45 protein-coding genes and 1 pseudogene are annotated in these 51,633 nt (G+C 57.8%); 20 read left to right on the top strand and 26 right to left on the bottom strand.

The features are described from left to right. Nucleotides 1-6 precede the first annotated feature (6 nt). The 5 genes from ALB80_RS12915 to glyA all read right to left on the bottom strand — a co-directional run bounded on the left by ALB80_RS12915 (nucleotide 7) and on the right by glyA (nucleotide 5,511). A complete protein-coding gene (locus ALB80_RS12915) occupies nucleotides 7-429 on the bottom strand; it encodes a universal stress protein (protein WP_050604486.1) in 423 nt (140 codons plus the stop codon). A gap of 79 nt (nucleotides 430-508) precedes the next feature. Beyond that, nucleotides 509-1,882, bottom strand: coding sequence for a sodium:alanine symporter family protein (locus ALB80_RS12910; protein WP_050604485.1), 1,374 nt, complete (start codon nucleotides 1,880-1,882; stop codon nucleotides 509-511). Between the two features lie 25 nt (nucleotides 1,883-1,907). Beyond that, nucleotides 1,908-2,852 (bottom strand): lipoyl synthase, encoded by a 945-nt coding sequence (gene lipA, locus ALB80_RS12905; protein ID WP_050604484.1) that lies wholly within the window; start codon nucleotides 2,850-2,852, stop codon nucleotides 1,908-1,910. Between the two features lie 14 nt (nucleotides 2,853-2,866). Further along, complete coding sequence (gene lpdA / locus ALB80_RS12900) at nucleotides 2,867-4,246, bottom strand: dihydrolipoyl dehydrogenase (RefSeq protein WP_050604483.1); 1,380 nt, start codon at nucleotides 4,244-4,246, stop codon at nucleotides 2,867-2,869. A gap of 11 nt (nucleotides 4,247-4,257) precedes the next feature. Continuing rightward, entirely contained in the window at nucleotides 4,258-5,511 is a 1,254-nt protein-coding gene (gene glyA / locus ALB80_RS12895) for a serine hydroxymethyltransferase (protein ID WP_050604482.1), read from the bottom strand. Nucleotides 5,512-5,657: 146 nt separating this feature from the next. On the opposite strand from glyA, the gene ALB80_RS12890 reads away from it, so the two are divergent. The 4 genes and pseudogenes from ALB80_RS12890 (at nucleotide 5,658) to ALB80_RS12880 (ending at nucleotide 8,055) form a co-directional block, all read left to right on the top strand. Beyond that, on the top strand, nucleotides 5,658-6,260 hold the full coding sequence (locus ALB80_RS12890; RefSeq protein WP_050604481.1) for a helix-turn-helix domain-containing protein: 603 nt from the start codon (nucleotides 5,658-5,660) through the stop codon (nucleotides 6,258-6,260). Between the two features lie 167 nt (nucleotides 6,261-6,427). After that, a pseudogene (locus tag ALB80_RS22910) lies at nucleotides 6,428-6,565 on the top strand (DUF333 domain-containing protein); the annotation flags it as partial. A gap of 15 nt (nucleotides 6,566-6,580) precedes the next feature. Next, a complete protein-coding gene (locus ALB80_RS22830; RefSeq protein WP_256364021.1) occupies nucleotides 6,581-6,712 on the top strand; it encodes a hypothetical protein in 132 nt (43 codons plus the stop codon). Nucleotides 6,713-6,783: 71 nt separating this feature from the next. Next, nucleotides 6,784-8,055 carry an MFS transporter gene (locus ALB80_RS12880; protein WP_050604479.1) on the top strand — a complete coding sequence of 424 codons (1,272 nt, stop codon included), beginning with the start codon at nucleotides 6,784-6,786 and terminating at the stop codon, nucleotides 8,053-8,055. A 427-nt stretch (nucleotides 8,056-8,482) separates the two neighbouring features. Here the strand turns inward: ALB80_RS12880 and ALB80_RS12875 are convergent, their stop codons facing one another. Further along, complete coding sequence (locus ALB80_RS12875; RefSeq protein ID WP_050604478.1) at nucleotides 8,483-9,352, bottom strand: LysR family transcriptional regulator; 870 nt, start codon at nucleotides 9,350-9,352, stop codon at nucleotides 8,483-8,485. A gap of 124 nt (nucleotides 9,353-9,476) precedes the next feature. Here ALB80_RS12875 and ALB80_RS12870 point away from each other — a divergent pair, with 124 nt between their 5' ends. From ALB80_RS12870 to ALB80_RS12860, 3 genes are read left to right on the top strand one after another with little or no spacing between them, the layout of a single operon-like run. Next, entirely contained in the window at nucleotides 9,477-9,983 is a 507-nt protein-coding gene (locus tag ALB80_RS12870) for a decarboxylase (protein WP_050604477.1), read from the top strand. Continuing rightward, on the top strand, nucleotides 9,980-10,534 hold the full coding sequence (comE, locus tag ALB80_RS12865) for a sulfopyruvate decarboxylase subunit beta (RefSeq protein ID WP_050604476.1): 555 nt from the start codon (nucleotides 9,980-9,982) through the stop codon (nucleotides 10,532-10,534). The genes ALB80_RS12870 and comE overlap by 4 nt, the downstream gene beginning before the upstream one ends. 10 nt (nucleotides 10,535-10,544) lie before the next feature. Continuing rightward, the gene (locus tag ALB80_RS12860; protein ID WP_371255983.1) at nucleotides 10,545-11,666 is read left to right on the top strand and encodes an alpha-hydroxy acid oxidase; all 1,122 of its coding nucleotides are present in this window, start codon (nucleotides 10,545-10,547) and stop codon (nucleotides 11,664-11,666) included. Nucleotides 11,667-11,821: 155 nt separating this feature from the next. Here the strand turns inward: ALB80_RS12860 and paaZ are convergent, their stop codons facing one another. The 6 genes from paaZ to ALB80_RS12830 all read right to left on the bottom strand — a co-directional run bounded on the left by paaZ (nucleotide 11,822) and on the right by ALB80_RS12830 (nucleotide 20,192). Then, entirely contained in the window at nucleotides 11,822-13,852 is a 2,031-nt protein-coding gene (gene paaZ / locus ALB80_RS12855; protein ID WP_050604475.1) for a phenylacetic acid degradation bifunctional protein PaaZ, read from the bottom strand. Nucleotides 13,853-13,969: 117 nt separating this feature from the next. Next, nucleotides 13,970-15,157, bottom strand: a complete 1,188-nt coding sequence (locus tag ALB80_RS12850) for a cytochrome P450 (protein ID WP_050604474.1) — start codon at nucleotides 15,155-15,157, stop codon at nucleotides 13,970-13,972. After that, nucleotides 15,157-16,509 carry a TRAP transporter large permease gene (locus ALB80_RS12845; protein ID WP_050604473.1) on the bottom strand — a complete coding sequence of 451 codons (1,353 nt, stop codon included), beginning with the start codon at nucleotides 16,507-16,509 and terminating at the stop codon, nucleotides 15,157-15,159. The genes ALB80_RS12850 and ALB80_RS12845 overlap by 1 nt, the downstream gene beginning before the upstream one ends. Then, complete coding sequence (locus ALB80_RS12840; protein WP_050604472.1) at nucleotides 16,509-17,012, bottom strand: TRAP transporter small permease; 504 nt, start codon at nucleotides 17,010-17,012, stop codon at nucleotides 16,509-16,511. Before ALB80_RS12840 ends, ALB80_RS12845 begins: the two co-directional genes overlap by 1 nt. Before the next feature lie 57 nt (nucleotides 17,013-17,069). After that, entirely contained in the window at nucleotides 17,070-18,089 is a 1,020-nt protein-coding gene (locus ALB80_RS12835) for a TRAP transporter substrate-binding protein (protein ID WP_050604471.1), read from the bottom strand. 69 nt (nucleotides 18,090-18,158) lie between these two features. Then, nucleotides 18,159-20,192 carry an FAD-dependent oxidoreductase gene (locus tag ALB80_RS12830; RefSeq protein ID WP_050604470.1) on the bottom strand — a complete coding sequence of 678 codons (2,034 nt, stop codon included), beginning with the start codon at nucleotides 20,190-20,192 and terminating at the stop codon, nucleotides 18,159-18,161. Between the two features lie 103 nt (nucleotides 20,193-20,295). On the opposite strand from ALB80_RS12830, the gene paaG reads away from it, so the two are divergent. Genes paaG through ALB80_RS12810 form a run of 4 tightly spaced genes read left to right on the top strand, consistent with a single transcriptional unit; the run spans nucleotide 20,296 to nucleotide 23,444 of the window. Continuing rightward, nucleotides 20,296-21,081 (top strand): 2-(1,2-epoxy-1,2-dihydrophenyl)acetyl-CoA isomerase PaaG, encoded by a 786-nt coding sequence (gene paaG / locus ALB80_RS12825; protein ID WP_050604469.1) that lies wholly within the window; start codon nucleotides 20,296-20,298, stop codon nucleotides 21,079-21,081. A 2-nt stretch (nucleotides 21,082-21,083) separates the two neighbouring features. After that, on the top strand, nucleotides 21,084-21,509 hold the full coding sequence (gene paaI, locus ALB80_RS12820) for a hydroxyphenylacetyl-CoA thioesterase PaaI (RefSeq protein ID WP_050604468.1): 426 nt from the start codon (nucleotides 21,084-21,086) through the stop codon (nucleotides 21,507-21,509). A 24-nt stretch (nucleotides 21,510-21,533) separates the two neighbouring features. Next, nucleotides 21,534-22,844 (top strand): phenylacetate--CoA ligase PaaK, encoded by a 1,311-nt coding sequence (paaK, locus tag ALB80_RS12815; protein WP_050604467.1) that lies wholly within the window; start codon nucleotides 21,534-21,536, stop codon nucleotides 22,842-22,844. Nucleotides 22,845-22,847: 3 nt separating this feature from the next. Beyond that, the gene (locus ALB80_RS12810) at nucleotides 22,848-23,444 is read left to right on the top strand and encodes a TetR/AcrR family transcriptional regulator (RefSeq protein ID WP_050604466.1); all 597 of its coding nucleotides are present in this window, start codon (nucleotides 22,848-22,850) and stop codon (nucleotides 23,442-23,444) included. A 24-nt stretch (nucleotides 23,445-23,468) separates the two neighbouring features. Here ALB80_RS12810 and ALB80_RS12805 read toward each other — a convergent pair whose 3' ends face one another. The 8 genes from ALB80_RS12805 to ALB80_RS12770 all read right to left on the bottom strand — a co-directional run bounded on the left by ALB80_RS12805 (nucleotide 23,469) and on the right by ALB80_RS12770 (nucleotide 31,345). After that, a complete protein-coding gene (locus tag ALB80_RS12805; protein ID WP_050604465.1) occupies nucleotides 23,469-24,251 on the bottom strand; it encodes a hypothetical protein in 783 nt (260 codons plus the stop codon). Nucleotides 24,252-24,311: 60 nt separating this feature from the next. Next, a complete protein-coding gene (locus ALB80_RS12800; protein WP_050604464.1) occupies nucleotides 24,312-25,367 on the bottom strand; it encodes an aldolase/citrate lyase family protein in 1,056 nt (351 codons plus the stop codon). An 11-nt stretch (nucleotides 25,368-25,378) separates the two neighbouring features. Next, on the bottom strand, nucleotides 25,379-26,179 hold the full coding sequence (gene hpaH, locus ALB80_RS12795) for a 2-oxo-hept-4-ene-1,7-dioate hydratase (protein WP_050604463.1): 801 nt from the start codon (nucleotides 26,177-26,179) through the stop codon (nucleotides 25,379-25,381). Continuing rightward, complete coding sequence (locus tag ALB80_RS12790; RefSeq protein WP_050604462.1) at nucleotides 26,176-27,030, bottom strand: fumarylacetoacetate hydrolase family protein; 855 nt, start codon at nucleotides 27,028-27,030, stop codon at nucleotides 26,176-26,178. Before ALB80_RS12790 ends, hpaH begins: the two co-directional genes overlap by 4 nt. Next, the gene (locus tag ALB80_RS12785; protein ID WP_050604461.1) at nucleotides 27,027-28,424 is read right to left on the bottom strand and encodes a pyridoxal-dependent decarboxylase; all 1,398 of its coding nucleotides are present in this window, start codon (nucleotides 28,422-28,424) and stop codon (nucleotides 27,027-27,029) included. The genes ALB80_RS12790 and ALB80_RS12785 overlap by 4 nt, the downstream gene beginning before the upstream one ends. Nucleotides 28,425-28,537: 113 nt before the next feature. Continuing rightward, on the bottom strand, nucleotides 28,538-29,380 hold the full coding sequence (hpaD, locus tag ALB80_RS12780; protein ID WP_050604460.1) for a 3,4-dihydroxyphenylacetate 2,3-dioxygenase: 843 nt from the start codon (nucleotides 29,378-29,380) through the stop codon (nucleotides 28,538-28,540). A 54-nt stretch (nucleotides 29,381-29,434) separates the two neighbouring features. Beyond that, nucleotides 29,435-30,943, bottom strand: a complete 1,509-nt coding sequence (gene hpaE / locus ALB80_RS12775) for a 5-carboxymethyl-2-hydroxymuconate semialdehyde dehydrogenase (protein WP_050604459.1) — start codon at nucleotides 30,941-30,943, stop codon at nucleotides 29,435-29,437. Nucleotides 30,944-30,946: 3 nt separating this feature from the next. Further along, a complete protein-coding gene (locus ALB80_RS12770) occupies nucleotides 30,947-31,345 on the bottom strand; it encodes a 5-carboxymethyl-2-hydroxymuconate Delta-isomerase (RefSeq protein WP_050604458.1) in 399 nt (132 codons plus the stop codon). 105 nt (nucleotides 31,346-31,450) lie between these two features. Here ALB80_RS12770 and hpaR point away from each other — a divergent pair, with 105 nt between their 5' ends. Next, nucleotides 31,451-31,891: a homoprotocatechuate degradation operon regulator HpaR gene (gene hpaR, locus ALB80_RS12765; protein WP_050604457.1), complete on the top strand. Its 441-nt coding sequence runs from the start codon at nucleotides 31,451-31,453 to the stop codon at nucleotides 31,889-31,891. 32 nt (nucleotides 31,892-31,923) lie between these two features. On the opposite strand, the gene ALB80_RS12760 is transcribed toward hpaR, so the two are convergent. Together ALB80_RS12760 and ALB80_RS12755 are read right to left on the bottom strand one after the other, a co-directional pair. Then, the gene (locus ALB80_RS12760; RefSeq protein WP_050604456.1) at nucleotides 31,924-33,276 is read right to left on the bottom strand and encodes an aminotransferase class III-fold pyridoxal phosphate-dependent enzyme; all 1,353 of its coding nucleotides are present in this window, start codon (nucleotides 33,274-33,276) and stop codon (nucleotides 31,924-31,926) included. 34 nt (nucleotides 33,277-33,310) lie between these two features. Beyond that, complete coding sequence (locus ALB80_RS12755) at nucleotides 33,311-34,090, bottom strand: IclR family transcriptional regulator (RefSeq protein WP_083445299.1); 780 nt, start codon at nucleotides 34,088-34,090, stop codon at nucleotides 33,311-33,313. Nucleotides 34,091-34,198: 108 nt separating this feature from the next. On the opposite strand from ALB80_RS12755, the gene ALB80_RS12750 reads away from it, so the two are divergent. The 8 genes from ALB80_RS12750 (at nucleotide 34,199) to ALB80_RS12715 (ending at nucleotide 46,529) form a co-directional block, all read left to right on the top strand. Further along, on the top strand, nucleotides 34,199-35,128 hold the full coding sequence (locus ALB80_RS12750) for a tripartite tricarboxylate transporter substrate binding protein (RefSeq protein ID WP_050604454.1): 930 nt from the start codon (nucleotides 34,199-34,201) through the stop codon (nucleotides 35,126-35,128). 62 nt (nucleotides 35,129-35,190) lie between these two features. Then, on the top strand, nucleotides 35,191-35,727 hold the full coding sequence (locus ALB80_RS12745) for a tripartite tricarboxylate transporter TctB family protein (protein WP_050604453.1): 537 nt from the start codon (nucleotides 35,191-35,193) through the stop codon (nucleotides 35,725-35,727). 7 nt (nucleotides 35,728-35,734) lie between these two features. Further along, nucleotides 35,735-37,255, top strand: a complete 1,521-nt coding sequence (locus ALB80_RS12740; RefSeq protein ID WP_050604452.1) for a tripartite tricarboxylate transporter permease — start codon at nucleotides 35,735-35,737, stop codon at nucleotides 37,253-37,255. A 6-nt stretch (nucleotides 37,256-37,261) separates the two neighbouring features. After that, nucleotides 37,262-38,746, top strand: a complete 1,485-nt coding sequence (locus ALB80_RS12735; protein ID WP_050604451.1) for an aldehyde dehydrogenase — start codon at nucleotides 37,262-37,264, stop codon at nucleotides 38,744-38,746. A 23-nt stretch (nucleotides 38,747-38,769) separates the two neighbouring features. Beyond that, the gene (locus ALB80_RS12730) at nucleotides 38,770-40,014 is read left to right on the top strand and encodes a Tm-1-like ATP-binding domain-containing protein (protein ID WP_050604450.1); all 1,245 of its coding nucleotides are present in this window, start codon (nucleotides 38,770-38,772) and stop codon (nucleotides 40,012-40,014) included. A 176-nt stretch (nucleotides 40,015-40,190) separates the two neighbouring features. Continuing rightward, a complete protein-coding gene (locus ALB80_RS12725; RefSeq protein WP_083445298.1) occupies nucleotides 40,191-41,687 on the top strand; it encodes a trimethylamine methyltransferase family protein in 1,497 nt (498 codons plus the stop codon). Between the two features lie 4 nt (nucleotides 41,688-41,691). Continuing rightward, a complete protein-coding gene (locus ALB80_RS12720; RefSeq protein ID WP_050604448.1) occupies nucleotides 41,692-44,109 on the top strand; it encodes an FAD-dependent oxidoreductase in 2,418 nt (805 codons plus the stop codon). A 5-nt stretch (nucleotides 44,110-44,114) separates the two neighbouring features. Next, nucleotides 44,115-46,529, top strand: coding sequence for an FAD-dependent oxidoreductase (locus tag ALB80_RS12715; protein WP_050604447.1), 2,415 nt, complete (start codon nucleotides 44,115-44,117; stop codon nucleotides 46,527-46,529). Nucleotides 46,530-46,576: 47 nt separating this feature from the next. Here the strand turns inward: ALB80_RS12715 and ALB80_RS12710 are convergent, their stop codons facing one another. From ALB80_RS12710 to ALB80_RS12695, 4 genes are read right to left on the bottom strand one after another with little or no spacing between them, the layout of a single operon-like run. Continuing rightward, on the bottom strand, nucleotides 46,577-47,836 hold the full coding sequence (locus tag ALB80_RS12710; protein ID WP_050604446.1) for an aminotransferase class V-fold PLP-dependent enzyme: 1,260 nt from the start codon (nucleotides 47,834-47,836) through the stop codon (nucleotides 46,577-46,579). Nucleotides 47,837-47,854: 18 nt separating this feature from the next. Continuing rightward, nucleotides 47,855-48,868 (bottom strand): glutamate cyclase domain-containing protein, encoded by a 1,014-nt coding sequence (locus ALB80_RS12705; RefSeq protein WP_050604445.1) that lies wholly within the window; start codon nucleotides 48,866-48,868, stop codon nucleotides 47,855-47,857. Beyond that, nucleotides 48,869-50,131: a selenocysteine synthase gene (locus ALB80_RS12700; protein ID WP_050604444.1), complete on the bottom strand. Its 1,263-nt coding sequence runs from the start codon at nucleotides 50,129-50,131 to the stop codon at nucleotides 48,869-48,871. It lies immediately after the preceding gene. After that, nucleotides 50,128-51,612, bottom strand: a complete 1,485-nt coding sequence (locus tag ALB80_RS12695) for an aldehyde dehydrogenase family protein (RefSeq protein WP_050604443.1) — start codon at nucleotides 51,610-51,612, stop codon at nucleotides 50,128-50,130. Before ALB80_RS12695 ends, ALB80_RS12700 begins: the two co-directional genes overlap by 4 nt. Between the last annotated feature and the right edge of the window lie 21 nt (nucleotides 51,613-51,633).

Genomic DNA, 51,633 nt, shown 5'->3' with positions numbered 1-51,633 from the left:
TTTCGATCAGCGGGATTGGTCACGAACGACAGTGACGGTACAGTGCGCGTTGCGCACCACACGGGCCAGGTTCGGTCCGATCTCGTAATTCGGGAAGTCGCCTTTGGTCGAAGCCATGATGATCAGGTCGAAGCCGTCCTTGTAGGCGAGTTTCAGGATTTCGCGGTAAACGCTGCCTTCTTCGATGTGAACGTTCACGTCCGAGGCATTGCCATGATCCAGAATGGCCTGTACCGCATTACGCACATGGTCTTTGGCACCAGCGCCATAGTTGGCGGGCAGGTTCGGCAGCTGGATGATCTCGGGGATGACAGCAACCGCGTGCAGCTCGGCCCCGTAGAATTTCGCCTGTTCCAGCGCCAGCGGCAGGGCGTTTTTCCACGAGCGGTCGTCGGTATGATCAATCGGCAGCAGGATTTTCGTGGCCATCACGTCTCTCCTCGAGATATTGAATTCTGTTTCAAAGGCGGGGGGCCGGGATGGCCCCCCGTTTTAAGTCAGATCGAGCTTACTCGGCAGGTGTGCTGCCCGGCTCTTCGGACTTGCCGCCCGAGGCGAAGAACTCTTTCGTCAGTTTGAAGACGATCGGGCTCAGCAGGGCCAGGGCGATCAGGTTCGGGATAGCCATCATGGCGTTCAGCGTATCCGCCAGCAACCAGATGAAGCCCAGATCCGCCGTTGCGCCGAAATAGATCATGACGATCCACAGGACGCGGTAGGGCAGCAGCGATTTGACGCCCAGAAGGAACTCGACGCATTTCTCGCCGTAGAACGACCAGCCGAGGATGGTGGTGAAGGCAAAGATCGACAGAGCGATGGCGATCAGATACCCACCGACACCCGGCAGCGACAGTTCGAACGCGTGGCTTGTTAGTGCCGCGCCGGATTCACCCGATGTCCAGGCTCCCGACGAGATGATTGCCAGCCCGGTGATCGAGCAGACGATGATCGTGTCGATGAAGGTACCCAGCATCGCGATCAGGCCCTGGTTGACCGGACCTTTGGTCTCGGCTGCGGCGTGTGCGATCGGAGCCGAACCCAGACCGGCTTCGTTCGAGAACACACCACGTGCCACACCAAAGCGAATGGCGGCCCAGACGGCTGCGCCCGCGAAACCACCTTCAGCGGCCGAGGGGGTGAAGGCATATGTGAAGACCATCGACAGAGCGGAGCCAATGTTGCCGATGTTGATCAGCAGGACCAGCAGACCGGCGACGATATAGGCAATCGCCATGAATGGAACCAGTTTACCGGCAACCGCGCCGATGCGGGTGATGCCACCCAGAATAACGGCTGCGGTCAGAACCATCAGAACAACGCCAGTGACCGAAGTATTCAGACCAAAGTTCGACTCCAGAACCTGTGCCACACCATTGGCTTGTACGCCGTTACCGATGCCGAAGGCTGCAATTGCGCCGAACAGGGCAAATGCAACACCCAGCCAGGCCCATTTCGCCCCAAGGCCGTTTTTGATGTAGTACATCGGGCCGCCTACAAAATTGCCCAGCTCGTCTTTTTCGCGATATTTCACGGCCAGAACGGCTTCGGCATATTTGGTGGCCATGCCCACCAGGGCGGTCATCCACATCCAGAACAAAGCGCCCGGACCGCCCAGGAAGACAGCAGTGGCCACACCGGCGATGTTACCCGTACCGATGGTCGCCGACAGTGAAGTCATAAGCGCGTTGAACGGGCTGATCTGCCCTTCGCCCTGACCTTCACGGCCTTTGAACAGCAGGCCGAAGCCCGTGCCAATGCGCAGGATCGGCATGAATTTCAGCCCAACCTGCAGGAAGAAGCCGACGCCGAGGATGAGAACCAGCATCAGCGGCCCCCATACGACGCCATTGATGGCCCCTACTATTGAATTTAACGCTTCCATGGTTTCCCTCCCATTTGCGTTAGGTTTATGCCCCGTTGGCGATGGCCCGCTGGCGGGCCTGCTTAAGAGCAGCGAAATCTTCGTCCGCGTGGAACGACGAACGGGTCAGCGGTGTTGCCGACACGTGCAGGAAGCCCTTGGAACGTGCGACTTGTTCCAGTTGGGCAAATTCTTCCGGTGTCCAGAACCGGTCTATCGGATGGTGTTTTGGCGTTGGTTGCAGGTACTGACCAACAGTCAGAAAATCGACTTGAGCCGCGCGCAGGTCGTCCATCACCTGCCGCACGTCGTTCAGGCTTTCGCCCAGACCAACCATCAGACCAGATTTGGTGAAAATTTCCGGGTTCTCGCGTTTCGCATCATCCAGGAGGCGCAGCGACGTATAATACCGTGCGCCCGGCCGTACCGTAGGATAAAGATGCGGCACGGTTTCCAGATTATGGTTGAAAACATCCGGGGCAGCTTCAAACACAATTTCTGAGGCGGTGCCTTTCCCCAAAAAGTCCGGTGTCAAAACCTCGACCGTAGTGCCTGGGTTCTGATGGCGTACGGCGCGGATCGTCTGAGCGACATGCTCGGCCCCGCCATCGTCCAGATCATCGCGATCGACCGAGGTGATTACCACGTGGCGCAGGCCCAGTTTCTTGACTGCTGCCGCAACCCGACCGGGCTCGAACGCGTCCAGCGCGTCCGGGCGGCCCGTGGCGACGTTGCAGAAGGAACAGCCGCGTGTGCAGACCTCGCCCATGATCATCATGGTGGCATGGCGCTTAGACCAGCATTCGCCAATATTAGGGCAAGCGGCCTCTTCACAAACGGTCGCCAGGTCATGCTCGCGCATCACGCGGCGTGTTTCGTAGTACTGGGCGCTGTCACCCTTTTTCTTCCGAATCCACTTGGGCTTGCGCGGGATGACACTGTCGGCCTTTTTGGCCTTTTCCGGGTGGCGGGGGCGAAGCTGGATGGTCATCTGGTGGCTCCGTCTTAAGCGTGGATCGCACGGCCGAGAGCGTCAAGGCAGGCTTCTTTGACCGCCTCTCCCATTGCCGGGTGAGCGTGACAGGTTGCGGCGACCTCGGTAACCGTTACGCCCTTGGTCATGGCCAGAACCAACTCGGCGATCAGATCACCACCATGAGCCCCGCAGATATGCGCGCCCAGGATTTTGCCATTCGGGTCGGCCAGAACTTTGACCGCGCCGTCAGTTTCACCAGTCGAGCGGGCACGCGAATTGGCCATGAAGATAAATTTGCCGACGGTGTAGTCGGTTCCTGCGTCCTTCAGCGCCTCTTCGGTTAGACCAACCGAGGCAACCTCGGGGTCAGTGTAAACCACCCCTGGTACGGTGTTGTAGTCGACGTGGCCAGCTTCACCAGCCAGCATTTCAACGGAGGCTACACCGTCTTCCTCGGCCTTGTGGGCAAGCATCGGTCCAGGCACGCAGTCCCCAATGGCGTAGATTCCAGGGACCGAGGTTTGGAAAGCTCCATCGACTTCGATGAACCCGCGCGCGTTCACGGCGACGCCCAGCTCTTCCAGTCCAAGCCCGCGTGTGACCGGACGGCGACCAACGGCGATCAGGACCTTGTCGGCCTCGATCACTTCTTCCTTGTCCTTGCCTACGCGATCCACAGTCAGGCTCAATCCAGCCTCGGATTTCTCAACCGATTTCAACGCTCGACCCAGTTGGAACTTTAACCCGCGCTTGGACAAAGCGCGCTGCGCCAGTTTGGCGATCTCGCCATCGATACCGGGCAGCACGCGATCCAGATACTCGACCACAGTAACTTTGGCACCCAGGCGCGCCCAAACCTGACCAAGTTCCAGACCGATGACACCTGCACCGATCACCACCAGATGTTCGGGCGCGCTATCCAACGCAATTGCGCCGGTCGAACTGAGCACATCCTGTTCATCAATTTCGATACCCGGCAGTGAGGTCGGCTCAGATCCGGTCGCGATCAGGATGTTTTTGGCTTCGTGAACATCGTCACCGACCTTGACCTGCCCGGCGCCGGGAATACTGGCCCAGCCTTCGATCAGGTCAACGCCATTCTTCTTGAACAGAAACGCGATGCCCTTGGTCAGATCGCCAACAATCTTGTCCTTACGATCCATCATCGCACCAACATCGATGCTGGCCCCCTCAACCGCAATACCGTGGGAGGAGAGATGTGCAAGTTCGGCATATTTGGCCGAGGAGGTCAGCAACGCTTTGGAGGGGATGCATCCCACGTTCAGACAGGTGCCGCCCAGTGATCCGCGCCCTTCGACGCAAGCCACTTTGAGCCCCAGCTGAGCCGCGCGGATCGCTGCGACATAGCCGCCAGGTCCGCCCCCAATGACAATCAGATCGTAGGACATTTCGTTTTCTTTCAGTAAATCGGATGGCGGGTGCACAAAGCGAGGACATTCTCGCGCGTTTGTTTTTCGACGGCTTCGTCACCATCAGGTTTTTTGGCAAGCGCATCCAATACGTCGCCGATCATGTGGCCGATCTGCCTAAACTCGTCCGGCCCGAACCCACGGCTGCAACCTGCTGCCGTTCCCAATCGGATACCGCTGGTTATGGTGGGTTTCTCAGGATCGCCCGGCACACTGTTCTTGTTGCAGGTGAACCCGGCACGCTCCAACGTCGCTTCGGCGTCTTTCCCGGTTACACCCAGAGGACGCAGATCAACCAGCATCAGGTGGTTTTCCGTGCCGCCTGAAACGATATCGCAGCCGCGCGCAATCATAACGTCCGCAAGGGCGGATGCACTGTCGACGACACGTTGCATATAGTCCTTGAATTCCGGCTTCAGGGCTTCGCCAAAGGCCACAGCCTTGCCTGCAATCACATGCATCAGTGGACCACCTTGCAGGCCGGGGAACACAGCCGAGTTAATCTTCTTTGCCAGCGCCTCGTCATTGGTCAGGATGATGCCGCCGCGCGGTCCGCGCAGGGTCTTGTGCGTCGTCGACGTTACAACATGCGCATGGCCGACAGGTGAAGGATGCAAACCGGTTGCAACCAGCCCTGCGATATGGGCCATGTCGGCCAGCAGCCAAGCTCCTACCTCATCCGCGATTACACGGAACCGGGCGAAGTCGATCTTTTGCGAATAGGCCGAAGCGCCGGCGATAATCAGCTTGGGCTTTTCGGCTTTGGCCAGTGCTTCAACCTGGTCGTAATCAATCAATCCCTCATCGGTCAGACCATACTGGATCGGGCGGAACCATTTGCCGGACTGGGCGGGTTTTGCCCCATGAGTCAGGTGCCCACCAGCATCCAGAGACATACCAAGGATCGTGTCACCCGGGCTGAGCAGCGCCAATTTGACCGCGCCATTGGCCTGTGCCCCCGAATGCGGCTGGACGTTGGCGAACTCACAGCCGAACAGCTGTTTCAGGCGGTCGATGGCCTCAGCCTCAACCTCGTCCACATACTCGCATCCACCGTAGTAACGGCGACCAGGATAGCCTTCGGCATACTTGTTCGTCAGCACCGACCCCTGCGCTTCGATAACAGCCTGCGAAACGATGTTCTCCGATGCGATCAGTTCGATCTGCTCGGCCTGGCGTTTGCCTTCTTTTGCAATCGACGCGGCGATGACCGGATCAACCTCTTTGAGCGCGATTTTGAACATGATCCCCTCCCGGATGCAGAACCTCAGACGCGAAACTTTGTTTCCTATAGTGGAAAAAGTGCACTCAAGGCAACACTTCTCTCATAATTGTGAAGTTGTGCAAGCTGGGAAAAATGGGTAACTTACGGAAAATCGGGGGGATTTCTATGATTGATGACAGTCGCATCGACGGGGCCGGACAGGCAGAACCGGACGAAGGTGCCGCTTTGGGACAATCAATTCGTGATGCTCGCCGGGCTAAAGGGTGGACTTTGGAAGAAGTTGGGCGGGCGGCGGGAATCGGTCGCTCGACCCTGTCCAAGATCGAAAACAATCAAACCCGACCCAGCTTCGATATCGTGCGGCGCCTGACGCAGGTCCTGGATATGAACACCCCGCAGCTGTTCCTGCAATCGGGTCAAACCAGCATTTCGGGTCGGCGCGATTTCACAGCCAATGGTCAGGGCGAAAAGCGTGACACCCCGACCTATCAGCATGAACTACTGTGTCCGGAATTGACTACAAAACGCATGTTACCCTACATCGCGACCATCAAAGCACGCGATGTGTCAGAGTTCGAGAACTGGATTCGACACAGTGGTGAGGAATTCATGTATGTGATCAGCGGCGAACTGATCTTCGTTTCAGAACATTATAGACCTTTGACAATGAAAGCCGGTGACTCGCTATATTACGACAGCAGCATGGGGCATGGCTGTATTTCGACCAGCAAAGAAGATGCCCGGGTCTTATGGGTGTCGCTCGAGTGAGCTTGCAGCAACCAGCAGCAAGGCAGGTGGAAAATGCGAAGGTAGTGATGTTTAATCCCTGCCGGATACACCTGCGACCGTGCAGAAAGAGGGATCTTCAGATCAGTCCCCTCTTTCCTCTGCCTTCTGAGATCGGTGCCTTGTTTTTGGGGCGCGCAAGTTGAAGGTTGCGATGTCCGTGCCTGAATCCGGCCGCCAAGTTCTGTATCGACCAAGGCAGGCGCGATGAAATTCGCGGAAAAGCCAGCGGTGCGATGCAGGGTGTCTGTGTATTGGAGGGCAGTACCGAAACCGATACATGGGACTATGGAAGGCAAAATATGGGCTCCAGCGATTGGATCAGCAATCCGGTCGCCTCGCATCGCACGATTGTCGATCGCTTGTCTTTGTTTTGCCAGAACGTGATCCCGCCTTTGATCCTGAAAGATCAGTCCGCTTTTAGCCGTGGCTGAAGGTGCAAGTCGCGACATCGGCATGTCGCGGGATTGGTATACTCCTCGCCGCGTCCTCAATAGCCATAAGCATGATACGTGCGTTGAATGAAAACTGGGCCCTGTTTTTGGGGATGCTCATGCTGATGGTTGCCAATGGTCTGTTGGCGACATTGCTGACAATTCGCGGGGCAAGCCTGGGCTTCAGCGACTTTACGATTTCCGTCATGCAGGCCAGCTATCCGTTGGGTGCACTTGCAGGAACCGCCATGGCCCCGCGCTTGGTGGAAAATGTCGGGCATATCCGGGCTTTTTCCGCCCTTGCGTCACTTGTGTCCATTGCCGCAATCGTGCATCTGCTGACCAGCGATGCCATCAGTTGGAGTGTCATGCGCTTCCTGGGCGGTTTTTGTTACCCGGGTCTCTACGTCATTACCGAGAGCTGGCTGAACGCGAAATCCGATAACAGCACACGCGCGCAAGTGTTGTCACTCTATTTCGTTATTCAGCTTGCCGGACCTGCACTGGGTACAGCCCTTGTTGGCTTTCCTGATCCCACGGGCAACCTGTTGTTCGGCACCGTCTCGATCCTGATTTCACTGTCGATCGTGCCACTGCTTTTGTCCGGTAACAAAGCGCCGGATTACACCGTTCCCGAACGGATGCCCATTACCCGGTTGTACAAGGTGTCTCCGATCGCGGTCATCGGTATTGTGTTGGTCAGCATAGGTGTTTCCGCCCATTACATCACCTTGCCCTTGTATGCCTTGCAGCAGGGTTTCTCGGCCGCACAAGCATCCGGCGCCCTGGTTGCGGCCCTGATTGCTGGTGCTGCTGTGCAATACCCCGTTGGCTGGATCTCCGATCACACAGACAGGCGTTTTGTGGTTATCGGATTGGGCGTTATTTCAGCTGTGGCAAGTCTCTGGATTGCCGTCGATACGTCCCCCACGCATCTCACCTTGGGCTTCATGCTCATCGCAATTGGCCTGTATCCTACCTATTCCATCCTGACGGCCCATGCGAATGATCAACTCCGGCTATCCCAGATCGTGCCTGCCAGTGGCACTATGGTTTTGCTGATGAATATTGGGCTGTTGGTCGGAACCATGTTGGGTCCGAACGCCATATCGCTGTTTGGAGGCCGAGGCCTACAAATACTCTTGGCCGGGATCGGCATCTCGGTTGCTCTGATCGCATTAATCCGCCGATTCAAGGTCGCTGCCCCAGCCGAGACAGGAGAAGTTCAGGTTGTGGGCATCATCGGCGCAACGCAACCCGGCGTCTTACAAGCCGAAACCTGGGTGCAGGAAGAGGAAGAGGCAGAAAGGAAAGACCAGAACCGTTCGGTGGACGGTATCTAAAACGCAGGGAAAATAAGAGATTCTCCATAACCACATTGCCCGATTACAAATCAGTTGCGGATTTTGAGCCCGACCCAAGCATTGCCCAGTTGGACCAGAACGTCGTTATCATAAAGCTTCTGGAGGCGTTAAACGAAGGCCTGATACTAGGCCAGCCCAACGTCAGACGTCATCCCATTCATCCTGAACACAACTCGTGATGACCTGATTCAGCCGGTGGTGCAGACCGATATGGTCCGGGTCATCCAATCCATGCGCAGGTTATGTTCCGGGGCGTCTGTTTCGGTTCACTTCCAAAGAAGCCCCGGACGTCCCCAAAGCACCACCGAGTTTTGAACCTTGGATCGCCCGAGTGGCACTTCCATAATTCTGACAAAATGGGAAAAGCTGAGCAACGTATCCTTCATTCCGCAGATTTGCCCCGCTGCTACGCAACGGTGGTACGGATTTCGTCGACCAACACATCGATCAAACTTTTTCTCGGGCTGTCGACGCGTAATAGAACCCCCAGTGCACGGGATACGGGTTTGCCGCCCAGTGGGATTTTCCGCAACTGACTGAATTCCGGGTCGGGTACGCAAAGGTCTGGCACGATTGAGACACCCAGATTGTAGGCTACCATGCTGGTGAGGTCCTCCAGCGATTTCATCTCCATTGCGTAACTCACCCGGATTCCGTTCTGCGTCAGCCATGCATCGGCCAGAACGCCTACCATCCCGTCGCGGGCGTGGCGCACGAAAGGCTGGCTTGCAAGGATCTGCGCAGGATCGCCTTCGGTCACCTCAGGGGATGTCACCAGAACCAATTCCTCATCTGCAACAGGATGCCATTCCAGATCGGGCGTTAGCATATCCGGAGCGCTCAGAACCGCTGCATCGATCACACCGCGTTCAACCTGCGTCTGAAGATCGCCGGACAGGGCCGACGTAACATGGACGCGCAGTTCCGGGTAGGTTTCCAGCAAACGCCGAACAGTGATCGGGATCAGCCTGCGGACGGTCGATGACACCGCCCCCAGCTTGAACTCACCACCAAAGGCAGTGTCACCGGCCACACCTTCAAGAATGGTGTCGTAGGCCCGCACTAGATCCCTGGCCTTAGGCACCAGCGCCCAGCCAGTCTGATTGAGCTTGGGTGTACGACCGGTCCGATCGAATAAAATGATCTGCAATTGATCCTCGAGCCGTTTCATCTGCTGTCCGACCGCCGCCTGAGACACGTAAACCTTTTCTGCGGCTGCAGCGAAACTACCGGTTTCGGCGATCGCGATCAGTGTTTTGTACAGCGTGATGCTCATGGGCCAAGTCTTTCGCAATTTTTAAACCGTCTAAACCGCAACTTTATATCAGATAAAGTAGATTTAAATTGAGTAAAGCTGTGGTTTTGCGCGATATGGACGTCAGTGAACAGAGGAACCGACAATGTCCATCCACAGTAAAATCGTTGACGATCTGGTGGCCAATGACATCCGTTTCGTGACAACCGTGCCCTGTAAACAATTGGCCGGTGTCATCGACGAGGTCGAAGCGCGCCCCGAGATTTTTCACATCCCCTCAAACAAAGAAGACGAAGGCATGGGCCTGTGCGCCGGGGCCTGGATGGGGGGCAAACGACCCGCCATCATTATGCAGAACACCGCGATCGGCGTGACAATCAACACGTTGGCCACGTTGATCCAATATTACCGGATGCCGTTGCCGATGCTCATCTCGTATCGCGGTGAACTGCGCGAGCCAGTCGCCTGTCAGGTTGAAATGGCAGTGCACACCAAAGCACTTCTGGCCCAACTCAACATCCCGACCTATCACTTCCACAAGGAAAGTGACGCGGACGAGCTGGATACAATCCTGAAATACACCTTCATGTGCAACAAGCCGGTCGCCATCCTGACCGACGCATCCTTCTGGGGAGGCTACGGAGACCAATGATCCGCTCTGAGATTCTGAAAGAAATCGCCCCTGTTATCCGCGACCAGTTGGTGGTCTGCAATATCGGCATCCCCAGCCAGGAACTGCACGCCATCGACGATCAGCCCACCAATTTCTACATGCTGGGCACTATGGGGCTCGCGTCCAGCATCGGGTTGGGTTTGGCCTTGGCTCAGGACAAAAAGGTGATTGCAATTGACGGTGACGGCTCGGTTCTGACCAACTTCGGCACATTGCCGACGATCGCCAACAATGTGGCCGACAATTTCATCCTGCTGATCGTCGACAACGGGTCATATGGCTCGACCGGTGATCAGCCGACCTATGCGGGGCAGAAAACCTCGTTGGCGGCTGTTGCCTCGGCCTGTGGTTGCGAAAACGTGGTCGAATGCCGGGCCGAGGATACAAAACAGGCGATCGAAGACGCCCTGGCCGGAAACGAGATGACCATAATCGTGGCCAAATGCGAAAGCGGCAATGCCAAGATGCCCGTTATCACCATGGACCCGGTGGTGATCCGTGATCGCTTCATGAAAGCCGTTCAGGCCTGAGGCCCCGATCATGTTGCCGTCCGGCCAGATCCATTCCAGCGCGGATGCCCGGCGGATCGCCCGCAGGCGTCTGCCCTGGATGGTGTTCGATTACATGGATGGTAATGCGGGCGAAGAATATGGCGCAGCGCTGAACCGACGCGCCTTGCAGGACATCCGATTGCGCGCGCGGGTGCTGGTGGATGTTAGCCAGCGTAGCCTTGACTTGCCGGTCTTTGACCACGCTGCCAAACGACCTTTTGGTATCTCTCCCATGGGCATGTGCAATCTGGCTGCGCCCGGGGCGGACCTCATGCTGGCGCGCTTGGCCGCCGACTACAAAATCCCGCATGGGGTTTCGACCGTGGCCTCAACTCCGTTGGAAAAGATCATTGAAGTGGCTCAAGGACACGCCTGGTTCCAACTGTATTTCAGCGGCGATGGCGGCAGCGCCATGAACCTTGTGGACCGGGCCGAGGCCGCAGGCTATCGCACACTGGTTCTGACCCTGGACGTGCCAGAAGTTGGCCGCCGCCCGCGCGAACTGCGCCATGGCTTCAAGATGCCGTTTCGGATCGGACCGCGGCAGTTTGTAGATTTCGCGCTACATCCTTGCTGGTCACTGAACACATTGTTCCGCGGCAAGCCAAGGATGGCAAATTTTCCAGATGGTACCTTTGACCGCACGGAATCCCGCGCGCGTGCTGATTGGGACTATCTCAGTCGACTGCGCAACCGATGGACGGGAAAGCTGGTCGTCAAAGGCGTTCTGGATGCCGAAGATGCACTGCGGTTAAAACAGGCCGGTGTGGACGCCATACAGGTGTCCAGCCACGGCGGTCGACAGCTTGATTCAGCAATCCCCCCGATTCTGGCCCTGCCTGCCATCCGCAAGACCGTTGGCCCGGATTTCCCCCTGTTCTACGACAGCGGATTACGCAGCGGCGAAGACGTGGTGAAGGTGCTGGCGTCAGGGGCTGAATTCACCTTTCTGGGCCGCGTCTTGTTATACGCGATCGCCGCCGGAGGCGAGGCGGCGCTGCGAACCCTTTGGGATGTGCTATCTCAGGAAACCAGTCTGACTCTGGCTCAGATCGGGGCTACATCGCCCCAGGTTGAGCAGCTTGAACAAAGCCTCTGTACGTCGGCTTAGCCTACGGCCTGGTTGCTCGCGGCACGAGCCGTCTTGCCTTGCTCATCAGAGAATTACCCTCCAGTCCACCTTTGCTGGCTTGGGTCGCTTGCTAGCTGTTCTCAGCCCTCCGTTTCCTAAATGTAACGGAGGACCAGATCTGTTGGTCAGGCTCACTAATAGGCAACCATTGTCAGCAACTCATATTCCGCGACTTGTTCATCATCCTGCTGCGTCAGGATGACATGCCAGCGCACTTCTCCATATTCATCGTTGCGTTGGGTCTTTGCCTTAACCGTCAAGCGTACTTTGATGCTGTCACCGGCTTCAACCGGCTTCATAAAACGCAGCCCGTCCAGGCCGGTGTTGGCCAGCACCGGCCCTTCATTTGGTTCGACGAACAGCCCGGCAGCAAAAGATAGCAGAAGATAGCCATGGGCCACCCGCCCCGGGAAGAACGGGTTCCGTTCCGCCGCTGCCTGGTCCATGTGGGCGTAGAACGTATCGCCTGTGAAAGTGGCGAAGTGTTCGATGTCTTCCATAGTAATGGTACGCGGTTCCGTGTGGATGGTCTCGCCAATGGCAAGGTCATGAAACCTGCGTGTGAACGGATGAGCGGGGCCCTTGACCTCGGTCGCGCCGGGCACCCATCTGTTTCCAATCGCAGTCAGCAGATCAGGCGAGCCCTGAATAGCGGTCCGTTGCATGTAGTGTTTTACACCACGCACGCCGCCCATCTCTTCGCCTCCGCCAGCGCGCCCGGGGCCGCCATGCACCATGTGTGGCAAAGGTGAGCCGTGACCGGTGGACTCCTTCATCGAGTCGCGGTTGTTGAAGTACAAACGCCCATGATAGGCCCCTGCCCCAATGGCGACGTGACGCGCCGCGTCAGGGTCATGCGTAATGACCGATGCCACCAAAGATCCCTGTCCCCGGTTTGCCAGTTCAATTGCATGGTCGAGATCGCGATAACCCATGACCGTGCTGACCGGACCAAAGGCTTCGGTATCATGCACGCGCTGCGCGGCGTCCGGGTCAGCACAGTGGTAAAGCATGGGCGGCAAAAAGGCCCCTTTTTCAGGATCCGCGCCATCGACTGTAAAATCATCGGGGTTGCCAAAGACGCGCTCGGCCTCTTGGCCGATGATCGCGACCTTTTCCAGAACGTCGCGTTTCTGACCGTTCGAGACCAACGCGCCCATGCGCGTGGTTTCCAGCCTTGGATCGCCGATGACGGTTTTGGCCAGCCGCGCGGACAATGCCTCGATCACCGCCTGCACCTGTGCCTCAGGCGCGATGATCCGACGGATTGCTGTGCATTTCTGCCCTGCCTTTGTGGTCATCTCGCGCTGGACTTCCTTGACGAATAGGTCAAACTCGGGCGTGCCCGGAACAGCGTCAGGGCCAAGGATCGAACAGTTCAGGCTGTCCTGTTCCGCGACGAACCGTACGGAGTTTTCCAGGATCACCGGGTTGGAGCGAAGTTTCAGCGCCGTATCCGCCGAGCCGGTAAAACTGACCACGTCCTGCAAGGTCATACGGTCCAGCATGTCACCCAAACCACCCGAAACCAACTGAAGCGCACCGGCGGGCAAGATACCAGATTCCAGCATCAACCGCACACACAACTCGGTCACGTAGCAGGAGTTCGTCGCCGGTTTGACGATGGCCGGAACACCAGCCAACAGGGTTGGCGCCAGTTTCTCCAACATTCCCCAGACCGGAAAGTTGAACGCGTTGATGTGAACCGCCACGCCGCGCAGCGGTGTACAAATGTGTTGACCCAGAAACGTACCATTGCGCGACAGTTGCTCAACATCACCATCCAGATAGACATGCCCGTCCGGCATTTCCCGGCGACCTTTCGAGGCAAAGACAAACATCGTGCCGATGCCGCCGTCGATGTCGATCATATGGTCCGACTGCGTTGCGCCTGTGTTGAAAGACAGGTCATAAAGCGCCTGCTTGTTCTGGCCTAGATGCAGCGAAAGTGCTTTGAGCATCTTGGCTCGCTCGTGAAAGGTCATCTTGCGCAGGGCCGGCCCGCCGACTTTGCGCGCATAGTCCAGCATCCCCTGCACGTCCAGGTCCGCGTTTCCCGCTGTGGCAATCACCTCGCCCGTTACGGCGCTGGCAATATTGCGCGCCCCGGCACCAGGCGGCACCCACGCACCGGCGGCAAAGCTGGATATCTGTTGGATGGTCATGAGCGTCTCCTCATCAGTGTCTGGATCCTCGCCTCGCTTTTAGGAGCGGGTGAGATCATATATTTAACCGTACGGTCGGTCGTTGTTATTAGCAAAAAACACCTCAACCCGTACATTTCAAACCTGCGCGGGCAGTCGCGCGAAACCCCGGAACCGGATGCGGCCACCACGTTCAGCACCTTCGGTGATGCAATAATCCGGGAAGCGGGTCAGAAACCGACCGACCGCCACCCGGCCCTCCATGCGGGCCAGAGTCAGGCCAACGCAGGTATGAGGCCCACCTGCAAACGCGTGGTGTTTATTGGGGCGGCGGTCCAGGATCACATCGCCAGGCTCGGCAAACTGCCGCGGATCACGGTTAGCGGCACCGATGCAAAGATGGATGTCCGTCCCGGCGGGAATGGTGTGACCATGAAACGCAACATCCTCGGTGGTCAGTCGATTGCCGAATTGGTTCGGGCTTTCCAGTCGCAGGAACTCATCCACGGCGGTGTTGATAAGCTCTGGGTAAGCCAGCAGTTCAGCCCGCTTGTCCCGATGCCGGTCCAGCAGCTCTAGCGCGTTACCGATCAGGTTGGTTGTTGTTTCGTGCCCAGCATTCAGGATGAAAATACAGTTCTGATACAGCTCAACTTCTGTCAGGCCACCATCGGTGTCGTCCTGCATCAGTCGGGTCAGCACGTCCGTTGACGGGTCACCCGGATTGGCGCGACGATCATCTATGATGTGGCGCAAGAACTCTTTGAAGTTCGACACCGCGTGGTTGCCCCAGTCTTCCTGTTCAGGAGTCAGCTGCGGCTCCAACGCGCCCAAAATGGCCAGAGACCAGTCTCGCAGAGGTCCGCGCTCGGATCGGGGTATACCCAATAAGTTGCCGATGATCTCGATCGGGATAGCCCCGGCAAAATCCTCGATCAACTCAACAGTGCCCTTGGCCTGCATCTGATCCAGCAAGCCGTCGACCAGCTGTATCAGGCCCGGCTCCATCTGCGACAGCGCACGCGGGTTCATCGCACCGACCATCACCTTGCGAACCCGGGTGTGCAGCGGTGGGTCATTGAACACCAAACTGGTCGTGTGGTGTTCGTATAACGGGCTGTCTACCCCGTATTTTGGCCCGAAAACCGCCTTCTTGTCCGAGATGAACCGCACCGTATCCCGGTACACCACATCCAGATCTTCATAGCGCGACAGGATGACCGAACCATCCGCTTGCTGGCAGACAGGAGTTTCCTCGCGCAGCGCAGCATAAGCTGGATAAGGGTCTTCGTGAAAACCGATGGGAAGTGCGGTCAGCGAGAACATCAGTGACCCATCGCCCCCATCTGCTCCGGCAGAACCAGCACCAGCCACGGCACCAGAACGATTAGCGCCAGACGGAAGATATCCGCGACCCAAAACGGTGTGACACCTTTGAAGATGGTCCCGGTTGAGACATCCCCAACCACACCTTTCAGAATGAACACGTTCAATCCGACCGGGGGAGTGATCAGGCTGATCTCGGTTACGACGACAACAACGATGCCGAACCAGATCGGATCATAACCCAGCGACGTGACCAACGGGAAAAAGATCGGCACCGTCAGCAACAGCATCGACAGCGATTCAAAGACACAGCCCAGTATGATGTAGATCCCGAGGATCATCAGGATCACCACAAACGGCTCAACCTCATAGGCCGTCACCAGAGTGATCAGCGCTTCAGGAAGACCGGCCAGGTTGATGAAATTCGAAAAGATCTGCGCCCCGATCAGAACCGAGAACAGCGCCGCCGCGGTGAAACTGGTCTCCTTCAGCACTTCAAAGGTCGAACCAAGGGTCAGCCCGCCCCGTGACAGGGCAATCAGGAACGCACCCATCGCGCCCATTCCAGCAGCCTCTGTCGGGCTGAAGGTGAGGTTCAGAGGGTAGAAGTCAAACACCCCGTACAACCCGCCTATCACAAGAAAGAACAGCAGCAACACGGCCCAGACCGAGCGCAGGGCCAAGAGACGTTCGCCCCAGCCGTGCCGCTCCCCTGCCGGTCCGGCGTCGGGTCTGCGCCAAACGGTCCAGCGCACCGCCAGCAGATAGAACAGGATGCCCAGCACGCCAGGGATGATACCCGCAACGAAAAGCTTGCCAATCGAAGTTTCGGTCAAAAGGCCATAGATCACCAGAATGACCGATGGAGGGATAAGGATCCCCAACGTACCGCCGGCAGCAATCGACGCCGTAGACAGCTCATCCGAATAACCGTAGCGGCGCATTTCCGGCATCGCGACTTTGGACATGGTTGCCGCCGTTGCCAGAGACGAGCCGCAAATGGCGGAAAACCCTCCACACGCAGCAACCGTGGCCATTGCAATGCCGCCGCGGAAATGGCCAAGGAAGGCGTTTGACACCGCATAAAGCTCGCGCGCAAGGCCACCCTTGTTTACGAACAGCCCCATCAGGATGAACAGCGGCACAACCGACAGCCCATAATCCTGCGCCGTGTCGGTGATCTGGCGGCCCACCATGGACATCGCAGCCTTCAACCCACGTTCGGACAGGATGCTGCCACCGCGTTCATATGCAAAGCCAAGCGTCCCAACGAGCCCCATCGCAAACACAATGGGCAGGCGCAGCAGCACCAGAACAAGGACAAGGGCGAAACCGATCAAAGCGGCAGTCATTAGGAGTGCTCCGACAAGGCTTGGGGGGCAATAATGTGCAAAATCCCGGTGATGATCATCGCAACAGCAGTGATCGCGGTGAAAGCGGCGATGAACCAACCCAGATAGAAGACCGGGATAGACAGGTATTCGGTGACATCGCCGTAATCCCGCGCCCGTTCAGCCAGCACCCAGACGCGCTGGATCGGCCAGATCAGCATGATGCCGGACACCAGATACACAATCGCATCACGCACCCGGCTCAGCCGCAAACGCGCGAAAATCCCATCTGTCAGGTCCACAGCGATCTGTCCGCGCCCAGCCGAGATTATGGGCAGGACCGAGAAGACAAGGATCGCCATCAGAATCCGGGTCAACTCGGTTGCCGCCTCAATCGGGGCGTTGAAGACAGAACGAAGGATAACGTCGAAAAAGGTCATCACCATCAGGATGAACAGCGCCACACAGGCCAGCAGCGTCGGAACGACACTGATGCGTCGCGCAAAGGTCACGAGTGAGTGCATGATTGGTCCCCGGCGGGTGAAAAGGGCTGGCGGTTTAAGCGCGCCAGCCCGGCTGCGTTACTGGGCAGCCATTTCATTTACGATCATGTCGTAAGCGGCCTGAGCGTCGACGCCCGCGCCGTTAACTTCGTCAATGACCTTGGCGCGCACATCCACGGCAATCGTGTTGAATTGCTCCAGATCTTCAGCAGATGCCGCGTTGATCGCGTTGCCTTCGGTGGCTTCGGTTGCTTCACGACCGATGGCGTCGATCTCGTCCCAGATCTTGCCGATCTCGCGGCTCAGTGGTTCGCCAAAGACATTCTCTTCCAGTGCGGCCTGCAGGTCTTCGGGCAGATCGGAAAAGGTGTCTTCATTCATGATGAAAGCAAACGATCCGCGATAAAGGCCGCCCGGAACTTCGTAGACGTTCTGCGCCACTTCGGTCAGTTTGAAACCCTTGCGGGATTCAAAGGGCATCACAACCCCATCCGCAGCTTTCGAGGCCAGGGTTTCGTATACTTTCGGCGCAGGCACCTGAATGCCGGTCGCACCCAGCGCCGTTCCGACGTCCCCGCCAACGCCACCGGGGATACGCACCTTGAGACCCGACACCTCTTCCAGCGTGGTCACCGGGCTGCTGGAATGCAACTGGGCAGGACCATGCGTGTGCAGGGCGATCACCTTCACGCCGCGATGCTCATCCGCCGCCTTGAGGTGCTTGTCATATGTGCGCCAATAAGCGACCGAGGCGTCCTCGGCCGAACCCTCATACCCGGGCAGTTCGATCATCTTGGTGGTGACAAAGCGACCCGGCTGGTAGCCGTGGAAGATGATCGAAGCATCAGCCGCACCATCCATGATCAGGTCCATCTGCGCCGGTGGCGGTGCAATACCCAGCTTGAGTTCAGCCGTGACCTGGCCGTCTGTTGCCTCTTCAACCATTTCGACGAATTTCGGCCACATCTTGGCGTTGATGCCATGAGTCGGCGGTGCCCAGCTTGAGATGGTCAGCGTATAGTCTGCAGCCATCGCTACTGTGCCAGAAACGGCCAGCGCGGCCGACGCCAATAAAGTGCTTAGCTTGGTGAATTTCATGGTCTGTCTCCTCCCAATGAAACATGAGTCAAGAATGCGTTAATGGTCGCTTTTGTAACCATCAACATGTTAAAGGCCCCCCGGATGGTTCGCGATGCGCCACGAACCGGGGTTTTCGTCTGCAACGGTCAGCATCGCTGCGTGGGACACGTCGATACCGATCTCCTTGCTGTAGTTCATTGGCCCTCCACGCCAACGTGGAAAACCGTACCCATGGATTTGTACCATATCGACAGCCTCTGTGTTTTCCGCGATTCCGCCCTGGATGATCAAAGCACCCTCATTGGCCAGAACCGCCAGAATACGCGAGGAAATGTCCTGCTGTGAAAAGCGCTGGCGGATGATTCCCTGTTCGGCCGAGTAGGTTTCAATCAACGCCTCAACCTCAGGGTCCCGGACCGGGGTACGGTCGCCATCTGAGTAACGATACCAACCCTTGCCCGCTCGCTGACCAAAACGCTCCATCTCGCACAACTGATCGGCGATGCGCACGTAGCGTTCGTTTGGGTCGCGAGTTGCGGCATTGCGCTGTCGGTTGGCCCAGGCGATTTGAAGACCAGTCAGATCCTGCAACTCATAAGGCCCCATGGGCATCCCAAACGCCCGCATCGCTGCGTCCACCTGATAGGGCAGCGCCCCATCCGCCAGCAAATAGTCGGCCTCGCGCCGATAGGCGGCCAACATGCGATTGCCGATAAAGCCGTCGCATATGCCGGACAGAACCGAAACCTTTCGCAGCTTTTTGCCCAGCGCGAAGCCAGTGGCGACGGTATCCGGAGATGTCTGCGGCATATGTACTATTTCCAGCAGCTTCATCACATGGGCCGGGCTGAAGAAATGCAGACCAATGCAGCGGGCCTGGTTTTCAACACCCGCAAAGATGTCCAACGGGTTCAGGTAGGATGTATTCGTGGCCAGGATCGCATCGTGGTTCATGTACCTGGCCAGTTCCGCAAACACCGCCTGCTTGACAGACAGGTCTTCGAACACTGCCTCGATAGCCAACTCTGCATCCGCAGCAGCGGCATAGCCGTCGACGGCCTTAAATTTGAACAGGTAATCCCGCAGCTGTGCCTCGGACATCCTGCCCCGGTTTACGGCCCCCCGAAGCAGAGATTCAACTCGCTCTTGCGCCGCCGATGCAGCCTCGGCGTTCTGCTCGATCAGAGTGACCGACAATCCACCATTCAGCGCGGCCGTGGCAATACCTGCACCCATCAACCCGCCGCCCACAACGGCAATCCGGGTAATGTCGCGCGCAGTGGCGCCCTTGATCAAAGCGGGCTTGGACACCACGCGCTCGGCAAAGAAAGCATGGCGCAGCGCCCGGCTTTCAGCGCTTTGGCGCAGAGCCAGGTGGCGGGCGCGTTCTTTCGGCTGACCCTCAGCGAACGGTTCGGACACCCAACTCAGCGCGGTCAGGTTTTCCAGTGGTGATTGCTGCCCTTTGGCGCGCTTCTGCAACGCCTGACGACTTGTTTCCAACAGATCAGACGCGAACTCTGGCACCGAACGCTGGCTGACAGGTATCGGACGTGCGGGCAGCGCGGCAACAAAACCCGGCACTGCAACCTTCGGGTCTTCGGCGACCAGATCAATGCCCCCGAGTTCGGCCAGCGCTTCGGCTTTCAGAGTTTTACCAAAACACGCCATGTCGATTGCAGCCTGCATTCCCACGAGACGCGGCAAACGTTGGGTGCCCCCCGCCCCGGGGATCAGCCCCACATTGACCTCGGGCAGACCAAAACCGGCATCCGGCGCGGCGATCCGCCAGGCACAAGCCATGGCGATCTCGAACCCACCGCCCAGCGCATTACCATGAATGCAGGCGACAAAAGGCACTTTGCTATCTTCGATCTTCTGAATGACGTCCGGCAAATGTGGCTCAACCGGCGCCGCATCAAACTCGGACATATCACCGCCTGCGATAAAGGTTCTGCCCGCGCAGCACAGCACCGCCACACGCGTGCCTTGAACCGCATCAACCGCATCGGACAGCCCCTGTCGAACCGCGGTAGAGGTTGCGTTCACTGGCGGGTTGTTGACCGTGACCCAAGCCACGTCACCCTTAATTTCAACGCTCACCAGCGACGACTGCAACATCGGCAACCCTTTTGATCGGTCCAGATTCGGTACAGGTTTATATATTGACCAACCGTTCGGTTAATGCAATGATTAAGTTGAAACGAGACCAGAAGAGACAGCCATGAGCGATACGATACTTGTACAAGATCACGGGAACTGGGTCGAAATTACCCTGAACCGCCCCGACAAGTTGAACGCGTTCAATGAGGACATGCACGTTGCCCTTCAGGACGCGTTAAAAACCGCGCGCGAAAACGGGGCTCGCGCGATATTGCTGACCGGAGCGGGGCGCGGGTTCTGCGCAGGTCAAGACCTGGGTGACCGCGACCCATCCAAAATGGATAGCGCTCCGGACCTGAGCAAAACGGTGCGAACGTTTTATGCTCCTCTAGTCCGCTTGATCCGATCCTTGGAGTTCCCTGTCATATGCGCCGTAAACGGGGTTGCCGCAGGCGCAGGGGCAAATCTGGCATTGGCCTGTGACATGGTTCTGGCCGGGGAAAGCGCTAAGTTCATCCAGAGCTTTTCCAAGGTCGGGCTGATTCCCGACACCGGTGGCAGCTGGCACTTGCCACGCCTGTTGGGTGAGGCGCGCGCCAAGGGGTTGGCCATGACCGCTCAACCTCTTTCAGCCAAACAGGCAGAAAATTGGGGGCTGATCTGGAAGGCGCTGCCCGACGATCAACTGATGCTTGAGGTTCGCGCGCTTGCCGCGCAATTGGCCAACGGCCCCACACTCGGGCTGGGCCTGACAAAACAGTGCATTCAAACGGCGGCCACCACGTCACTGTCCGATCAGCTTGAGATTGAAGCGGACGCAATGAAAACTTGCGGGGAAAGCGCGGACTACGCCGAAGGCGTATCCAGTTTCCTTGAAAAACGCGCACCGAATTTTCAGGGACGTTGAGTATGACCCCAAAAGAACGCGCCGAAAAATCTGCCGCTGCAATGTGGGCAAATGACGAGGCAAGCAAATGGCTCGGCATGGAGCTTGCCGAAGTTGACGAAGGCCGCGCCGTTCTGACCCTGACCGTCGCGTCCCATCATTGTAACGGGTTCGGTATGTGCCATGGGGGCGTCACTCATGCCTTGGCCGACAGCGCTTTTGCCTTTGCCTGTAACAGCCGCAACGTTTCCACTGTCGGGCAGCACACGATGATGAGCTATCTCGCGCCGGGAAAAAAGGGGGACCGTCTGACCGCCACCGCGACAGAGGTCACTGTATCCGGACGAAGCGGCATCTATGACGTTCGCGTCATCAACCAAGACAACACTCTGATCGCTGAGTTTCGCGGCATGTCGCGCGCAGTTGGCGGTCAGAATTTTCAAGAATAGCTTCACGACTGGAGGAGTGACGCGATGAAAGACCTTTCCCCAAACAAAGCGAACCTGGATCCGATCGAGATCGCCTCGATCGACGAAATCCGCGCCACGCAGCTTGAACGCCTGAAATGGTCCTTACGCCACGCCTATGACAACGTTCTGATGTATAAGCAGCGGTTTGACGAGGCCGGCGTGCATCCTGATGATCTACAGCAGCTGTCCGATCTGGCAAAATTTCCGTTCACACACAAAAACGATCTGCGTGACAACTATCCCTTCGGTCTGTTCGCAGTTCCGCGCAGCGAGATCATTCGCCTGCACGCTTCATCTGGCACGACGGGCAAACCGACGGTTGTGGGTTACACCAAGAATGACATCGACAATTGGGCGGACTTGGGCGCGCGTTCCCTGCGCGCGTCGGGGTTGCGCAAGGGTGACATGGTGCACAACGCCTATGGTTATGGCTTGTTCACCGGTGGGTTGGGCGCCCATTACGGAATCGAACGGCTTGGCGCGACTGTCGTCCCCATGTCCGGCGGGCAAACCGAAAAGCAGGTCAACCTGATCAACGACTTCCGGCCCGACGGGATTATGGTGACGCCGTCCTATATGCTCAATATCCTTGAGCAGTTCCACAAAGCTGGTCTCGACCCCCGTGAAAGCTCATTGAAAGTTGGTGTTTTCGGCGCTGAACCCTGGACTGACGCCATGCGCGCCGAGGTCGAGGCCGCCTTTGATATGCATGCGGTAGACATCTATGGCCTGTCCGAAATCATGGGTCCTGGGGTGGCCAATGAATGCGTTGAAACCAAGGACGGTCCGGTGATCTGGGAAGATCATTTCCTTCCTGAAATCATTGACCCCGTAACCAGTGAGGTCCTGCCCGATGGCGAAATCGGCGAGTTGGTGTTCACAACCCTGACCAAGGAAGGGCTGCCGATGATCCGCTATCGCACGCGCGACTTGACCTGCCTTCTGCCGGGAACAGCACGATCCATGCGCCGGATGGCAAAGATCACTGGCCGAAGTGACGACATGATGATCCTGCGTGGCGTCAATGTCTTCCCTAGCCAGATTGAAGAACAGGTCATGGCGACAGGCGGTCTTGCCCCCTATTATCAGATCGAACTTTATAAGTCGGGCCGCATGGATGCGATGCGGGTCTTTGTTGAATCCTCACCGGATTCCACCGACGAGCTCTCCAAAACCGCGGCGGCCCGAATGCTGACCAAGCGGATCAAGGACGTCGTTGGTGTTTCAACTGAAATTGTTGTAGGTGACCCCGGCGACGTCGAACGCTCTCAGGGCAAGGCGAAGCGTGTCGTCGACAATCGCGATAAGGAATAAACCGTGGCCCGAACAATCGCCAAAGACCACGACCAAAAGCGGGAACAGATCCTGAAGATGGCGGCCAAAGTGTTTGCCGATCAGGGGTTTGATCGTGCGTCGATGACTCTGCTGGCCAAAGAGTGCGGGATCTCGAAAGCCAACATCTACCATTACTACGACAGCAAGGATGCCATCCTATATGACATCCTTGAAACATATCTGCGCGAGCTAAGGGATCGGATCTGCAACGTGGATCTGAGCGGTATGAACCCCGAGCAGAAGCTGCGCAAGGCGGTGCGCGAAATCCTGTTCGCCTATCAGGGCGCGGATGACGAGCATCGCGTACAAATCAGCGGCATAAGCGCACTGACAGACGAGCAGCAGAAACTGCTACGAGGCTATCAGCTTGATTTGGTAAATTTTGTGCGCGACATCCTCAAAGAATTGTCTCCCGAAACTTTCGATGATGCCAAAGACAAGTTGCGCGGTGCCACAATGTCAGTCTTTGGGATGTTGAACTGGTATTACATGTGGAACACCGGCGCGGGCCCCAAAGCCCGCGAAGACTACGCCGATCTGGTCAGCACGCTGACGGTTCAAGGCGTACCAAAGCTGTAGGCGCGCAGCGGTGCGCACAAGGCGCTATGTCGAAGCTTTGAGCCTGTCCATGTAGGCTTGCTTTGCGGCCATGACATCCTCGTCCGTCATGTTTGATCGGTTCAGTTCAAGGAAATGTTCCGCGGCCCCAACCGGCTGAACATTCAGGTTACTGACGGGTGTCAGATCGTCCGACCGTACATTCAAAATCGAAAGCACCTTGATGACGGGAAACAGACGATCGCTCAGACCCGAGGTGTTCAGAGAGATGACCTCGGCTCGTGAAGACATCTGTGCCGCGACCCGGTCCACAACACTCTCGAGGTCCGCGCCCGGGTTCAGTAGTTCAGCATATTCGGAAAGGTTTTCTTGTATTCTGTTTCCGCGAATGTTCTGCCAATACACGCTCTTGATCCAGTCGGGGGCATCTCTGGTCGTGTAAAAGAATGTGATCCGTGCCTTGTTGTCAGCGAACCTGTTGATTTCATCCAAGATGACTTCAGCAAGGACATGCGTTTGGTGGTAGGACCACACATCTTTACGTCCCGGGATCATACCAGCAAACTCTTCGCTGCTGATCAACAACGGCGCGTCAGTCTGGCCCTCGAATGGCAGCAGAGTTTGCCGGAACATCTGGCGAAATTTCTGAAGCTTTCTTTCGTTTGGTGCGACAGAATAGCGGCGTGCTGCAATGCCGGCGTCTTTCAAATCCCGCGGCACCAGAACACTCACACGGTCCTTTAACCGGATACGGTTCCTGTACAGCATCGTTTGCAGGGTTCTGGTCCCGGTTTTGTGAAACCCTTGATGTACAACAACCTTCAGCATCGACCCTTTTGACTTAACCCACGCGTAACATCCGCATTTAGTGTTGCCGCATCGAAAACATCAAGCGGTCCAGTCGATGTTCAGCTCTTCTCGAAAGGCAAAGCGTGTCAAATGCGCCTCGATCACCTGTTGCCAACGACGCAGATCACCACGCGGACCAGTAGCGGCTGTCACGGTCAAAGTGGTTGCATCTGCCGTCAATGCCAGCCGATCTCCGTCAGGGAATGACACTCTGCCATTTACTGCGTCAAATGAGACCTCGGCCTTGTGCGACCAGTGTTTGCAGAGTTGCTGAAGGTATTTTGAGGCCGCACCCGTCTGCGCAATGCCCGTTGCAGTCTGATCAGGCAACAGGTTTAGGCCCGCAACAGCGGCAGACCGGATGGCTTTGGCAAACAAGGTCACGTCGATGTTGGTGGCTACGAAAGTAGCGCCAAGATCCAGACATTTGCGTTGAAGATCCGGGTCCAGTGTCAAAATCCCAGCGGCTTTGCCCGCTGCCACAATACGGCGGATTGCATCCAGCACCGCCGCAACTACGTCAGGGTGGTCTGCATTTCCCAGATGGCCCAAATCAGCAGCCAGGTCGGCAGGGCCAATAAACACCCCGTCCACATCAGTCGCCAGAATATCGTCCAGCGCGTCCATACCCTTGTTGTTCTCGACCTGTACGAGCAAGCAAATCTGTTCGTCGGCGGTTTTCAGATAATCGGGGATCGCCGCAAAGCGTGACGCCCGCGCCAGCGATGATCCAACACCACGAACGCCATGCGGCGGGTACTGCACAGCCCGCACCAGTTCGCGTGCCTGATCGCCGCTTTCGACCATCGGCACCAGAATATTCTGGACGCCGGCGTCCAGATATTGCTTGATCATCCAGGTTTCGCCAATCGGCAGGCGTGCGACCGGCACGCTGCCAGACCCCTCAATCACGCGGACCTGCTCCAGGATTGAGCGCAGGTCGTTGGGCGCGTGCTCCCCATCAACCAGCAACCAATCGAATTGCGCGGTGGCGGCGATTTCGGCTACGTAGGCATTGGCCAAACCAACCCAGCATCCGATCTGAGGAGTTCCGGCCTTCAGCGCAGCCTTGAATACATTATGTGGCGCGGGCATTGGCGTTCCTTTCAGGCGAAATTGATATCGACCGAGCCAAACGGCCCAAAATCCGCGTGAACTTTGGTGCCCGAGGGGCATTCGACGGGGCGGATGAAACTGCCGGACAAAATGAGTTGCCCAGGTTCGATGCTTTGCCCGTATTGCGCCATGCGACGCGCCAACCAGACCACGCTTTCAACAGGATCGTTCAACACACCGGCACCCAGTCCGGTTTCTTCAATCTCGCCATTGCGGAAGGTAAGCGCCCCGACCCAACGCAGATCATATGCATCGATTGCGTGACGCTCTGCACCCAACACGATGCCCGCATTGGCGGCATTATCACTGATCGTGTCAAAGACCGTACGGGTCTTGCCGGTCTCGGAATCTGCTCTTTGAATTCGGGTATCCAGAATTTCTATTGCCGGTGTGACGTAACCCGTGGCGGCGATAATCTCTTCGCGAGATACGTCTTCGCCGCCAATGGCGGACTTCATGACAAAGGCGATCTCGGCTTCGACCCGGGGCTGAATGAAACGGCCTGCCGGAACGGTTGCACCATTGTCGAAGACCATATCGTCGAACAGAATACCGCTGTCTGGAATGTCGATATTCAACGCATATTGCATTGCCTTCGAGGTCAGCCCGATCTTCCACCCGATCACCCTGCGGCCTTCGGCCAGTTTCTGGTGATAGATGGCGTTCTGAACCTCATAGGCATCATCCATGCCCATCTCGGGATGGCGCAGACTAAGCAGGCCGATCTGTTCGCCCCTGCGTTCAGCCTGCAACAGATCGGCTGCTGCGCGGGTGTGGTCCTCGGGCGTCATACCCGTTCGTCCTCAATGGTATTGCGCAGGGTGCCGATACCTTCGGCGGACACCTCGACCACATCTCCGGGTACCAGATATCTCGGTGGGTCGAACCGTGCCCCTGCCCCGGTCGGTGTACCAGTGACAATGATGTCACCGGGCTGAAGCGTCATGAAGGTTGAGATGTATTCGATCTCGCGACGGATTGGGAACATCATGCGGCTCAGCGTGTCGTCCTGACGAAGCTCACCGTTCACGCGGGTCTGGATGCGAGCATCATCCAGTTGGGCTGCATCCGTGAAAGGCACCAGCCAAGGGCCTATGGCCCCCGAGTTTTCCCAGTTCTTGCCTTGAGTGACGTTGAACTTGGCGTGCCGCACCCAGTCGCGAATGGTGCCTTCATTGCACAGGGTCAGCGCGGCGATGTGGTCGTAAGCTTCTTCCTGAGAAATGCGGCGGCCAGTCTTGCCAATCACGATGGCCACTTCGCCTTCATAGTCCAGAGTGTGGTTTTCCGGCGGCCGGATCAGCGGGCAGTCGTGGCCAGTAAAGCCGCTGGCAAAGCGCGGGAACAGCGACATGTACTTTGGCTGCGCGCTGCCATCTTTGTACTCCGCGTTCCGGTCGGGAAAGTTCACCCCGACACAAAGAATACGACGGGCATCGGGCATCACCATCTCATAGGCGAACTCGGTATGGGTGACGGGTTTGCCTTCGGCAGCTTTTGCAAGTTGATCGAAGGCCCCGGCGGCAATCACCTCGTAAAGGCTGTTGTGATCCGGGAATGCTTGGTTCAATGCAATGGCACCTTCATCGGTGATTGCTCCGAAAAAACGCTCTTCGCCCGCGAAGAAAGTTGCAAACTTCATTCAATTGTCTCCCAAACTTCCCGGATCATGTCCGCTGCCATCAGCACGTCATCCCGGGTGGTATCGAACTGCCCGACCTGAAAGCGGATGATCTTGCGGCCATCGAACATGCCTTGGGTCAGATAGATCCGCCCGTCATCGTTCAACGCGTCGACCAGCCGCTGCTGCTGTGCATCATCACCTGGACAGCGAAAGGAAAACAAGCTCAGGATCGGACCGGTGGCGATCTCGAACCCTTCCATCTCTCCGATCTGATCGGCGAGTTCCTGGGCCCAGGTCACGTGGTTGCGGATGCGCTCGCGCAGTCCTTCCAATCCGTATGAGCGCAACAGAAACCAGATCTTCAACGCCCTGAACCTACGCCCCAGAGGGATGGTCCACTCCGAGTAATTCGTCACCTCTGCTCCGGTTGTCTTGAGGTATTCCGGTTCGATCTTCAGCGTATTGAGTTGCGGCGCGGCGTCCCGCAGGAACTGGATGGCGCAATCGAACTGTGCACCCATCCATTTATGCGGGTTGAAAACGATGCTGTCATAGCGGTCGGCCCCCTGCCATAGGAGCTCGCGGAATTCGGGGCAGATCATTGCAGACCCAGCCCAGGCCGCGTCGAGATGGGTATACAAGTCGTGTTTTTGCGCGATGTCTGCCACAAGGGTCAGATCATCGCAGGCACCAACGCCGGTTCCACCTGTGATCGCAATAATACCGGCCGGAACATGACCGGCTGCGATATCGCTTTGAATGGCGGCCTCAAGTGCAAAGGCATCAATTGCAAAGTTGGAACCCGATGTCGGCAGCTTGACCAGATTGTCCTGCCCAATCCCGGCAACCCAGCAGGCCCTGTCGATGGACGAGTGTACCTGATCCGAGCAATAGATCCGCAGCGCACCCTTGGTGTTCAGACCTTCGCGGTTGCCGGTAAAGCCCGTGGCTCGTTCCCGCATAGTCAGAACCGCCGACAAAGTCGCCGAAGAGGCGCTGTCCTGAATAACTCCTGTCATGCCTTCAGGCAGTCCAAGTGACTGTCGCAACCAGTCGACCATGACACCTTCGACTTCGGTCGCGGCTGGCGAGGTTTGCCACAACATGCATTGCGCCGCGATCGTCGTCACCAACATCTCGGCCAGCATCGACGGTGGAGCGGCATTGGCGGGGAAATAGGCGAAAAAGCGTGGATGTTGCCAATGGGTGATACCCGGCATCACGATCCGTTCGAAATCGGCCATGATGGAATCCATAGGCTCACCCGCCTCGGGCGGGGTTGCCACAAGCTGGGCCGCGATTTCCCCTGGTGCGGTCTGCGCGCGCACGGGACGTTCAGCAAGTGTCTTATGGTAATCGGCTGCCCATTTTGAAATGTGCTGACCCCAATGCGAAAACGTGTCCCAATCCATGCATTAGCCTTTTGTTGTCGCAGAAAAATCAACCCGCCCGGCCCCCCGAAAGATACAGGGCCACAACGAACGGATTTGTTTCTATCACATGAAACAGTCCCTGGTGTCCGGCGTCAGACCGAAAAACTGACATTGGCCTGACCTGTGCCAGAGCTGCCGAAATACGGGGTATAGATGTCGATATTGCCCTTGTAGCTGCCCCAACCCAGCGCGCCGAACAACAAGGCGGTGTCGTTCATGGCACACTCTCCGGCGCATTTCTTGGCGTAGTCGGGCAGCATTTCAAGGAATTCTTCGAAACGGCCCTGTTCCCACAATTCCATCACGCGCATGTCCATCTGGCGGTTGAATTCACCGTTCACTGCGTTCAGCCCTTCGACCGAGCGTTCATTCGGCGTGAAATCATGGCTGAGCGACCCCGACGCCAGTACAGACACGTTGCGGTCAGATCGCCGGATGCCCTCGGCAATGGCCTCACCCCAAACCCGGTTTTCCGCAATCGATGAGAATTGATTGACCGCCACGGGCAAAACCCGCGCGTTGACCCCTTCGTTGATGAAATGCATAGGCAACAGGGTGCCGTATTCCATACCCATGTCGGGGTGCGAATGGCCCAGCGCCCGCTCTCCACGCTCGCGCAGAACGTCAAGGATCGTTTCCCCAAGTTCATGATCGCCGCGATAGTCGAACTCCATATCCGCCAGCATGTGCGGCAATTCGTGGCTGATGAAACGACCCTTGTGGTGTTCTTTCGTGTTCAGGTGAAACCCCTGATTGGTGATCCAATGGGTATCGAACACAATGAACGTCTCGACCTCGCGGTCTATCGCGTCCTGACGCAGGCGGGCATACCCATCGATGGCAGATTGCCGGATACCTTTGTATTTCGGCATCGTGTGGGACATCCAGATACTGGGCACATGCGTGATTTTTGCGGCCTGTACGATCTTTCCCATGGCGGTTCCTCCTGATGCGTTCTGGCGGCCCCGGCCAGGGATCGCCTGAGGGGTTTATTTTCCCAATTGCATAATCTTGTGCTGACCGGTGGCGAAACCGATGTGCTTTTGCTCCATATAGAATTCAAAGCTCCAATCACCGCCGTCCCGCCCGATGCCGGACGCTTTGACCCCACCAAAGGGCGTGGGCAGGTGACGCACGTTTTCTGAATTCACCCAAATCATCCCAGCCTCAAGCTTGTCAGTAAAGCGCAAGGCGCGGATCAGATCGTTGGTCCAGACATAGCCTGTCAGGCCATAAGGCGTGTCGTTGGCAATCTGAAGCGCCTCGTCCTCGGTTGCGAACGGAATAGAGGTCAGAACAGGACCAAAGATCTCTTCACGTGCGATACGCATCTTGTTGGTGGCATTGGTGAAGAGTGTCGGGCGGACAAAGTACCCCGCGTCGCCTACCTTTACGCCACCAGCGGCAACAGTCGCACCATCCTCTTTGGCGATGTCGAAGTAACTGGTGACTTTGTTGTAGTGCTCTTCAGTTACAAGCGGGCCAATCTCGGTTGCCGGGTCCAACGGGTGGCCCACCTTGATGTTGTTCACACGCTCGACCAGTTTAGCCTCAAACTCTTCCTTAATCGTATCCTGCACCAACAACCGCGAAGACGAAGTGCAGCGTTCGCCGTTGATCGAATAGATCATGAAGATCACCGCATCCAATGCACGGTCAAGATCTGCGTCATCGAATACGATCACAGGGTTCTTTCCACCCAGCTCCAGATGATTACGTTTATGCGTATCTGCGCCTTGCTTGACGATAAGGCTTCCGGTGCGGCTTTCGCCCACAAATGCTATAGCCTCGATCAGTTCATGTTCGCACAACGCCTTGCCTGCGTCGGGACCAAATCCGTTGACCGTATTCAACACACCTTTGGGCAATCCAGCTTCTTCGGCGATTTCCACCAACAGGCGGGCAGTCAGGGGAGAGTCTTCTGCGGGCTTATGAACCACTGTGCAGCCTGCAGCCAGCGCAGGCGCGATCTTCCATGTCGACAGCATGAATGGTGTATTCCATGGGGTGATTACACCAACCGGGCCGATGGGAACGCGGGTAGTGACGTTCATCAGGGTCGGGGACTTCAGATGTTGTCCGTCGCGCGCCTGAACCACCTGGTCTGCAAAATACCGAAAGTTCTCTGCCCCACGCAACGCGGCCTTGGACATGAAGCGCAACGTCTGGCCTGTATCCCAGCATTCACATAGCGCGATTTCCTCGGCTCGGGCTTCGATGGCATCTGCAACGCGCAACAAGATTCGGCGGCGGTCAATGGCAGGCATGTCGCGCCATTCAGCGAAGGCCGCATGAGCGGCCTTGGCCGCCGCGTCGATGTCATCGGCCGTGCCATGGGCAACATCGCAGATCACGGATTTATCGACAGGCGAGGTAGATTGGAATACCCCTGCAGATCCGTCTCGGTCTTCGCCAGAAATGCGATTGCGGATGCCGGTTTCTCTGAACCGAGCCAGAAAGCCCGACAGCTTCTCGATGTTTGTATCCAGCGCACTCATGCTTCAGGTCTCCTGCGTGGTCGCGGCCAGGTGGTCGCGGATCGTGCCGGTCTTGGGCGAAAGCTTGGGGTCGATATCGCGCATCTCTAACGACAGAGCGATGGAATGCTGCGAAAGGGCGGGCGCCAGATAGGCTTTGACCGCGTCAAATACGCGCTGCGTCGCGTCCTGTTTGGCATCCTCGGACCGACCTGCGCGCAGACGGATCGAAATATCGACAAAACCATGTGCCAGACCCCCATCCGCAATGGCATAGTGGTCCACACGCGTCGCGCGCACGCGAATCCCCGGCATTGGAAAAGCGTCGATCCCGGCAGCTGTTGCCCTTATGCATTCGCACAGGCCACCCATGTCGATCTTGCCTTCCAGATTGCCGGAATATTCGACGTGGAAATGTGGCATGGTTCCTCCCTTATTACTTAACATGTTTAGTTTCTAGCATCCCACCTGTCAAGAGATTGCTTTGTTAATCTTTGCAATTTCCGAAACACCACTCTAGAAGGCCGCATGACCACTCAAAGCCATATCAAAAGCACTGCCAGATCCCTTCCGATTGCGCTGTTGCGAGCCCGTGAAACCGTGATGGCCCCGATACGGGACATGTTGCAAGGCATCCAGATAACCGAACAGAAATGGCGCATCCTGCGCGTTCTGGATGAGCTGGGCGAAGTGGAACAAAGCACCATTGCGCACGAGGCTTGCCTGCTGCTTCCAAGCGTGACCCGCATCTTGCGCACGATGGAGGCTGATGGACAGATCACCCGCCGTCAGGACAGTGACGACAAGCGCCGCACCATGGTTACGATTACCGATGCGGGTCGGTCTATCCTAAAGGAAAACCTGGCCACGTCACTTGCGATCTCCAGCGATATCGAGGCTCAGATGGGCCGTGAAAAGCTGGACCAATTGCTGGACCTGCTGGAGGAATTACAGGCCGTCAAAGTTTGACCCCGCCTTCAGCAGACGGGGCCGGTGAAAGCTCAAAGAGTCGACAGGCCGGCATCCAACGCTGACAGGATCTTGGCCACATCGTCCGAAGTGATAATCAGCGGAGGTGACAGAATAATGTTGTTGCCGGATACGCGCACCATCACGCCATCTTCGTAAGCCGCCTTCTGAACCTGCAACGGCAAGTGTTTGGCGATGGGAGCCTTGGTCGACCGGTCGGAAACCAGCTCGAGCGCACACATCAAGCCCTCTCCGCCCCGCACGTCGCCGATCACCTCGTGTTTTTCGGCCAGCTTCTTCAATCCGGCAAACAATTCATCCCCACGCGCCGCCGCATTTTCCCAGATCCGCAGTCGGTTGATCTCGGACAGGGCAGCCAGCGCCGCCGCAGCCCCGACCGGATGGCCGGAATAGGTGTATCCTTGATCGACGGATGCGAGCCCGGTGGTGTCCTTTTCGAATACCTCGGCGACAGCGCCTGAAATCATTGCAGCGCCAAAGGGAAAGTACCCGTTGGTGATCGCCTTCGCTGTTGTCATGATATCCGGCTGAACACCCCAATGCCGAGCACCACTTTCGCTGCCAGTGCGGCCAAATGCCGTGATGATTTCGTCCGAGATCAACAGGATACCGTGTTTGGAACAAACCTCGCGCACCATGGGCATAAAGCTTTTGTGCGGTGGGATCACGCCCCCAGCCCCCAGAACCGGTTCCATAATAAATGCCGCAACCGTGTTCGCCCCTTGAAACGCAATCTCGGCCTCCAGCGCCTTGACGCATAGCTGCGCCAGACGTTCGGGGTCGGTTTCGTCAAACGGATTGCGATAGGTCCAGGGGGCGGGCACATGGAAACAGCCCGGCATCATCGGCTCATAGACCGCGCGAAACTTTTGATTGCCGTTGACTGATGCCGCCGCGAAATGGGTGCCATGATAGCCTTGCTTGAGGCTGATAAACTTGGTGCGTCCCGCGTCGCCCCGAACCTTGTGATATTGCCGCGCGAGCTTCAGCGCGATCTCAACAGAATCCGATCCACCGGACGTAAAGAACGCGCGAGTCAAACCGTCTGGCGCAAAAAACTGCGCCAGTTCATATGACAACTCGATGGCCTTGTCGTTGCTGGTTCCGCGAAATGTGGAGTAATAAGGCAATGCGTTCAGCTGATCCGCTATGGCCTGCTTTACCGGTTCGCAGGAATAGCCCAGATTGACGTTCCACAACCCCCCCACGGCATCCAGCGCCTTGTGACCGTCGACATCAATGATGCTGACACCTTCACCGCCATTCAGAATGGTCGGGGGGTTCTTTTGACTGTCGGCAGGATGCGCCATCGGGTGCCAGAAATAACGGGCGTTGTTTTCCTTCAGAAAGTTCGAATCTTTCATGGTGCGGGCCTCCGGAAGTGTTGCTCACCCTCGGTCACGGGTGGAATTCGGTTGGAAAGGTGTCGGGCAACTGACCGCCAAAATCTGCGGTCAGGTCAGTCGAAAGAGCGTGCAAAGCGGACAGAATTGATGGCAGGCGGTCGTCAGTGGCCCGGCCTTCAGGCACAGCAATTGCGATGGTCCCCAGAGCGACTTGATTGATGCCAAAAATCGGCGCTGCGTATCCAAAGACGCCCTCTTCGTAGCTGCCGCTGCTGTTGGCCCAACCCGAGACACTGATCTGCGCTACTCGTTCTTTGATAATATCAGGATCCGTGAGCGTGGCGTCCGTGAACCGCACCTGCTCGTCCTGATCCAAACGATCCATCAAACTGGTCGGGCCAAAGCTGAGCATACAAAGACCAGAAGCCGTGGCATTGATCGGCAATATTTCACTGGGATCAAGGCTGACGCGCACGCTGTGCCGCGTTGTTTCAACCACCAATGCGGTTTGCAACACAGTCTTTTCCAACAGAGACAGATGCAGGCTTTCACCAACGCTCTGCATCGCAACCTGCATTTTCTGGCGCGCACTTTCGATGCCGGGCCGGGCGATTTCGCGCAGCGCGGCCAGACGCAAGGCTGCCGGTCCAATGGCATAAGACTTGGTCATGGGATTCTGCTCGATCAGGCCGTATTCCTCAAGCGCACGCAGGTGGCGCAGCGCAGTTGCCTTGTTCAATCCGGACAGTCGCGCAATGTGACTCAGGCCGATTTCTGGTCGCGCGTTTGAAAAGTAATCCAGCATTTTTAGGGCATTAAGGGCAGTACCCATGTGTTTCACGTCCTCTCGCTCAGGGAATACTTGACAGAACTAACTTAACAAAGCAACATTATTATTGTTAACGCGGATCAAATAATGAACCACGTATGGGAGGAGTCAATGAAGAAATTTCTTACAGCCGCGGCTTTTGTGGCATCAGCAACCGCTGCACTGGCCGAGTACCCTGAAAAGCCGGTCAGCTTTGTAGTGCCATGGCCGCCGGGCGATCTGGAGGACGTGCTGACGCGGATGATCGCCGATGAATTTCAGGCCATGTATGGCGTGCCAGCCGCAGTCGTGAACAAACCCGGCGGCGGTGGTGGTCCGTTCCCCGGTGCCGTCGAGGTGGCAACCGCCCCTGCGGACGGCTACACCATCGGTTCCTTTGTCATCGGCGTGCCGGTTATTGGCCCCGAAATCGGAATCCCCGAGCTCAACCCCAACCCGTTTGATCCGATCGGGATCTTCCTGACCTACCCGTTCGTTATCGCATCCAGCAAGGATGCGCCTTTCTCAAGCTGGGAGGAACTGGCGGAACACGGCAAGGAAAACGACGTCGCACTTGGCCATTTCGGTTCCGTTCTGCCGCCCACCCAAGTGACCTTTGCAGCTGCCGTCAGCAGCGGGTTCGACTTTGCCAGCGAAGCGGCGTTTGATGCGCTGGACTGCAACACACTGGCATCGGGCGATGTTGACGTAATCAACACAACGCTTCAACTCATCCTGCCCTGTCTGGATCAGGTGAACGTTCTTGCTAGCATCGGCGGTGAGCGGATTTCGTTGGTGCCCGATACGCCGACAATCGTGGAACTGAACCCGGATCTGCCTTTGGCCCTATGGAACGGCTTGTTTGTCCATAAGGACACACCAGCGGACGCCCGCGAAAAGATCTCGGCTGCTGCTCAAAAGGCGCTGAGCTCTGACAAGGCCAAACAACTGGCTGAAGAAACCGGGGCTCTGATTTACTGGCAGGATCCCGTTGCCTCCAATGCTCAGATCGAGCAAGACAAAGCCTCGTTCGCCAAGATCGAAGAGATCCTGGGCGAGTAAACCGGAACGGGCCCGGCAAGTTTAACACCGCCGGGCCTCTTTCCATCCAACAGGAGGCCACGATGATTGCAAAGACTTTGCAAGACATGTTCCGGCGCTATCGACGCCCTGGTGACATCGTATTTGCCACGATGTTCTTCGTGTTCTCACTGTTCCTTCTCAGCCAGCTTGGCACCGAGACTCAGGTCGTCAAACGGACAAAGTGGTTTGCCCAACCCGCTTTGTGGCCAACCATTGCGATCTGGGGCATGGTTGTGTTCAGCGGTCTGCATTTGTTGAGCTCATTCCTGTCGCCACGAATTCCCGGACGTTTGCGAGAGATCACGTTTTGGCTGAAGTCTCTCGAATACGTTGTTTATTTCTTGATCTATGTCGTGGCGGTTCCATGGCTTGGGTACCTGCCCTCGACCATGCTGTTTGCAGCCCTTCTGACGGTTCGCTTGGGGTTTCGTTTACCGGGTGCCTTTTGCATTGCACTTGTCTTTGGCGCTGTGGTCGCAATCCTCTTTAGGGCGCTACTGCAAGTGAACATCCCGGCGGGTCGCATTTATGAATACCTACCCGACGGGCTGCGCGCCTTTGCGCTGACCTATCTGTGAGGCCGCTATGGACAACCTGATTTCCGGCTTTGCAATTCTGGCCCAATGGCAGGTCATAGTAGCGCTGATCATCGGTTCCGTCGGTGGCGTCATCATTGGCGCATTGCCCGGCGTGGGCGCCGCCGTCGCCATCGCTATCCTGCTACCTGCCACGTTTGCCTTCGAACCCATCGTTGGACTGACCCTTCTGCTGGGCATCTACGGGTCGTCCATGTATGGCGGCGCGATCCCGGCCATTCTGATCAATACTCCCGGCACGGCGGTTAACGCCCTGACCACCTATGACGGCTATCCCATGACCAAACGCGGCGAGGGGCACAGGGCTTTGTCACTGGCCTATTCAGCTTCGTTCTTTGGTGGTATTTTCTCGATCCTTTGCCTGATCGTCCTCTCGCCCGTTCTGGCATGGGTTGCCCCGCATTTCGGCAGTCGCGAGATTTTTCTGGCCGCCTTGATGGGTGTCTTACTGGTGATCCTCGCCCATCGCGGACAGACCTTTTCAGCCGCAATGCTGGCGTTTTTTGGAATTTTCCTGAACACGGTGGGGCTGGAGCCTGTAAAATACACACGGCGTTTCACCTTTGATCAAACCTGGCTGTCATCGGGCGTCGATCTGATCGTTGTTGTGTTGGGCCTGTTCGCCATCAGCCAGGCGCTGCTTTTGCTGGTCGACAAGGAACACGCTCCCGGCGAAGCACATGTTCGTGGCAACATATTTACCGGCCTGAAAGAGCTTCTGGGCCTGAAACGAATAGCTACGGTGTCGTCGTCACTGGGCGTTCTGATGGGTATGGTGCCGGGTACCGGCGAATTTACGTCCCAGTTCCTGTCTTACACCTACGCTCAGAAAACCTCGAAAGATCCCGATGCTTTTGGCAAAGGATCACCCGAAGGTCTGGTGGCATCCGAGGCGGCCAACAACGCCGTGCCAGGGGCTGCAATGATCCCGCTTCTGGCGCTGGGTATTCCGGGTGAGGCGCTGACGGCAATGATGCTGTCGGTTTTCTACGTCCACAATGTGATCCCCGGCCCGCAACTATTTGCGGAACAAATGGATTTTGTCATGGCTCTGTACATGGCACTGATCCTTCTCAACGTGGTCGTTCTGATCTTTCTGCTGTTTTCGACCAACCTGCTGCTGAAGCTCATTCAGATCCCAACCCGGTTTCTTGGCATCATGATCCTGACCCTCTCCTTTGTAGGCGTGTACAGCCTGCGAAACTCGATCACGGACTGCGCGATTGCGGCCGGGTTCGGCGTTGTCGGCCTGATCCTGAAACGCCTGAACCTGCCGATCGTGCCCATCATTTTGGGTATGGTTCTGGGCGGCATCATGGAGGTCAAGCTGCGCAGCGCAATGGCCCGTGTGAAATCACCGCTTGATTTCATTGACCGACCCATCGCGGCGATCCTGTTTGTGATGATCCTGGGGATCATCCTGCTGCACATTCGCTCGTTGATCCAGGAACACAAAGACCGCGTCAAACCGCAACCGGTTCTCGACGAAGACACTACTCAGCAAGGATAACGCTTCATGGATCAGTCCTCGATTGACGCGCTGCGCACACAGGAAATCGCACCGCGCGGGCATTTCATAAACGGTCGCTTCCAGGATGGCGAAAACGGTGCTCAGCATCAGGTGTATTCCCCGATCAACGGTCAGCCTCTGGCGCTGATCGCTGAGGGCAGTGCAGCGGATGTCGACGCGGCAGTGCGCGTGGCGCGGGTTTCGTTTGAAGATGGGCGTTGGTCACGAATGGCCCCTGCGGGTCGTAAGAAAGTTCTGTTGAAGCTAGCCGATCTGATCGAAGCCCGCGCGCTGGAGATTGCCGTTCTGGGCGTTCGCGACAACGGCACCGAAATCAACATGGCCTATAAAGCCGAAGCACTCTCAGCCGCGGCGACCTTCCGGTATTATGCCGAGGCAATCGACAAGCTGTACGGCCAGATCGCCCCCACGGGCGATGATGTTCTGGGTTTGATACATCACGCACCTGTGGGCGTTGTCGGAGCGATTGTGCCATGGAACTTTCCGCTGATGATCGGCAGTTGGAAAATTGCCCCGGCACTGGCGGCAGGCAACTCCGTGGTCCTGAAACCGGCGGAAAGCGCTTCGCTCAGCCTGTTGAAGATCGCCGAATTGGCGGCTGAGGCCGGCGTGCCCGACGGGGTATTCAACGTGGTGACAGGTCGCGGCTCGGTTGTGGGTGAGGCGCTGGCGCTGTCGATGGATGTCGACATCCTGGTTTTCACCGGGTCCGGTGCGACAGGGCGGCGGCTTTTGGAATATTCCGCGCGGTCCAACCTAAAGCGCTGTTATCTGGAACTGGGCGGCAAATCCCCGAACATCGTCTTTGCTGATGCCCCGGACCTGGCCGAAGCGGCCAAGGTCTCGGCAGCTGGCATCTTCCGCAACTCGGGCCAGGTCTGTGTCGCCGGATCGCGCCTGTTGGTTCAGGAAGAGATCTACGAGGACTTTTTGTCCGAGATCACCCGCCACGCCGCAGCTTTTCGCGTTGGCGATCCGTTGGACCTGAACAGCCAGATCGGCGCGGTTCACAGCCTGTCCGAGCTGGAGTCCAATCTGGACTTTGTCACAAAAGCTCAGGCAGAAGGTGCCGATCTTCGCACCGGCGGATCCCGCATCCTGACCGAAACCGGCGGGTACTACATGGCCCCGACGGTGATGGCTGGTGTTAAGGAAACCGACACCCTGTTCCAAAACGAAGTCTTCGGTCCGGTTCTGGCTGTAACACCCTTCAAGGATGAAGAAGAAGCGATCGGTCTTGCCAATGCGACAGTTTACGGGTTGGCGGGTGGGGTTTGGACCTCGAACCTGGGCCGCGCACATCGCATGGTCGCGGGCGTTCGCGCCGGGGTGGTACATGTGAACACTTATGGGGGGGCCGACCTGACTGTACCCCTTGGCGGTGTGCGCCAGTCCGGCAATGGGCACGACAAGTCTTTGCACGCGTTGGAAAAATACTTCGATCTGAAAACTGCCTGGATCAAACTCTGATCGCTGGGGTAAGGGAGGCACACATGACCAACAAAACAATCCTGTTGATCGGCACCTATGACACCAAAGAACCCGAAATGCGGTTCATCGAAAACGCAATCCGGGCGCAGGGTGCCGATGTGTTGACGATGGATGTGTCCGTTCTGGGCGATCCCACCGTACCGACCGACATCTCAAAGCATGACGTGGCCGCGGCTGGTGGCATGACAATTGACGAGGTCATCGCACAAGGGGACGAGAACAAAGCCTTCCGCATCATGTCTGCCGGGGCCGCCAAAGTGGTTGCGCAAGCCTATGCTGACGGGCGGTTTGACGGGATGCTGGCCACCGGAGGCACAATGGGCACCGATCTTGCGCTGGATTGTGCACAAGCACTGCCGATGGGCGTGCCGAAATACATCGTCTCAACCGTCAGCTTCTCACCGCTTATCCCGCCACATCGGCTGGCCCCTGATATTCAGATGATCCTTTGGGCTGGCGGGCTCTACGGTATGAATTCAATTTGTCAGTCCTCGCTCAGTCAGGCGGCCGGGGCCGTGGTTGGCGCGGCAAAGGCGGCCTTCGCACCGGACCGCAGAAAGCCGCTGGTTGGCATGACCAGCCTGGGGTCATCCTGCCTGCGCTATATGAAGACCCTCAAACCAGCACTGGAAGATCGTGGGTTTGAAGTGGCGGTGTTCCATTCGACAGGAATGGGTGGCATGGCCTATGAAAAACTGGCCAGCGAAGGCGCGTTCGCCTGTGTGATGGATTTCTGCATGCAGGAATTCGGAAACCTGATGGCGGGCTCGGTCGTGTCCAGCGGTGAAGACCGTGTTACCAATGCCGGGCGCATGGGTATCCCGCAGATGGTCGCCCCTGGCGCACTGGATCTGCTGGATTTTGCGGGATGGCAGGACATCCCCGAACACTATGCAGACCGGCCATTCCATGAGCACAATCGGCTGATCAAAAGTTCAGTCTTTAGCGGGGCTGAACGGCGTGCCTGGATTCGGGAACTCGCCAATAGGCTGGGCGCGGCCAAGGGGCCTGTACATTTCTTCTTGCCGCTACAGGGCATCGAAGCTTGGGACAAGGAAGGCGAAGAGGCGTATGACCCACAGGCCTTGGCCGAAATGATCGACGAAGCCCGCCGGGTGATGCCCGATCAGGTGCCAATGACCGAACTGGACGCCCATATCAACGATACCGCGTTCTGTGATGCCGTGCTGGCACTGTTCGATGATTGGGTTGAACGTGGCGTGGTCAAGTCGACGCCGCGAGCCTAATGTTTCAGGGGGTGGCTCCGCCCTTTAGTAAGCATGACATCGTTGGCGATTGTGTGTGTGAGTCATGCAGTGTTGATGAGTGAATTTCATTCACGAAAATCAGCTAATAATGGAATTGAGCTACAATAAAGCCCTTTCTAAGATGCGCGGGAAAACACCTTATCAGGAACGCGCTCATGCGGCGAACACGATCAAGACGGGCTTCCAACTCCGCAACGCCACAAATGACTATTCCGCCCATCGGCGGGCGGTTCATGCCGCTGAATCAAGGCGAACTGGCACATATCACTGATACGGCCTTTGATATTCTGGAACGGATTGGCGTATCAGGAGCACCCGACGAAATCCGTACGTTGGCGTTGGAGAACGGCGCAACAGAGCGGGCCGACGGGCGCATCACCTTTTCACGCGCATTGGTTGAGGACATGATCGCAGGCGCGTGCAAGCGGGTCGAGCTGCCCGGTTTCACCCGGGATCGCGGGATCGAGATTGGAGGCGGTCGCGTCCATATCGGTACGGGCGGCGCAGCAGTACAGGTGCTCGACGCCACCACAAACACATTCCGCGACAGCACATTGCAGGACTTGTACAACCTGATGCGTATTGTCGATGCTTGCGACAACATCCACTATTCCCTGCGTCCCGTAGTGGCAAGGGATCTGGAAGACCCGCTTTCGCTGGATATCAACACCGCCTTTGCCGCGATGAAGGCGACTTCGAAGCCTATCGGCACTAGCTTTTTCGAACCCGCCAACGTGACCCCTGTGATCGAGATGTTCGACGCAGCTTTGGGCGGCGAGGGCGCGTTCAAGGCACAGCCCTTTTGTTTTGCATCCGTCTGTCACGTGGTGCCACCGCTGACGCTGGCCGAGGAAGCCTGCGGGGTGATGCGTGAATGCGTGCGGTTGGGAATGCCGCTGCAAATCTGTTCCGCAGCGCAGGCTGGGGCCACAAGCCCGGCGGCGCTGGCTGGCGCTCTGGCGCAGGGGCTGGCGGAATCGCTTGCCGGTCTGGTGCTGGTCAACATGATGCAGCCGGGCTTTCCCTGTATTCTGGCCTTTCTGCCCTTCATTTCCGATCTGCGTACCGGAGCGATGACCGGCGGTTCGGGTGAAGCTGCGGTGGCCAACGCTGCCGCCGCGCAGTTGCTATTGAACCTTGGCCTGCCTTCGACCGTTTCAGCGGGAATGACCGACGCCAAGACGGCAGACGCTCAATCGGGCTACGAAAAGGGATATACCATCGCGCTGGCGGCGCAGGCTGGGGCCGATATGATCAACCTGTCTGTTGGTATGCTCGGCTCGATCATGGCAGCTAGCAAAGAGGCACTGGTCATCGACAACGACATGTGCGGTGCCATCCTGCGCTCGGTCCGTGGGGTCGAAATGTTCGAAGGCTCAATTGATCTGGACATGATCGAACAGGTCGTAACGGGAGAGGGTCATTTCCTTGGCACGGCTCAGACTTTGGACCTGATGACCAAGGAATATGTCTACCCGTCGCTCGGCGACCGTCAGAGTGTCAGTGACTGGCTTGAAAGCGGCTCTCAAACGGTATGGGACCGCGCCATAGCCCGCGTTGGCGAAATCGAAGCACAACCTGCGCCCTCGCACCTGACAACCGAAATCGAAGCCGCCCTGCGCGCCCGCCTGCCCATCCATCTGAAAGACTAAACACATGAAAAGCCATGCCAAAGTTGTGATCATCGGGGGCGGCGCGGTTGGTGTCTCGACCCTTTATCATCTGGCCAAAGCCGGTGTGACCGATACGCTTTTGATCGAAAAGAACGAACTGACCAGCGGATCGACCTGGCACGCGGCGGGCAATATCCCGACATATGCCAACAGCTGGGGCGGGATGCGCGCGGGCAACTATGCCTGGCGGCTGTATAAGGATCTGGCGACAGAGGTCGACTATCCGATCACGTATCGCCATACAGGCGCGTTCTGGCCTGCCCATACACCGGAACGGATGGATCTGTTCCGGCATCTGGTCGGCATTTCCAAAGGGCTGGGCTATGACATGGCGATGCTGACCCCGTCAGAGATGGATGACATGCACCCTTACTTTAGTTCGGGCGACAGCATCATCGGCGGCATCCTCGACCCCTACGAGGGTGACGTGGACCCGTCGCAGCTGACACAGGCATTGGCAAAGGGCGCGCGTGATCGGGGTGCACAGATTGCGCGGTTCACCAAGGTCACCGGCATCCAACGCCGCGCCTCGGGCGAGTGGCTGGTGCAAACTGACAAGGGCAACGTGGTTTGCGATGTCGTGATCAACGCTGGGGGCTATTACGGCCGTCAGGTTGGCGAGATGGTCGGGCAGAAACTGCCAGTGGTGACGCTGGAGCATCAATATCTGGTCACTGAAAGCCTGCCCGAGCTTGAGGCTAACCCGGACAATTTCCCCCTCATCCGCGACCCGGACATCATGTACTACCTGCGGCGCGAGCGGAACGGGCTGCTGCTGGGCTCTTACGGCCACGAAGGCCGCCCCGCCTGGCTGGACGGAATGCCTGATTGCTTCGCCAACCAGCTCTATCCCGACAGTGTCGATGACATTGCCGAGATCCTTGAGGCCGCGCTGGAACATGTGCCGCTGCTGGGTAAGGCCGGGGTCAGCCGGTTCGTGAACGGCCCCATCCCTTACAGCCCGGATGGCGCGCCGCTTTGCGGGCCCGCCTTCGGTTGGCCGAACTTCTACCATGCCTGCTGTTTCCCGGTGGGCATCACCCATTCGGCGGCAGCGGCGAAAACCCTGACCGAGTGGATCACCGAGGGCGAAACCGAGTGGGATATGTCCTTCTGGGACCCCCGCCGCTTTGGCGAGGAATGGGCGACGTTCGACTATACCGTCAAACGGTCCAGTGAGCTTTACGAACACCAATACGCAATCCCCTACCCGCATCGTTTGTGGAAATCAGGTCGTCCAGTGCAAACCACCCCGCTCTACGATACGCTTAAGGGTAAAGGTGCAGTGTTTGGGCAAATTGCGGGTTGGGAACGGGCCTTCTGGTTCCAGACAGATCAGATTAAGGATGACGGCCAGCTCAGTTTCCATCACGAAGTCTGGCACGATGCGGTCAAAGCTGAATGCGAAGGCGTGCGCGACCGTGTCGGCGTGATGGATCACGGCGGTTTCACCCGGTACGAGGTCGAGGGGCCAAAAGCCACCGAATTCCTCGACCATGTTTTTTGCGGCGTGATGCCGACCGTAGGCCGGGTCAAGCTGTCCTATATGCTGACGCCAAAGGGCAAGATCTGGTCCGAGGCCACGATTGCGCGGCTGGATGAGAACAAATACCTGCTCTGCGGTCCCACTCTGGCCGATCAGCGCGACCATGACTGGCTGTCGAAGCACCTGCCGGAGGAGGGCGTGACCCTGACGCGCGGCTCTGATTTTGACGCCGCCTTGATGGTCATGGGGCCGAAATCCCGTGACGTATTGCAACCGCTGACCCAGGACGATCTGTCCAAGGACAACGCGCCGTGGATGTCGGTGCGGGAAATCACCATTGCAGGCGCACCGGTGATTGCCATGCGCGTGTCTTATGTGGGTGAATTGGGCTGGGAACTGCATATGCGCAGCGCCAATCTGGTCCGGGTCTACACCGCCGTCATGGATGAAGGCGCGGATCACGGCATTGTCGAATTTGGCTCTTACGGGCTGAACGCCATGCGGCTGGAAAAGGGCTATCACGGCTGGGGCGCGGATTTTGGTATCGAATACACCGCGTTCGATGCGGGTCTGGATCGTTTCGTCAGCAAGAAGAAAGACAGTTTTGTCGGGCGCGAGGCGTTTCTGGCGCAAGCCGAACTGCCGAAGGATTACCATTTCACCGCCTTTGTGCTGGACGGTCACGGCGCGGATGCGCTGTCCTCGGACCCGATTTGCCGGGATGGTAAACCGGTCGGTTACGTCAGCTCGGGCGGTACGGGGTTCCGCATCGGCAAGAGGGTGGCGCTTGGCTATTTGACTGTGCCCGCCAAACCCGGAGATGTGTTTGATATCGAAGTGCTTGGCGTGCCTGTGAAAGCGACTGTGGCGACCGTTCCGTTCTACGATCCCGAAAACGACCGGTTGCGGGGATAAGAACCATGGCAAAATCCCTTCCGACCGACGTACAGGTCGCCATCATTGGCGGTGGGATCGTTGGCTGTGCCACCGCCTATCACCTCGCCAAAGCAGGTTGGTCCGTCGCCCTGTTCGAGCGCAAGAAACTGACAAGCGGAACGACATGGCACGCCGCAGGTCTGGTCAGCGAAACCCAAGGCGTGCCGGTCATGTCGGCGCTGGCGAAATACGGCCTCGACCTGATGGAACGTCTTGAGGATGAGACCGGGCAGAATACCGGTTTCAAGCGCAATGGCTCGATGACTGTGGCGCTGACCGAGGCACGCATGGAGGAACTGCGCCGCAAGGTCGATTATGCCCATGGCTGTGGCCTGCGCGCCGAAGAGATCAGCCTGACCGAGGCGCAGGAGCGCTGGCCTATGTTATCGACCGAAGGCGCCAAGGGGGCGTTCTGGTTCCCCGGTGACGGCTATACCAACCCGATCGACACCACCATGGCGCTGGCCAAAGGCGCGCGGGCGAACGGCGCGCAGATTTTTGAAGACACCAAAGTCGAACGCGTCGTCATCGAAGGTGGCCGTGCTGTTGGTGTGGAAACCGAAGAAGGGCTGGTGCGCGCCGAGCATGTGGTCAATGCCACCGGCATGTGGGCGCGTGAGTTTGGAATATCCCACAGTGTGCAGATCCCGCTGCACTACACAAACCATTACTACGTTGTGACTGACCCGATTGAGGGCGTGACCGGTGATCTGCCCGTACTGCGGGTAATGGATGAATACGCCTATTACAAAGAAGACGCAGGCAAGCTGCTGATCGGCTGTTCCGAGCCCAACGCGACCCCGTGGCTGCCCAAGGACGGCCTGCCCGAGGCGTTCGAATTTGATGAGCTGCCCTGCGATGAAGAACACCTCTATCCCATCTTGGAGGCGGCAATGGAGAGGGTTCCGGCCTTGGCGGAAAGCGGCATTCGCAAGTTCTTCAACGGGCCGGAATGCTTCACACCAGATGCCAAACATTACCTCGGTCCAATCACAGATGTGACAGGGTATTGGGTTGCTGCCGGTTTCAATTCGACCGGCATCCAGAACGGGCCAGGCGCGGGCAAAGCGCTGGCTGAATGGATCATGGCTGGCCACATGACCATGGACCTGACAGATGTCGACAGCCGTCGCATTATACCCGGCCTGAACGCCCGCAGCTATACCGCAACTAAGGCGGCCGAAACGCTCAGTCACGCCTATGCGATGCACTGGCCCTATCTGCGCAAAACACAGGCGCGGGGCTTGCGCCGGACGCCTTATTACACCCATCTACGCGACGCGGGCGCGCAATTCAGCAGCGCCAATGGCTGGGAACGGCCCCTCTTCTATGGGCGTGAGATGACGGACGGGTTCGGACGCGAGCCCTGGTTCGACGACTGGCAGGCCGAACATCAAGCGCTGCGCACCGATCTGGGCTGCATCGATCTGACCTTTGGCCGGTTCATCGTGGACGGGCAAGATGCCGAGGCGGCGATGCAGCGGCTTTGTGGGGCGAATATGGCCGTTGCTCCGGGTGCTCTGGTCTATACCCATATGTTCAACCCGCAAGGCGGGATCGAGGCGGACGTGACCGTCGCGCGCCTGAATGCGACCCGCTACATGGTCATGTCTTCTGCCGGGGCTGAACCGCAAACCGAATACTGGCTGAAAACGCAACTGGCGGACACAGCAGTTTCAGTGGTCAATATCACGTCATCCGAGGCCACGCTGGCCCTGATGGGTCCGCGCGCGCGGAACTTCCTGGCCGGGCTGACCGATGCCGACCTGTCAAATGTCGTCTTCCCATTTGGCTCGTGGCAGGCATTGCATGTTGGTCATGCGCCGGTCCGCGCACAACGGATTACCTATGTCGGCGAATTGGGTTGGGAGTTGCACGTCCCTGCCGAATTCGCACAGCAGGTGTTTGAAACGATCATGGCTGCGCCTGATGCGCCACGCCTGTGCGGCGGAATGGCCGTAGATAGCTGCCGGATCGAAAAGGGCTTCCGCCACTGGGGCCACGACATCGGCCCACATGACAGCCCGGTGGACAGCGGCCTGACTTTTGCTTGCGATTTCACAACCGAGTTTACCGGCAAAGCGGCGATCGAAACTCACAAATCGACCGGCCCTGCGAACCGCTTGTTGTCTTTCCGGCTGGACGACCCAAATGCTCTGGTCTTCGGCAAGGAACCGATCCTGTGTGACGGGCAAATCGTCGGGCGGTTGACGTCGGCAAGCTACGGCTGGAGCGTCGGTGGCGCCATTGGCATGGGCTATGTCTCGCGGTCCGAAGGCATGACGATGAAAGCTCTTGCTGCGCGCAACTATCAGGTGAAGGTGGCTGGGCGCGCTGTAACGGCACAGGCCAGCCTGCGACCGCTTTACGATCCGGACAATGCCCAGATGCGCGGGTAACCACCGCGCATCCTCAGACGGTTTGACCAAACACAAAGACCGCGTTGTCAGCCGTCCCCGCCCATCTCATTGATTGCGGCAAGAAGGCGCGCGATTTCCTGTTCCGTGTTGTAGTGACAAAACGAGATGCGAATACAATCGGACAACTCCAACGGTGTCAGGACATTGCCCGAATAGTGATCCGCTTTGCGCGTGTGGGTGCGGATACCCTGTTGGTTCAAAACCTCAACCACATCTTCCGAGGCTTTGCCGTTGATCACAATAGACACCAGCCCTTCGCGCGCGGGGTTGTCGGCCCCTGCCAGGATGGTCACGTGATCCATGTCCCGCAGGCCCGGCAGATTGCCCGTGCCGTTGATGGCAGTATTGGTCAGGTGGGTCTCATAGGAGTGGATGGCACGGCCCGCAGCCTCGATGCGCGCGCGGGGGTCGGCTTCACCCGAAACCTCTCCGCCCAGCCAGTCGAAATAAGACACAACGTCCGAAACGGTTGCGTAAGACCCAGCGTCACGGGTTCCAAACTCCCAACCGGTGGCGGGCGCGTCGATCAACATGTCGTGCGGCAGCGCGCTCAGCCTGTCCGAGATCCAGGCTATTCCATACCCATGGCGCGAAAAAACTTTGTACGGAGAGATCGCGTAGCCATCGACATTGTAGCTATCAAGATCAAGCTGTCCGTGTGCCGCGTGCTGAATGCCATCAACGATGATCAGGCATTCCGGTGCGACGGCGCGAATGGCGGCTGAAATCGCTGCCACATCCATGCCCATTCCTGTAACGGGCGACGCATGAAGGATCGTGGCCACTGCAACGTCCGGGCTCATCAACCCCGCATAATCCTCGGCGGTCACCAACCCGGTATCATTGTCATGGGGCACGTTCACATAGTCCAGACCCGCGATCTTTGCCCAACGGCGCGCGGCGCTGCGAGTGGCGGGGTGTTCGATGGACGACCCGATCGCCTTGGCCCCGTTTGGCGCAGCCAAACAAGCGGTGCGGATCATCCGGAACAACAATTCCGTCCCGCTTTCCCCGGCAAAGAACTGTCCGCTGGTGACATTCATAAAAACGGCCAGATCCTGCTTGGCCTTGTTGATCACGTTCTGAGTGCCCTGCCCCGCCGGGTTGATCCGACCGGGATTGTCTGGAATCGCGGCGTAAAAGGCCGAAGTTTCTGCAACGGATTTCAGCGTCAGCGCGCCACCGGCATTTTCGAAAAAGATCCGTTCGCCTTGAAACGGGCAGCTGTCGACATGAGCGAAACGATCGCGGATTGCGTCTATAAGGGCGGGGTTGTCTTGGATCATGGGTCTTCCTGTAAATGTTCAGATCGCACGGCTTACGATCGAGCGGCAGAGCTCGGCCACCGCGATGTGGCTTTGACGGGTGAACCCGTCGACGTTGTCGTCGACGATTCCGTGGGTTGAATTGATCAGACCGTTGGCGACCATGGTGTCAAGCAGCAAGGCCTCGTGGTCGGGTGTGTGCAGCAGTTTGGCATTGCTTGCCCGGGCGGCCATGGCAGCTGCAATTGCGGTGCAGCCCCAGTTGGAACAGGCGGCAGTCACTAGCACGTCACAACTGGTCACTGCGCCGATCCCACCACCGCAGCCACATTGGCAAGCGTCACCATAGGGCACATGCGCCTTCACGTGGTCGGCGACCTTGCCCATGCCGATCTCATTGCCGCCGTCGCCAACGGCGACAACAGGAACGCCACGCTCCAATGCCAGATCAAACAGTAGATCAACGCGGGCACGACCCATTCCATAGTCAATACCACGCATCGAATGATAGACGCCGAATTCGTTGCGCCCGACCCGCTCTGTCGAAAACAACAGATCGGGGTTCAGCTCATCCATCAGGGTTTCAGCCTGCGCCTGTCCCCCGACGTCATCCGTGGCATAGGGCAGCATGACGATCGTGGCGAGGCTTTTGTCCGCCTTGGCAATAGATGCTTGTTCCAATGTCACAGGAAACAATCCCGCAGCCTGGCAGGTGTTGCGGATCGCCGGCAGCAAAGTGTCTTCGCACAGCAAGACGCAGGTCACGTTACGCGCCAGTACCAGCGCCCGCGCAATGGCCGCCGCGCCCGAGGGGCCGTCATTTTCGCCCAGATCAGGTGTGATCCAGGCGCGCGAAACCGAACCGGTCGTTATCACCACGGTCCCGCCCTCGGGCACTGCCATCAACGTGTCCGCCGCCGCGCCGATCAACGACTGACCTTCAAGCGCGCGTGCGGCCTCGAACAGGTGCTCGACGCCGCGTTCGCCCATATCGATATTCACCAACTGATCCAGCCGATTGTCCAACCGAGTGATCAGAGCCTTGTCAGCCATTCACGTTTCTCCAAACAACGTTGCTGCAAACCAAGCCTTGTCGTTCAGGTGGTTCGCTGTCTGGCGCATTGCCGACAAGAGAGTGTCGGTCACAGCCATCGCACCTCCGACACGAGCCACAGCGCCGGACGTTGGCTTCAATCGGATTGAAACGCGCCCTCCCGGCTGTCCATGAGTGTTGACGGTTACAATCCCTTTGTCCCGCAGCATCAACATGCCAATGGCAGCCGTCACTTCGGCAGGCACAACATCGGTCTTTTCTGAGTCAGCCATGCCCAGGACAATGTCCATCGCGTCCTGTTCGTCTATCTTGGGTCCCAGCGCCGAGCGAGACACGCGACCAACGCCCAGCGCAGATTCAAGCGCGTCAGCCAGGTCTTGTCCGTCTTGCGCTTCCTGTAACAACAGATCCGGAGCGAACCCCTGAAGACTGCGCATTGCACCAACCGCAACGGGCGCGCGTGCCTCCATCCCCAATTCGCTGGCCTTGGCCTGCACTGGGATCAACACTGCCGGATCGCCACAAAAAACCCCCGCACGGGGACCGGACAGCCCCGCTTTGTCGGCATTGGTGATCACCAGATCCGCTCCAAAGGAAAGCGAATCCCCACCGCCATGCAGCACCGGACGGAATCGCGCACCGTAAGCGTCATCAAGGAACGTGACACAGCCCGCCTTGTTCCCCGCCGCCACTGCATCGCGGATCAGGTCATCGCTCAGCATGGACAGTTCCGAGGTGACGGGCGTGATTACGAACAGCGCCGGGCTGTCCTTGGCCAGCGCCTGGTGCATCGCGTCCAGGTCGTGCACTTCGCGCACCTGCACATTAGCCAGCCGCGCCCCGCGCAGAACCGAGGCATGGCTCCGGTCGCCGTGCGCCACCAGAGACAACACCGGCCTGCCTGCTGAATGCGCCAGTATGGTGGCAACGATCCCGGCACTTGTACGGTTCACCACCGCTGCTGCCTCGTGCCCCTGCCCACCCAGATGAACGATTGCGGCCTGGCGCAGTTCTTCACCAAACAGGCCCGGACCGATCCATTCTTCGCACAACAGGTTCAAATCGTCCGGCGTTGCTGGATAGAACCGCAGGTTTCCCGTGCAAATGGCGACCTTGTCGATACCTTCGCGTGCTACGAAATCCGCAGCAACACGGCCCGCCTGCGCCAACCTGCGCACCTCATCGGCTGAACTTTGCAACAGCGCGCCGCGGGCGTATCCCACGCTTGGATCGATGGCGTTACCGAACCGGTCCGTGCTCACGCGCCGTCCTCAATGTTGATGGTGACACATTTGCGGTAGGTGTAGGCTTCCAATGCGCCTTCGATGGAGTATTCGCTGCCCATACCCGATTGCTTGGTGCCGCCATAAGACATGCCGGGAATCTGACCACCGCCCTGATTGACCTGTATCCAACCCGCATCAATGGCGCGCGTCAGGCGCGTAATGCGGCTTACGTCATGAGTGAAAAGGAACGCTGCCAACCCGTAATGAGTGTCATTTGCCATGGCGATGACTTCTCCTTCCGTCTCGAAGGGAATGGCCACCATGACAGGGCCGAACACCTCTTCCCGAGCAATGCGCCAATCGTTGTCGACACCAGTGATGATTGTCGGGTTGGGGCAGAACCCTGCGGGGTCTTCGACAGGCGTTTCTCCGATCAGGAAGGTTGCCCCTTCTGCTTCGGCCTCGGCCACATAGGCGCGTATTTCGCCGTAGCGTTCCGCGTTCACCACCGCGCCCATATCCACATCCGGATCCAGTGCATCGCCGACGTTCAAAGCTGCCGATTTTTCGGCCACTTTGGGCATGAGCTCATCCCAGATGTCCTTATGCACAAACAGGCGCGATCCGGCGGTGCAGCTTTGACCCTGACGAGCAAAGCGCATGGCGTTAGCCACCTGCTGCGCGGTGCTGTCCAGACGGCCCCCGGAAATGGCGTCCGGGAACACGATCGTCGGTGACTTTCCCCCCAGTTCCAGCGTCAGCTTGGCAATGCGATCAGAAGTGGCCTTGCCAATCAGCTTGCCGACCTCGCTTGAACCGGTAAAGGACACCTTGTCTACATCGGGGTGGGAAGCCAGCGCCGCGCCTGCCTCTTCACCCAGCCCCGTCACAACATTGAAGACGCCCGGTGGAAACAGTCCATCCGCCAGTTCAGCCAATTTCAGAATCGCCAGTGGCGCATCTTCAGCCGGTTTCAACACCAGACAGTTTCCGGTTGCCAATGCCATGGAGATTTTTACAGCGCCCAACTGGAGGGGCGAGTTCCACGGAATGATCGAACCCACAACACCATGTGGTTCTCGGGTGGAGTAGCTGAATTGACCCGGTCCAAGTGGCAGGGTTTCCCCTTTTTGTTCGACCGCTACGCCACCGTAATACTTAAGAACCCCGGCAGCCCCCATCGCTTCGCCCCGCGATTGGGTCTTGATCGCGTTGCCACTTTCCGCCGCCAATACGCGAGCCACTTCTTCGGCGTTCTCTTCCAGGCGACGGCCGAGCTCTGTGAGACGTTTGCCACGCTCACTAGCCGCCAAGGCGCGCCACGTCGGCAGCGCGGCACGAGCGGCGGCGACGGCCAAATCGACCTCGGTTGACGTGCCGCGACCAACCTCGCAGATCGGGCTGCGGCGCGAGGGGTTTTCGACCACCAGCCGCCCTTCGGGCCAATGCCAGGCACCGTTGATATAACTACCGGCCAAACCCACATCGGGCAGTTTCGGTTCCAAGTATGTCGTCATCTCTGTTCTCCTTGGCGAACC

It is taken from the genome of Ruegeria sp. 6PALISEP08 (genome assembly GCF_001238295.1).
In the GTDB taxonomy this organism is placed as follows: Bacteria; Pseudomonadota; Alphaproteobacteria; order Rhodobacterales; family Rhodobacteraceae; genus Ruegeria.
This window is presented reverse-complemented; position numbering and strand designations above follow the sequence as displayed.

Excerpts from the sequence above, each read along its gene's own strand:
- ALB80_RS12915 (WP_050604486.1), bottom strand. The coding sequence starts at position 429 with ATGGCCACGAAAATCCTGCTGCCGATTGATCATACCGACGACCGCTCG.
- ALB80_RS12910 (WP_050604485.1), bottom strand. The coding sequence starts at position 1,882 with ATGGAAGCGTTAAATTCAATAGTAGGGGCCATCAATGGCGTCGTATGG.
- lipA (WP_050604484.1), bottom strand. The coding sequence starts at position 2,852 with ATGACCATCCAGCTTCGCCCCCGCCACCCGGAAAAGGCCAAAAAGGCC.
- lpdA (WP_050604483.1), bottom strand. The coding sequence starts at position 4,246 with ATGTCCTACGATCTGATTGTCATTGGGGGCGGACCTGGCGGCTATGTC.
- glyA (WP_050604482.1), bottom strand. The coding sequence starts at position 5,511 with ATGTTCAAAATCGCGCTCAAAGAGGTTGATCCGGTCATCGCCGCGTCG.
- ALB80_RS12890 (WP_050604481.1), top strand. The coding sequence starts at position 5,658 with ATGATTGATGACAGTCGCATCGACGGGGCCGGACAGGCAGAACCGGAC.
- ALB80_RS22830 (WP_256364021.1), top strand. The coding sequence starts at position 6,581 with ATGGGCTCCAGCGATTGGATCAGCAATCCGGTCGCCTCGCATCGCACG.
- ALB80_RS12880 (WP_050604479.1), top strand. The coding sequence starts at position 6,784 with ATGATACGTGCGTTGAATGAAAACTGGGCCCTGTTTTTGGGGATGCTC.
- ALB80_RS12875 (WP_050604478.1), bottom strand. The coding sequence starts at position 9,352 with ATGAGCATCACGCTGTACAAAACACTGATCGCGATCGCCGAAACCGGT.
- ALB80_RS12870 (WP_050604477.1), top strand. The coding sequence starts at position 9,477 with ATGTCCATCCACAGTAAAATCGTTGACGATCTGGTGGCCAATGACATC.
- comE (WP_050604476.1), top strand. The coding sequence starts at position 9,980 with ATGATCCGCTCTGAGATTCTGAAAGAAATCGCCCCTGTTATCCGCGAC.
- ALB80_RS12860 (WP_371255983.1), top strand. The coding sequence starts at position 10,545 with ATGTTGCCGTCCGGCCAGATCCATTCCAGCGCGGATGCCCGGCGGATC.
- paaZ (WP_050604475.1), bottom strand. The coding sequence starts at position 13,852 with ATGACCATCCAACAGATATCCAGCTTTGCCGCCGGTGCGTGGGTGCCG.
- ALB80_RS12850 (WP_050604474.1), bottom strand. The coding sequence starts at position 15,157 with ATGTTCTCGCTGACCGCACTTCCCATCGGTTTTCACGAAGACCCTTAT.
- ALB80_RS12845 (WP_050604473.1), bottom strand. The coding sequence starts at position 16,509 with ATGACTGCCGCTTTGATCGGTTTCGCCCTTGTCCTTGTTCTGGTGCTG.
- ALB80_RS12840 (WP_050604472.1), bottom strand. The coding sequence starts at position 17,012 with ATGCACTCACTCGTGACCTTTGCGCGACGCATCAGTGTCGTTCCGACG.
- ALB80_RS12835 (WP_050604471.1), bottom strand. The coding sequence starts at position 18,089 with ATGAAATTCACCAAGCTAAGCACTTTATTGGCGTCGGCCGCGCTGGCC.
- ALB80_RS12830 (WP_050604470.1), bottom strand. The coding sequence starts at position 20,192 with ATGTTGCAGTCGTCGCTGGTGAGCGTTGAAATTAAGGGTGACGTGGCT.
- paaG (WP_050604469.1), top strand. The coding sequence starts at position 20,296 with ATGAGCGATACGATACTTGTACAAGATCACGGGAACTGGGTCGAAATT.
- paaI (WP_050604468.1), top strand. The coding sequence starts at position 21,084 with ATGACCCCAAAAGAACGCGCCGAAAAATCTGCCGCTGCAATGTGGGCA.
- paaK (WP_050604467.1), top strand. The coding sequence starts at position 21,534 with ATGAAAGACCTTTCCCCAAACAAAGCGAACCTGGATCCGATCGAGATC.
- ALB80_RS12805 (WP_050604465.1), bottom strand. The coding sequence starts at position 24,251 with ATGCTGAAGGTTGTTGTACATCAAGGGTTTCACAAAACCGGGACCAGA.
- ALB80_RS12800 (WP_050604464.1), bottom strand. The coding sequence starts at position 25,367 with ATGCCCGCGCCACATAATGTATTCAAGGCTGCGCTGAAGGCCGGAACT.
- hpaH (WP_050604463.1), bottom strand. The coding sequence starts at position 26,179 with ATGACGCCCGAGGACCACACCCGCGCAGCAGCCGATCTGTTGCAGGCT.
- ALB80_RS12790 (WP_050604462.1), bottom strand. The coding sequence starts at position 27,030 with ATGAAGTTTGCAACTTTCTTCGCGGGCGAAGAGCGTTTTTTCGGAGCA.
- ALB80_RS12785 (WP_050604461.1), bottom strand. The coding sequence starts at position 28,424 with ATGGATTGGGACACGTTTTCGCATTGGGGTCAGCACATTTCAAAATGG.
- hpaD (WP_050604460.1), bottom strand. The coding sequence starts at position 29,380 with ATGGGAAAGATCGTACAGGCCGCAAAAATCACGCATGTGCCCAGTATC.
- hpaE (WP_050604459.1), bottom strand. The coding sequence starts at position 30,943 with ATGAGTGCGCTGGATACAAACATCGAGAAGCTGTCGGGCTTTCTGGCT.
- ALB80_RS12770 (WP_050604458.1), bottom strand. The coding sequence starts at position 31,345 with ATGCCACATTTCCACGTCGAATATTCCGGCAATCTGGAAGGCAAGATC.
- hpaR (WP_050604457.1), top strand. The coding sequence starts at position 31,451 with ATGACCACTCAAAGCCATATCAAAAGCACTGCCAGATCCCTTCCGATT.
- ALB80_RS12760 (WP_050604456.1), bottom strand. The coding sequence starts at position 33,276 with ATGAAAGATTCGAACTTTCTGAAGGAAAACAACGCCCGTTATTTCTGG.
- ALB80_RS12755 (WP_083445299.1), bottom strand. The coding sequence starts at position 34,090 with ATGGGTACTGCCCTTAATGCCCTAAAAATGCTGGATTACTTTTCAAAC.
- ALB80_RS12750 (WP_050604454.1), top strand. The coding sequence starts at position 34,199 with ATGAAGAAATTTCTTACAGCCGCGGCTTTTGTGGCATCAGCAACCGCT.
- ALB80_RS12745 (WP_050604453.1), top strand. The coding sequence starts at position 35,191 with ATGATTGCAAAGACTTTGCAAGACATGTTCCGGCGCTATCGACGCCCT.
- ALB80_RS12740 (WP_050604452.1), top strand. The coding sequence starts at position 35,735 with ATGGACAACCTGATTTCCGGCTTTGCAATTCTGGCCCAATGGCAGGTC.
- ALB80_RS12735 (WP_050604451.1), top strand. The coding sequence starts at position 37,262 with ATGGATCAGTCCTCGATTGACGCGCTGCGCACACAGGAAATCGCACCG.
- ALB80_RS12730 (WP_050604450.1), top strand. The coding sequence starts at position 38,770 with ATGACCAACAAAACAATCCTGTTGATCGGCACCTATGACACCAAAGAA.
- ALB80_RS12725 (WP_083445298.1), top strand. The coding sequence starts at position 40,191 with ATGCGGCGAACACGATCAAGACGGGCTTCCAACTCCGCAACGCCACAA.
- ALB80_RS12720 (WP_050604448.1), top strand. The coding sequence starts at position 41,692 with ATGAAAAGCCATGCCAAAGTTGTGATCATCGGGGGCGGCGCGGTTGGT.
- ALB80_RS12715 (WP_050604447.1), top strand. The coding sequence starts at position 44,115 with ATGGCAAAATCCCTTCCGACCGACGTACAGGTCGCCATCATTGGCGGT.
- ALB80_RS12710 (WP_050604446.1), bottom strand. The coding sequence starts at position 47,836 with ATGATCCAAGACAACCCCGCCCTTATAGACGCAATCCGCGATCGTTTC.
- ALB80_RS12705 (WP_050604445.1), bottom strand. The coding sequence starts at position 48,868 with ATGGCTGACAAGGCTCTGATCACTCGGTTGGACAATCGGCTGGATCAG.
- ALB80_RS12695 (WP_050604443.1), bottom strand. The coding sequence starts at position 51,612 with ATGACGACATACTTGGAACCGAAACTGCCCGATGTGGGTTTGGCCGGT.